Source organism: Vibrio sp. TH_r3 (genome assembly GCF_033101115.1).
Lineage (GTDB): Bacteria > Pseudomonadota > Gammaproteobacteria > Enterobacterales > Vibrionaceae > Vibrio.
Genome location: NZ_JAWMPW010000023.1, coordinates 1 through 50,955, shown reverse-complemented (window position 1 = coordinate 50,955; position 50,955 = coordinate 1). Strand labels below are relative to the sequence as shown.

General features: G+C 38.6%; 50 protein-coding genes and 1 tRNA gene. 22 read left to right on the top strand and 29 right to left on the bottom strand.

Features of this window, described 5'->3' with window-relative positions; all coding sequences use genetic code 11:
* Window positions 1-69: 69 nt before the first annotated feature.
* Window positions 70-1,023 carry an OmpA family protein gene (locus tag R3X26_RS15685; RefSeq protein ID WP_317718270.1) on the bottom strand — a complete coding sequence of 318 codons (954 nt, stop codon included), beginning with the start codon at window positions 1,021-1,023 and terminating at the stop codon, window positions 70-72.
* A 590-nt stretch (window positions 1,024-1,613) separates the two neighbouring features.
* Here R3X26_RS15685 and R3X26_RS15680 point away from each other — a divergent pair.
* From R3X26_RS15680 to cobA, 5 genes are all read left to right on the top strand, one after another.
* On the top strand, window positions 1,614-2,135 hold the full coding sequence (locus R3X26_RS15680) for a DUF2058 domain-containing protein (protein WP_317718269.1): 522 nt from the start codon (window positions 1,614-1,616) through the stop codon (window positions 2,133-2,135).
* Between the two features lie 314 nt (window positions 2,136-2,449).
* The gene (nirB, locus tag R3X26_RS15675; RefSeq protein ID WP_317718268.1) at window positions 2,450-5,056 is read left to right on the top strand and encodes a nitrite reductase large subunit NirB; all 2,607 of its coding nucleotides are present in this window, start codon (window positions 2,450-2,452) and stop codon (window positions 5,054-5,056) included.
* A gap of 2 nt (window positions 5,057-5,058) precedes the next feature.
* Entirely contained in the window at window positions 5,059-5,382 is a 324-nt protein-coding gene (gene nirD, locus R3X26_RS15670; RefSeq protein ID WP_317718267.1) for a nitrite reductase small subunit NirD, read from the top strand.
* A 162-nt stretch (window positions 5,383-5,544) separates the two neighbouring features.
* Window positions 5,545-6,354 carry a nitrite transporter NirC gene (gene nirC, locus R3X26_RS15665; RefSeq protein WP_317718265.1) on the top strand — a complete coding sequence of 270 codons (810 nt, stop codon included), beginning with the start codon at window positions 5,545-5,547 and terminating at the stop codon, window positions 6,352-6,354.
* A 112-nt stretch (window positions 6,355-6,466) separates the two neighbouring features.
* Window positions 6,467-7,225, top strand: coding sequence for a uroporphyrinogen-III C-methyltransferase (cobA, locus tag R3X26_RS15660; RefSeq protein ID WP_317718264.1), 759 nt, complete (start codon window positions 6,467-6,469; stop codon window positions 7,223-7,225).
* A gap of 21 nt (window positions 7,226-7,246) precedes the next feature.
* Here cobA and R3X26_RS15655 read toward each other — a convergent pair whose 3' ends face one another.
* The 6 genes from R3X26_RS15655 to R3X26_RS15630 form a co-directional block, all read right to left on the bottom strand.
* Window positions 7,247-7,882, bottom strand: a complete 636-nt coding sequence (locus tag R3X26_RS15655) for a hypothetical protein (RefSeq protein ID WP_317718263.1) — start codon at window positions 7,880-7,882, stop codon at window positions 7,247-7,249.
* Complete coding sequence (locus tag R3X26_RS15650) at window positions 7,879-8,976, bottom strand: class I SAM-dependent DNA methyltransferase (protein WP_317718262.1); 1,098 nt, start codon at window positions 8,974-8,976, stop codon at window positions 7,879-7,881. The genes R3X26_RS15655 and R3X26_RS15650 overlap by 4 nt, the downstream gene beginning before the upstream one ends.
* 152 nt (window positions 8,977-9,128) lie before the next feature.
* The gene (locus R3X26_RS15645; protein WP_317718261.1) at window positions 9,129-10,151 is read right to left on the bottom strand and encodes an AI-2E family transporter; all 1,023 of its coding nucleotides are present in this window, start codon (window positions 10,149-10,151) and stop codon (window positions 9,129-9,131) included.
* Between the two features lie 84 nt (window positions 10,152-10,235).
* Entirely contained in the window at window positions 10,236-10,484 is a 249-nt protein-coding gene (locus R3X26_RS15640) for a hypothetical protein (RefSeq protein ID WP_317718260.1), read from the bottom strand.
* Window positions 10,468-10,968 carry a hypothetical protein gene (locus tag R3X26_RS15635; RefSeq protein ID WP_317718259.1) on the bottom strand — a complete coding sequence of 167 codons (501 nt, stop codon included), beginning with the start codon at window positions 10,966-10,968 and terminating at the stop codon, window positions 10,468-10,470. The genes R3X26_RS15640 and R3X26_RS15635 overlap by 17 nt, the downstream gene beginning before the upstream one ends.
* 48 nt (window positions 10,969-11,016) lie before the next feature.
* The gene (locus R3X26_RS15630) at window positions 11,017-11,265 is read right to left on the bottom strand and encodes a hypothetical protein (protein ID WP_317718258.1); all 249 of its coding nucleotides are present in this window, start codon (window positions 11,263-11,265) and stop codon (window positions 11,017-11,019) included.
* A 413-nt stretch (window positions 11,266-11,678) separates the two neighbouring features.
* Between R3X26_RS15630 and R3X26_RS15625 the strand changes: the two genes are divergently transcribed.
* On the top strand, window positions 11,679-12,092 hold the full coding sequence (locus tag R3X26_RS15625; RefSeq protein ID WP_317718257.1) for a hypothetical protein: 414 nt from the start codon (window positions 11,679-11,681) through the stop codon (window positions 12,090-12,092).
* Window positions 12,093-12,159: 67 nt separating this feature from the next.
* Here R3X26_RS15625 and R3X26_RS15620 read toward each other — a convergent pair whose 3' ends face one another.
* From R3X26_RS15620 to R3X26_RS15595, 6 genes are all read right to left on the bottom strand, one after another.
* Window positions 12,160-13,068, bottom strand: a complete 909-nt coding sequence (locus R3X26_RS15620) for a mechanosensitive ion channel family protein (RefSeq protein ID WP_317718256.1) — start codon at window positions 13,066-13,068, stop codon at window positions 12,160-12,162.
* Window positions 13,069-13,137: 69 nt separating this feature from the next.
* The gene (locus R3X26_RS15615) at window positions 13,138-14,751 is read right to left on the bottom strand and encodes a diacylglycerol kinase family protein (protein WP_317718255.1); all 1,614 of its coding nucleotides are present in this window, start codon (window positions 14,749-14,751) and stop codon (window positions 13,138-13,140) included.
* A 127-nt stretch (window positions 14,752-14,878) separates the two neighbouring features.
* Complete coding sequence (locus tag R3X26_RS15610) at window positions 14,879-15,307, bottom strand: hemerythrin domain-containing protein (protein WP_317718254.1); 429 nt, start codon at window positions 15,305-15,307, stop codon at window positions 14,879-14,881.
* 87 nt (window positions 15,308-15,394) lie between these two features.
* A complete protein-coding gene (locus tag R3X26_RS15605; protein WP_317718253.1) occupies window positions 15,395-15,592 on the bottom strand; it encodes a hypothetical protein in 198 nt (65 codons plus the stop codon).
* An 8-nt stretch (window positions 15,593-15,600) separates the two neighbouring features.
* Window positions 15,601-15,771, bottom strand: a complete 171-nt coding sequence (locus R3X26_RS15600; RefSeq protein ID WP_317718252.1) for a DUF1328 domain-containing protein — start codon at window positions 15,769-15,771, stop codon at window positions 15,601-15,603.
* A gap of 76 nt (window positions 15,772-15,847) precedes the next feature.
* A complete protein-coding gene (locus tag R3X26_RS15595) occupies window positions 15,848-16,396 on the bottom strand; it encodes a BON domain-containing protein (RefSeq protein WP_317718251.1) in 549 nt (182 codons plus the stop codon).
* Window positions 16,397-16,767: 371 nt separating this feature from the next.
* On the opposite strand from R3X26_RS15595, the gene R3X26_RS15590 reads away from it, so the two are divergent.
* A complete protein-coding gene (locus tag R3X26_RS15590) occupies window positions 16,768-18,108 on the top strand; it encodes a sigma-54 dependent transcriptional regulator (RefSeq protein ID WP_317718250.1) in 1,341 nt (446 codons plus the stop codon).
* A 171-nt stretch (window positions 18,109-18,279) separates the two neighbouring features.
* Here the strand turns inward: R3X26_RS15590 and R3X26_RS15585 are convergent, their stop codons facing one another.
* Window positions 18,280-19,407, bottom strand: a complete 1,128-nt coding sequence (locus R3X26_RS15585) for a zinc-binding dehydrogenase (RefSeq protein WP_317718249.1) — start codon at window positions 19,405-19,407, stop codon at window positions 18,280-18,282.
* Between the two features lie 232 nt (window positions 19,408-19,639).
* Between R3X26_RS15585 and R3X26_RS15580 the strand changes: the two genes are divergently transcribed.
* Window positions 19,640-20,539 (top strand): LysR family transcriptional regulator, encoded by a 900-nt coding sequence (locus tag R3X26_RS15580; protein ID WP_317718248.1) that lies wholly within the window; start codon window positions 19,640-19,642, stop codon window positions 20,537-20,539.
* A gap of 164 nt (window positions 20,540-20,703) precedes the next feature.
* On the opposite strand, the gene R3X26_RS15575 is transcribed toward R3X26_RS15580, so the two are convergent.
* A complete protein-coding gene (locus R3X26_RS15575; RefSeq protein ID WP_317718247.1) occupies window positions 20,704-21,318 on the bottom strand; it encodes a hypothetical protein in 615 nt (204 codons plus the stop codon).
* A gap of 476 nt (window positions 21,319-21,794) precedes the next feature.
* On the opposite strand from R3X26_RS15575, the gene R3X26_RS15570 reads away from it, so the two are divergent.
* A complete protein-coding gene (locus R3X26_RS15570; protein WP_317718246.1) occupies window positions 21,795-22,202 on the top strand; it encodes a GFA family protein in 408 nt (135 codons plus the stop codon).
* A 111-nt stretch (window positions 22,203-22,313) separates the two neighbouring features.
* On the opposite strand, the gene R3X26_RS15565 is transcribed toward R3X26_RS15570, so the two are convergent.
* The 3 genes from R3X26_RS15565 to R3X26_RS15555 all read right to left on the bottom strand — a co-directional run bounded on the left by R3X26_RS15565 (window position 22,314) and on the right by R3X26_RS15555 (window position 24,465).
* Window positions 22,314-22,398: transfer RNA gene (locus R3X26_RS15565), tRNA-Leu, on the bottom strand.
* A gap of 187 nt (window positions 22,399-22,585) precedes the next feature.
* Complete coding sequence (locus R3X26_RS15560) at window positions 22,586-23,005, bottom strand: hypothetical protein (RefSeq protein WP_317718245.1); 420 nt, start codon at window positions 23,003-23,005, stop codon at window positions 22,586-22,588.
* Window positions 23,005-24,465, bottom strand: coding sequence for a methyl-accepting chemotaxis protein (locus tag R3X26_RS15555; protein ID WP_317718244.1), 1,461 nt, complete (start codon window positions 24,463-24,465; stop codon window positions 23,005-23,007). The genes R3X26_RS15560 and R3X26_RS15555 overlap by 1 nt, the downstream gene beginning before the upstream one ends.
* 305 nt (window positions 24,466-24,770) lie before the next feature.
* Here R3X26_RS15555 and R3X26_RS15550 point away from each other — a divergent pair, with 305 nt between their 5' ends.
* Window positions 24,771-25,244 carry an RDD family protein gene (locus R3X26_RS15550; protein ID WP_317718243.1) on the top strand — a complete coding sequence of 158 codons (474 nt, stop codon included), beginning with the start codon at window positions 24,771-24,773 and terminating at the stop codon, window positions 25,242-25,244.
* 104 nt (window positions 25,245-25,348) lie between these two features.
* Here R3X26_RS15550 and R3X26_RS15545 read toward each other — a convergent pair whose 3' ends face one another.
* Genes R3X26_RS15545 through R3X26_RS15535 form a run of 3 tightly spaced genes read right to left on the bottom strand, consistent with a single transcriptional unit; the run spans window position 25,349 to window position 30,424 of the window.
* Window positions 25,349-28,450 (bottom strand): efflux RND transporter permease subunit, encoded by a 3,102-nt coding sequence (locus R3X26_RS15545; protein WP_317718242.1) that lies wholly within the window; start codon window positions 28,448-28,450, stop codon window positions 25,349-25,351.
* Complete coding sequence (locus R3X26_RS15540) at window positions 28,447-29,772, bottom strand: efflux RND transporter periplasmic adaptor subunit (RefSeq protein ID WP_317718241.1); 1,326 nt, start codon at window positions 29,770-29,772, stop codon at window positions 28,447-28,449. Before R3X26_RS15540 ends, R3X26_RS15545 begins: the two co-directional genes overlap by 4 nt.
* Entirely contained in the window at window positions 29,762-30,424 is a 663-nt protein-coding gene (locus tag R3X26_RS15535) for a TetR/AcrR family transcriptional regulator (protein WP_317718240.1), read from the bottom strand. The genes R3X26_RS15540 and R3X26_RS15535 overlap by 11 nt, the downstream gene beginning before the upstream one ends.
* Before the next feature lie 478 nt (window positions 30,425-30,902).
* On the opposite strand from R3X26_RS15535, the gene leuA reads away from it, so the two are divergent.
* The 5 genes from leuA (at window position 30,903) to R3X26_RS15510 (ending at window position 36,638) form a co-directional block, all read left to right on the top strand.
* Window positions 30,903-32,456, top strand: coding sequence for a 2-isopropylmalate synthase (leuA, locus tag R3X26_RS15530; RefSeq protein ID WP_317718239.1), 1,554 nt, complete (start codon window positions 30,903-30,905; stop codon window positions 32,454-32,456).
* 43 nt (window positions 32,457-32,499) lie between these two features.
* Entirely contained in the window at window positions 32,500-33,588 is a 1,089-nt protein-coding gene (gene leuB, locus R3X26_RS15525; protein WP_317718238.1) for a 3-isopropylmalate dehydrogenase, read from the top strand.
* Window positions 33,589-33,661: 73 nt separating this feature from the next.
* On the top strand, window positions 33,662-35,059 hold the full coding sequence (gene leuC, locus R3X26_RS15520) for a 3-isopropylmalate dehydratase large subunit (protein ID WP_317718237.1): 1,398 nt from the start codon (window positions 33,662-33,664) through the stop codon (window positions 35,057-35,059).
* Window positions 35,060-35,070: 11 nt separating this feature from the next.
* Window positions 35,071-35,673 carry a 3-isopropylmalate dehydratase small subunit gene (gene leuD, locus R3X26_RS15515; protein WP_317718236.1) on the top strand — a complete coding sequence of 201 codons (603 nt, stop codon included), beginning with the start codon at window positions 35,071-35,073 and terminating at the stop codon, window positions 35,671-35,673.
* A 176-nt stretch (window positions 35,674-35,849) separates the two neighbouring features.
* Window positions 35,850-36,638, top strand: a complete 789-nt coding sequence (locus R3X26_RS15510) for a DUF547 domain-containing protein (protein ID WP_317718235.1) — start codon at window positions 35,850-35,852, stop codon at window positions 36,636-36,638.
* Window positions 36,639-36,685: 47 nt separating this feature from the next.
* Here the strand turns inward: R3X26_RS15510 and djlA are convergent, their stop codons facing one another.
* Window positions 36,686-37,549: a co-chaperone DjlA gene (gene djlA, locus R3X26_RS15505; RefSeq protein WP_317718234.1), complete on the bottom strand. Its 864-nt coding sequence runs from the start codon at window positions 37,547-37,549 to the stop codon at window positions 36,686-36,688.
* Between the two features lie 264 nt (window positions 37,550-37,813).
* On the opposite strand from djlA, the gene lptD reads away from it, so the two are divergent.
* Genes lptD through R3X26_RS15475 form a run of 6 tightly spaced genes read left to right on the top strand, consistent with a single transcriptional unit; the run spans window position 37,814 to window position 44,551 of the window.
* Window positions 37,814-40,129, top strand: a complete 2,316-nt coding sequence (gene lptD / locus R3X26_RS15500) for an LPS assembly protein LptD (protein ID WP_317718233.1) — start codon at window positions 37,814-37,816, stop codon at window positions 40,127-40,129.
* A gap of 43 nt (window positions 40,130-40,172) precedes the next feature.
* Window positions 40,173-41,468, top strand: a complete 1,296-nt coding sequence (surA, locus tag R3X26_RS15495; protein ID WP_317718232.1) for a peptidylprolyl isomerase SurA — start codon at window positions 40,173-40,175, stop codon at window positions 41,466-41,468.
* A complete protein-coding gene (gene pdxA / locus R3X26_RS15490; RefSeq protein WP_317718231.1) occupies window positions 41,468-42,457 on the top strand; it encodes a 4-hydroxythreonine-4-phosphate dehydrogenase PdxA in 990 nt (329 codons plus the stop codon). Before surA ends, pdxA begins: the two co-directional genes overlap by 1 nt.
* Window positions 42,454-43,278, top strand: coding sequence for a 16S rRNA (adenine(1518)-N(6)/adenine(1519)-N(6))-dimethyltransferase RsmA (gene rsmA, locus R3X26_RS15485; RefSeq protein ID WP_317718230.1), 825 nt, complete (start codon window positions 42,454-42,456; stop codon window positions 43,276-43,278). The genes pdxA and rsmA overlap by 4 nt, the downstream gene beginning before the upstream one ends.
* 50 nt (window positions 43,279-43,328) lie before the next feature.
* The gene (apaG, locus tag R3X26_RS15480) at window positions 43,329-43,709 is read left to right on the top strand and encodes a Co2+/Mg2+ efflux protein ApaG (protein WP_317718229.1); all 381 of its coding nucleotides are present in this window, start codon (window positions 43,329-43,331) and stop codon (window positions 43,707-43,709) included.
* Window positions 43,710-43,738: 29 nt separating this feature from the next.
* Entirely contained in the window at window positions 43,739-44,551 is an 813-nt protein-coding gene (locus R3X26_RS15475) for a symmetrical bis(5'-nucleosyl)-tetraphosphatase (protein ID WP_317718228.1), read from the top strand.
* Window positions 44,552-44,670: 119 nt separating this feature from the next.
* On the opposite strand, the gene folA is transcribed toward R3X26_RS15475, so the two are convergent.
* The 6 genes from folA to rplU all read right to left on the bottom strand — a co-directional run bounded on the left by folA (window position 44,671) and on the right by rplU (window position 48,637).
* Entirely contained in the window at window positions 44,671-45,150 is a 480-nt protein-coding gene (folA, locus tag R3X26_RS15470; RefSeq protein WP_317718227.1) for a type 3 dihydrofolate reductase, read from the bottom strand.
* 23 nt (window positions 45,151-45,173) lie between these two features.
* Complete coding sequence (locus tag R3X26_RS15465) at window positions 45,174-45,638, bottom strand: threonine/serine exporter family protein (RefSeq protein ID WP_411572425.1); 465 nt, start codon at window positions 45,636-45,638, stop codon at window positions 45,174-45,176.
* A complete protein-coding gene (locus tag R3X26_RS15460; RefSeq protein ID WP_317718271.1) occupies window positions 45,638-46,405 on the bottom strand; it encodes a threonine/serine exporter ThrE family protein in 768 nt (255 codons plus the stop codon). Before R3X26_RS15460 ends, R3X26_RS15465 begins: the two co-directional genes overlap by 1 nt.
* A 206-nt stretch (window positions 46,406-46,611) precedes the next feature.
* Entirely contained in the window at window positions 46,612-47,784 is a 1,173-nt protein-coding gene (cgtA, locus tag R3X26_RS15455) for an Obg family GTPase CgtA (protein WP_317718225.1), read from the bottom strand.
* 262 nt (window positions 47,785-48,046) lie between these two features.
* A complete protein-coding gene (rpmA, locus tag R3X26_RS15450; protein WP_317718224.1) occupies window positions 48,047-48,304 on the bottom strand; it encodes a 50S ribosomal protein L27 in 258 nt (85 codons plus the stop codon).
* Window positions 48,305-48,325: 21 nt separating this feature from the next.
* A complete protein-coding gene (gene rplU, locus R3X26_RS15445) occupies window positions 48,326-48,637 on the bottom strand; it encodes a 50S ribosomal protein L21 (RefSeq protein WP_317718223.1) in 312 nt (103 codons plus the stop codon).
* 270 nt (window positions 48,638-48,907) lie between these two features.
* Here rplU and ispB point away from each other — a divergent pair, with 270 nt between their 5' ends.
* On the top strand, window positions 48,908-49,879 hold the full coding sequence (ispB, locus tag R3X26_RS15440; RefSeq protein ID WP_317718222.1) for an octaprenyl diphosphate synthase: 972 nt from the start codon (window positions 48,908-48,910) through the stop codon (window positions 49,877-49,879).
* 130 nt (window positions 49,880-50,009) lie between these two features.
* Here ispB and R3X26_RS15435 read toward each other — a convergent pair whose 3' ends face one another.
* Entirely contained in the window at window positions 50,010-50,858 is an 849-nt protein-coding gene (locus R3X26_RS15435) for a MurR/RpiR family transcriptional regulator (RefSeq protein WP_317718221.1), read from the bottom strand.
* Window positions 50,859-50,955 lie beyond the last annotated feature (97 nt).

The window sequence follows — 50,955 nt, the reverse complement described above, 5'->3', positions numbered from 1 at the left end:
AAGCAAAGGCTCAGTCTTCTTTATCAATAAAGTCAATAGTTAAAGATAATAACTTAAAACTTCAATTAACTACTCAGTGATTTCAAATTGGTCGACGATAACTTCAACACGACGGTTTTCCATACGGCCTTCGGCAGTATCATTTGAAGCTTTAGGTTCGGCTTCGCCCATACCAGAAACAGTAACGCGTGACTCTTCAATCCCTTGCGAATACAAGTAGTCAGCTACAACACCAGCACGTTTTTCGGACAATACTTGGTTGTATTCTTCTGAGCCTACTGAATCAGTGTGACCAATAATGCTAACATTAGCTTGTGGATATTTTTTCATAACACTTACTAACCAATCAAAGTACTGCTCACTATTATCAGCTAATTTAGCACTATCATTATCAAATAACTCTACGCCAAACTCTTGAAATAATTTTGGTTGAGGTGCTGGTTCTTCAACAACTGCAACTGGCTCAGCAACAACTGGTGCAGGTTCTTCAACAATCATTGGTGTTGGCTCTTCGCTTGCGCCAAACTTATAAGTCAAGCCCAAAAATAAAGAATTAACATTCAAGTTATCTACAATACCTGCAGTGATATTGTTAAGTCGTTGGTATTCAAATCGACCGAAAACATTGTCAGAAAATCCGTATTCAGCACCAACAGCAGTTAACATTACAGTGTCATTCACATCACCATAATCAATTCTTGCTGTACCAATTTTACCGAACAAATCTAGATCCCCAACAGGAATCATAAGTTTAGGAGCAACCGTAAATGCTTTCATTGGCTTATCGATTTCAGTAGCAAAATCACCTAAATAGTCAAATCCTACTTCGAAACCAAACATATCGGTAAAGTCATATCCACCGTATACACCACCAGCAAAATGATCATCACTACATGACTTATCGGTAGGACAAGAACCTTCTAACCAAGAATGACCTAATTTAGCACCAACATAAGGTTCTGCTTGAGCAAACTGTGGTGAAAGTACCAATAAAGTTGATGCAAGTAGTACTGACTTATTCATAACTATTCCTTTTAAATTTTTTGTTTGTGCATTTATATTTCTACACTCAAGTATAGGCTACTCATATTAATAAAAAGTATCCATAAGTGTTTCAACTATATGCTAATTTAACACATAATTTCACTCTTTCGTCTCAATTTCGAGAAAGAAAAACAAAATTTACCATTTGGCGATATAGCCACGGAACTTTTTTACTAACTTAATACTTAAAATAGTTTAATTTAGTTAAATTTTCTGATGATTTCCTTAATCATTGCTTTGGTACCATCACTTTGAGTTGGTTTGCCATATAGATGATTCATTACTTTCGATCCCCCCCACTTAACACTCTTAAGTAAAATGAGATTCAAATATAATAAGCATTATTTAAATCTACATTGCCCACTATAACTCGGTTAACAATTTGAGCTGAAACGGTCGTGTTAATTCAACTAATTTTTGAAAAGACGGCAAGGGGCGGTAGAATCCCACAATGGGAATTTTTATCAATATCATCAAGCAATGTTAGAATATTTAAATTTGCTAATTGATTATGGCTGGTAATTGCAGCAATAAATGAGAAAATAGCCAAAAACTAACTTGGAATAACAATGGCAAAATTAAGCTTACAAGACCAGTTGCTAAAAGCTGGATTAGTCAATGAGAAAAAACTAAAAAAGGCCCAAAAGGGCTCGAAAAAATCAAGGGTTCAAGCTCGTGAAGCAAAAGCTGCAGTAGAAGAGCAGAAGCAGGTTCAACGGCAACGGGATAAAGAACTCAGTGAACAAAGGGCACAGCAACAACTCAGTAAAGAGATGAAAGCACAAGTCAAACAGCTTATCGAAATGAATCAAGTTGATTTAGCGCATGGAGAAATAAAATACAACTTTACTGATGGAACCCTTGTTAAATCTGTTTATGTAACTGCCGAAATAAGAGCTCAATTGATTAGCGGTGTTTTATCTATAGCGAAATCCGCCAATAGCTACGCAGTGATCCCATCTTCGGTTGCTTATAAAATTGCAGAAAGAGATGCTGAAGCCGTTATAGAAAATAAATCTTCTTCCGAAGAATCACTCGCAGAAGACGATCCCTATGCTGAATTTGTCATACCAGATGATCTTATGTGGTAACAATCAAAATAGTATTTCCATTGAAAAGGCAACTAACTGTTTGCCTTTTCTTTTTTCAACTTAGTGAAAAATAACACAAAATACCGCACCCCATCCTGTAACATTACAATCGCAAACTTTCCATTCTGTAATTTTACAACCAAATAATTAATTTTATTAGTCATACAAATAGCTGATTTTACTCAACTTTACGCTTAACCTCTCATTCATACCACTTTAGGATAGTTTGATTTCGTAATTGATTTACATCATTTTTAAATTTTATTTCATGGCCAACAATACGCTCAAGCTAAAATAAAACCTTAGGAAACCAAATGAGCAAGTTGAAGCTAGTTGTCATCGGCAATGGCATGGTTGGCCATCGATATATCGAAGATTTAATTGATAAAACAAATGCATCAGAGTTTGATATTACTGTTTTTTGTGAAGAGCCTAGAGTTGCGTATGACCGAGTTCATCTTTCTTCTTATTTTTCACACCATACCGCAGACGAGCTATCACTGGTTAAAGAAGGCTTTTACCAAAAACACAATATTACGGTTTTAATCGGTGAACGAGCGATCAACGTCAGTCGAGAGAACCAAACGGTATATTCAAGCTCTGGTCGAGAAATTCAATACGACAAACTCGTATTGGCAACCGGTTCTTATCCTTTTGTACCGCCAATCAAAGGTAACGATAATAAAGATTGTTTTGTTTATAGAACTATTGAAGATTTAAAAGCCATTGAAAATTGCGCAAGTAAAAGCAAAAACGGTGTTGTTATCGGGGGTGGTTTACTTGGTTTAGAAGCGGCAGGTGCGTTAAAAGCATTAGGTGTTGAAACTCATGTCGTAGAATTTGCACCAGTATTAATGGCTGAACAACTCGATCCTCAAGGTGGCAATCAGTTACGCAGTAAAATTGAACGTATGGGTGTAAAAGTCCACACCAACAAAAATACACTTGAGATCCTTCCTACAGGGAAAAGTGCCCGTAACACAATGAAATTTGCTGATGATACGGAGCTTGAAATCGACTTTATTGTCTTTTCTGCGGGCATTCGCCCACAAGACAAATTGGCACGACAGATGGAACTGGATATCGCATCACGTGGTGGCGTTGCTATTAACAATTATTGTCAAACCTCTGATCATAATATTTATGCTATCGGCGAGTGTGCATCATGGAATGGGACGTTCTTTGGCCTAGTTGCTCCCGGCTATAAAATGGCAACAGTCGCCGTTGACCACTTAATTAACAGTCAAAGCAATTTAGCCAGTAACGAAAACGAAATAAACCCTGAAAGCCAATTTGAAGGCGCTGACATGAGCGCAAAACTTAAACTGTTAGGCGTAAAAGTTGGGTCTATTGGCGATGCCAATGGTCGTACTCCAGGATGCAAAAGCTATGTCTATCAAAATGAAGAACAAGATATCTATAAACGTATTATCGTTTCCGAGGATGGTAAGCAGCTTTTAGGTGCAGTTTTAGTTGGTGATACTTCGGATTATGGTGATTTATTACAATTAAAACTCAACGCGATTGATCTTCCTGAGCATCCAGATAGCCTAATCTTACCTGCACACGCAGGCGCAGAAAAACCAACACTTGGTGCAGATTCATTACCTGAAACAGCCGTAATTTGTTCATGTTTTGACGTCACCAAAGCAAAAATATCACAAGCGGTCGCCGACGGTCACCATACTCTGGCAGATATTAAAGCCGTCACGGGCGCTGGTACTGGCTGTGGTGGTTGTATACCTTTAGTTACTTCGGTACTGAATGCAGAATTGGTCAAATCAGGCGTAGAAGTCACTAACAACATTTGCGAGCACTTTGCTTATTCTCGTCAAGAGTTACTCCATTTAATCCGTATTGAAGAAATAAAAACCTTCGATGAACTGATTAAAAAGTACGGAACAGGTTACGGTTGTGAGGTTTGTAAACCATTGGTGGGTTCTATCCTAGCCTCTTGTTGGGGAGAGCATATTCTCAAGCCACAGCACGTAAAACTGCATGACACAAACGATAACTTTCTTGGCAATATCCAAAAAGATGGAACCTACTCTGTTATCCCACGTATGGCAGGAGGTGAAGTTACACCAAAAGCCTTAGCCGCCCTAGCCGCAGTGGCACAAGAATATAACCTTTATACCAAAATAACCGGGGCACAAAGAGTCGGCTTATTTGGTGCGCAAAAAGATGATCTACCAACGATTTGGGGCAAATTAATTCAAGCAGGATTCGAAACTGGTCAAGCCTACGCTAAAGCATTGCGTATGGCCAAAACCTGTGTTGGCTCAACATGGTGTCGCTACGGTGTGCAAGATTCTGTTGGCTTAGGCTCTTATTTGGAGAATCGATATAAAGGTATTCGTACTCCGCACAAAATGAAATTTGGTGTGTCGGGTTGTACTCGCGAATGTGCAGAAGCACAAGGTAAAGACCTTGGTATTATTGCAACGGATGCCGGATGGAATATGTATGTTTGTGGCAATGGCGGAATGAAACCACGTCATGGTGATTTACTAGCAACAGATTTAGACAAAGAAACACTCACCAAGTACATCGACCGTTTTATGATGTTCTACATTCGTACAGCCGCGCCACTTCAAAGAACCTCTGTCTGGTTAGAAAACATGGAAGGTGGCATCGATTATTTACGTGATGTCATTGTCAATGACAAACTTGGTCTCAATGATCAGCTAGAAACACACATTGCTAATCTGATTGAACAGTATGCTTGTGAATGGACAGAAACTATCAATGACCAATCTCAACCAAATCCAACACAACGCTTTGCTCACTTTATTAATAGCGACAAACGAGATGACAATGTGGTGTTTGTACCTGAGCGTGACCAACATAGACCTGCAACCTTGGCTGAGAAAAAACCTTATGCCAAAGGCAACATTCTACATGTAGAGCTGGAGAAATAATTATGTCTTATCAACAAGTCTGTGACATCAATGACATCATCCCGGGAACAGGTGTATGTGCACTTATCGATGACCAACAAATCGCCATTTTCCGACCAACTGAAGCGGAAGAAGTTTTCGCCATCAGTAATACCGACCCATTTCTGCAATCGAATGTACTTTCGAGAGGCTTAGTCGCTGAGCATAATGGTGAACTTTGGGTAGCAAGTCCGCTTAAAAAGCAACGTTTCAATCTAAAAACGGGAGCGTGTATGGAAGATGAACGCTTTAATATCAAAGCTTACAAAGCTCGCGTAGCAACCGGTATTGTAGAAATTTCTGGCTAGAGTCGTCTTTTTATTTACCTAAAAATTCGAAGATAACCCAATTGACCAGTTCTAGTCTAAATAGCTAAGAAGTGCGAGATTAAATAGCTAAGAGGTTTCTCCAATGTATTTGGATATTAGGAGCCTCTCTCTATTTGATTTTAAATTTAAAGGAAAGACCAAATGTACGCAGAACCGATAAAAAAATGTGGTGACAACGCACTACGCATTAAAAATTTACTAAAAGACAATCCGTTAGGGTTTTGGATTAGCTCTGCAATGGCAGGAGCTTATGTTGGACTAGGTATTATATTAATTTTTACTTTGGGAAATTTAGTCGAACCATCAATACGTCCATTAGTCATGGGGTCATTTTTTGGTATTGCTCTTACTCTAGTGATTATGGCGGGTTCTGAACTATACACTGGACACACTATGTTTCTGGCTTTTGGTGCTAAAACTGGACAAATAACCTGGACTGATAATGCTACTATTTTACCGATGACTTGGTTAGGGAATTTAATCGGCTCTGTTTTTGTTGCTTGGTTATATCTCTATGCTGGCGGTGGTAAATTGCTACCTGATGCAACAAGTTTAATTCATAAAGTCGCTTTGGCCAAAACGACTGCACCAGCAATGATACTGTTTTTCAAAGGTATTTTATGTAACTGGCTAGTATGTTTGGCTATTTGGATGTGCCAACGTGAAACTGGCGCAGGTCGTTTTATCGCAATTTGGTGGTGTTTAGTTGCGTTTATCGCCTCTGGCTACGAGCATTCCATTGCTAATATGACCATATTTGCTCTTTCATGGTTTGGTCATTCTGCCGAAGGCTATTCAATGTCAGGTATCGGACACAACTTATTGTGGGTATCTTTAGGTAATGCGGTATCTGGTGCTGTCTTTATGGGCTTGGGTTATTGGTATTCGACACCTAAAGCTGAACGCCCAGTGAAAGAGGCGCAAGTGGATTACCAACACGCTCAATCGTAATAAATTAACGCTATTATATAATAGATTAACGCTATAAAATGCCTTATCTGTAAGAGCAGATACACTTTAAGGGTTCTGCTCTTAAGCACATTACACGAAAACAGGTAATTCGATGGTATCTCAATTTAACGCATCAGGAATTAATGGACTAGTATCATTAGTTGGTGCTGGTCCTGGCGATCCAGATTTATTAACGGTTAAAGGTCTAAAAGTCATTCAAACGGCAGATGTGGTTGTTTATGATCGGTTGGTCTCTAGCGATATTCTTTCGCTAGCCAGCGATAATGCAGAAATGATTTACGTCGGAAAGAAACTGGATTTTCACTGTGTTCCTCAAGACGAGATCAATCAACTACTAGTGACAAAAGCTCAAGAAGGGAAACACGTGGTAAGGCTAAAAGGAGGGGATCCTTTTATCTTTGGTCGTGGAGGAGAAGAGTTAGAAACACTGGCCGAAAATGATGTAGCTTACCAAGTGGTACCGGGAATTACAGCCGCAGCGGGAGCAACAGCTTATGCCGGCATCCCATTGACACATCGAGACCATGCTCAAAGTATTCAATTTGTAACCGGCCACCTAAAACAAAATGGTCAGGATATCGATTGGCCTTCACTCGCTCAAACTAACCATACATTAGTTTTTTATATGGGTTTGAAACAGTGCAAAAACATCCAAACTCGGCTTATCACACATGGTTTATCAAGCGAAACCTCTTGTGCCATTATTGAAAACGGCACTAGAGATACACAAAAAGTGTACACTGGAACGTTAGAGAACTTACCTCAATTAGCGGAAAAAGCTCAAAGCCCTGCGCTTATAATCATTGGTTCGGTAACACAACTGCATGAGAAACTTGCTTGGTTTAGTTAATTAACCCATTTAACTAATTAACTAATTAACTAGGTTTCGCATTGTCATCTGCGAATCTACACTAGTATTTATGCACGTTACCACTTTATCATTCAACTGCTGTTTATTGTCGATATAATATGTAGGGATTTTCAAGCTCATTAATAAATCATCTCCAAAACGGGGATGATGTCCACCTACTGTCGCATCAGTAAAAATTTTCTGCACTGACTCACTCAGTAACCATGGTACTAAAAAAGCAATCTCATCCCCTTTAACTTTAGGTTTTAATATATAAAACTCCGTTGAACAATACAGAGTATCAACGTCCAATCGTTGCTTTATACCATGTGGAATATAGGTTACTTGCATCAAATAAGAACGCAGTCTAGAGACTAGTACCACGCCTTCTTCTACCCTTTTTTTATAACTCTTACTTGTTTTACTGGTTGCAAATAAAAAAGGAGAAATATGCAGTAAACCTTTATCGGCGCATGAGGTATCTAATACTAAGCTTCGTTGTAAATCAGGTTTGCTGCCTTTTTTAACCAAACTAGCTATCTCTATTAATTCAGTCCCTTGCAAGCTCTCTGTTGCTGTTTTTTTTGAATACCAATACTCGGGAGACAAGTAGAAATGCTTACCTAAATCAGCACAATTAATCAGAGACTTCTTCATTTTTCCTCCCAAAGAGGAATGATATCGTCCCCAATTTCGCCTAAATCTTGCTGAATATTATCGTCTACCACAATAAACTCCCCAGAAGCATTTTTTCCAGACTGAGAAGAGACATAAAAAGCGATGGTGTTTTGAGTGCTTTCTAATTTTTGTGCAAAAATCACTGCCGCTTTTTGGCTGGTATAAGGTTTGAAGGTATTCGCGTCCAAACTCACCACCGCTTTGACCGCTAGATGGGATAAAAGCCATTGTCTAACATAGCTAAATCGTGATGAAGAAACTTTATTGTCTGGTAAAATAATCGCTAATTTCCCATTAGGCTTTAACAGATGGACACATCGCTCTAAAAACAGCACATCTCTTTCTACTCGCCCTTTAGACATAGCGGCCAATTCATAACTTTTAACATAACGGCTGTCTGTTACATCACCGGCAAAAGGTGGATTAGCAACAATCACATCATAGCGAGCCGTAATGTCATGATGGTTTTTTTCTAATGAATCCAGCTGAGTAATATATAGAGCATTGTCACATAACAAATACGACATCAAATTAGATACTTTTACTGCGCGTGAGGAGATATCATAGCCAAAAAATGTTCCTACTCCATCGAGATAATCATAACTCGATTTCAAAAAAGAACCGCTGCCACAAGCAGGATCACACACCGAACTTCCTTTACTAATATTTAACGATTGAATGCAGAAATCGACCACATTACGTGGCGTAAAATATTGCCCTTTATTCGACTTGTACTTATGTGATGTTAATTGTTCAAATACCGCGTCAAATGTATAGTAATCGAGTCGATTGGTGTCTTCATCACTTAACACTTGCCAGCAATCATCGAATACATCATGGCCCATTACGAATAAGACCGAGCCTTCTACAAAACCCGAAACCTTATTTTCATTCGCTTGTAGTAGCTGATTGGCATGAGAAAAATCAACCCACTTATTAGAACAAATACTTTTTATAAACAATATCTTAATAATTTCATATAAATCGTCTGCGCCACTTCGAGACATAATGAGCTCTTGGCAGCGAGATATTTTGGAAACAAAACTGATATTAATAGCATGACGTTTAGCCATTGCTCTAATTCCTGACAATTTGAATTGAGAACATTCTAAACGTTAGAACATAGTGGTCAATTGAATAGTCTCAATCTTCATCGACTAACACTATATTTTCAAAAGCTATATTTGAAAAAGCTATATTTTCAAAGGCTGTATTTTCAAAGTCTCTATTTACGAAAATAAGCTAATTGTTCGAACAGTACATTAATACACACTAACAATGGGACACCAATTAACATCCCCATCGCTCCCCATAACCAACCCCAGAAGACTAACCAGATAAATAAAATCAATGGGTTTAGGCTAAAACGCTTACCCAATAATATTGGTGTCACCATCTGGCTTTCAATTAAGTTTATAGCTAAAAAAATTGCCGCAACAGTTAGCGCGTAACTCAATGACTCAAACTGTAAAAATGAAACTAACGCAAAACATGTCACTGAAACCATAGGGCCAAGATATGGAATATAGTTCATCAAGCCTGCGAAAGCGCCCCACAAGAAAGGATCTTTGAGTCCCATTGCATAGAAAACACACCCAACAATAAACCCAAGTGCTATGTTAATTAGAGTAATCGAGCCGAGATACCGAGAAAGGTCTTTTTGCACGACTTTTACCAACTCAACCGCTTTTCGTTTATCTGAAAAATGCGTACATAACGTCAATGCTCGTGCGTATATTTGTCTGCCATAATTCATCATGAAATAAGCCATAAACAACGCTATCATCATCTGAGAAACAATAGTTGGGGTAGTAGTAAGTACTGACTTTACTATTGAAAATGCGGTATTATTTGTTAAGCCGTCGTTTGAAACCGAACTATTCACAAGTAGACTAGAGGCTGAATCTTCATTGCTATTTTGGGTAACTTCGTTTACTTCATTAGAAACGTTTTCTAAAAACAGAGGGAGTTTAGACCACCATTGTTGTGCTGGTTCACTCAAAATATTTAAACCAATTCCTATAACTGCCACCAAACCAAATAAAACTGCAATAACATTGATCATTCTAGGAATACCAAAGCGAACTAAATAGTTAACTAACGGGCCACATAATAAGGCAATAAAAGCCCCTACTATAATAGGTAGCAAAAGTGGTTTAGCGACATATAACGCCGTCACCAATATCATCAATATAGACGCTATCATGAATAGTGAACTGAGAGCACGGTGGTAAGACTTATTCATCATTGACGTTCCTAAAAATATGGCGTTCCTAAAAAGGATCAGAAGTATAGTTATCTATGAGCAGTGAATTTTGAATGATGTAACGATTTAATTTTTTGTACTGTTTTTTAACTCGCTATTTTTTAATGCGCCGTTTTTAAGTGTGTTAGCAACCAAACTAATATGGTTAAGATTAATCAGAGATCCATTGAGTCGTTTAGTGTGACGACATACCATTCCACCTAATAACGCAATAGCCAATACATGTAATGGGTGTTTTTCAAAGTATGTTTTTCCTTTGAAGGCTACCAGACCAAGACAAAGAGCAACTTGTCTTGCTCTACTCTTTCCCTCCAACCTTTTCCTTAGGACTTTTTTTCGACGCGAACTGAGCGAGAACATCTATCCCCTCCTCAACCTGTTGTTTAGTATGATGAAAGCCAATGAATTGTATAACGTATTTTTGAAATAACACTAGGCCCACAAGAATGAGACCTAGTGATAAAATAAATCCACCGTAACTCACGGCAAGGTTAGAAGTGAAGGAGTAAATCACTACTCCAACACCGACCGAAGCACTAAATAAAAACATCATGAATAAACTAATGAAGATAAGCTGACAAGCAACCGCTCTTTTACAAGCGGCAACGCTGTTACTTAACTCTAAAAAAAACAGCTCGATCGTTGATTTAGACCATTGTTTAGAATGAACCTGTAACTTGAGCAATTCTTGCCAAAGTCCATCTAATTCCGCAACTGAGCGATTGAAATCATCCATCACTTTGTCATGCTGCTTGTCATTAACGGTTGCTGAACAATCATTCGTTTTATCTGTCGTCATGATGGTTGTCTCTTAGTTACCGGTTTTGGTAGACGTCATTGTTTACGACTATTTAATTAGTTTTGAAACAGCCCAGCCGGCTAAAAATGCACAGCCAACACTAAGCAAAGGACGTTCTTTAATTAAGTTCTCTGCTTGCTGAGTTACATTTTTGACACTTTCTGAACTTGCTTCTAATTTTTCTTGTACTTGCTCTTTAATATTTTCTACCGTTTCTGCCGTAGCTTCTTCTGCTTTTTCATAAGCGTCTTCTGCTTTTTTCTTCGCTGTTGATTGTTGAGTATTTGACCTAGGCATAACACTTCTCCTTTTGCAGTTAATATAAATTTAATATTCTTAATTTAATAACCAAATAATAAAAATGAATATTATTTATTAAACTCTCCATTATATATAAGCGAAGTTCGTGCCAAGTTATCACATGGTCTAAAAAACACCAAAAATCAGTAAAAACAAAAGAATTCCAGGAACAAAAAACAACTTAACGACAACTTAACGACAACTTACTATGTAATATTTTCAAACTTACCAATGTAAAAATGTATTTTTTACATTAAATTAAAACCAAATATAAACATAAAGCTATAACTCGTTGTTTAAATAAAAACAAAACTGGCACAAAAGGTGCTTTTATATAAAAGATAGTAACTAGGTTTAGTAATCAAGTACGGATAGAAAATATCAAACATGCTTAGAGAAGGAGTAATAATATGTTACTAAAAAAGAGGAATGACTCACCTGAAAAAATTCACTATAAAGGTGTTGGTGATGTTTTAATTAAGCTGAAAAGACATTATATCTCATGCATCAATTTAATCGAAAATCGAAGCAATGGAAATTTATTTAGAGCAGCAAGTCGATTCATGAAGATAGAGCATTCAATGATTGATGAAATTATTCGCACATTCAATATTAAAGAGACCAATATAAATTCAACGCACGTGATAGAAGAGGCCCCACCTGTAATATTAAATTATAATGATATGTATACAAGCAATCTCAACCTGATAGGCTTTCTTAAAAACACAATCAAAACATTTAACAACCAACATATGTCTTCATTTTTATCTTATTGGGTCGCCGCTTTACAAGTTGAAAATGACGAAATAGCAAAACACTTATAAACCAAAAAACGTCAAGCTTTTACACTTGACGTTTTTCATTTATCCAGAGAAGACTAACCCGCAACGCCTAATCAGATGAATGATTAAGGCAACTAGATAACGTTTTGCCACCTTTCGCCGCAAAATCTAATGTTCGTATAGGGAATGGTATAGTAATACCTGCTTCAGAAAGGCTATTATGAATGGTAATGATACCATCATGTTGTACATCCATATAACCAAACTCACCTGGATATTCTATCCAAAACCAAACTAATAAATTAATACTACTATCTGCAAAACTGGATGCATAAACCGCAGTATCTTGTTTATTAACAATATATGGTTTTTTATTCAGTGCTTCCGTTATCACTTCAGCTGCTTTTTGTGGACTATCGGCATAAGAAATACCAACTGGAATTTCAATTTTTCTGACACCTTTACGGCTATAGTTAGTCAAAATATTACGAAATACCATCTTATTCGGAATCATCACATGTTGACCGGAAAAGGTTTCTACTAAGGTATTACGTAAATTAATTTTAACTATCGTCCCCATAACATCATTCGATTGTATAATATCGCCAATCTTAAACGGTTTACGAATGCTCATGGTTATCCCAGATATCAAGTTCTCTGTCATATCTTGAAAAGCAAAACCAATAGCGAGGCCAAGAATACCGGCACCAGCAAGTAATGAAGTAACGGTCCCTTGTAAACCAATAAAATCTAGCGCAACAAAAAAACCGATTGCAACAATGGCTGCTTTAACAATGGATGACAGTAAATTATTCACTTGGTTAGAATCAACGACTTTATTACTCAAATTATTGAACACTTTACCGCCTAAATTAGCGATAAAAATGAAAAAAATAAGCGTAATAATAGCAACAATAAGATTTGGTATTAATTTTATTGCTTCAACTAACCAGGTTTCTAATTTCCCTTCTATTAATTGCGTGAACTTTTCAAGATCGAAAGAAATATCCAATTTCATTTCTACCCTCTCTTTTATATAAATTTTATTTTTCTACTCTCAGTTTCATCTAAATAAACATATGAATGATTAAGCAACACATACTGTTAAGGCTTGCTGCTGAATAGTAATGTTCAGTGAATCAGCCGAATAAGGTTCACCATCAATGACATAATCGATAGGTTGATCTGAATCGATAGTTACTTGTTCTGCTGAGAGATAATCAAAATGGTCAGCCTGTTCTTTTGCACCAAAACTTGTGAACAGAATGTCGGACAAAGCCAGCACTCTATCCCCTAATGAATCAGTATTTTCCAAATAGGTCACGTGTAACCGACCATCATCAGGCTCAGGCGTATTTCCACCTTGAGCAAGAACGGTACTAAAAGGAGAGGTATTAGCGATAACTAAACTTTGTAAATCATAATCTTGAGCGGGTTTTCCATTAACAGATAACTGAAAATGCTGAGATTTTCCATCCGCCACCGCATTGAAAAAACCGGTTAAATAGGCGAATTGTCCCATTGAATTTTTTTGTTCTCGATGAGCATAATCGATCATCTGTTCCTCAAAGCCGATACCTAAAACAAGTAATATTAATTTGTCATTACAGTAGGCTACATCGATTTTTTTGGTATTTCCGGAAAGAATGGCTTCACAAGCTTTCTCTACTGGCGTTAATTTAGTTGCAAATCCGTATAGCACGTGACATAGCGCATTTGCTGTACCTAAAGGGATAATACCTAACTTAATATCGGTTGTTATTATTTGTTGCGCAACTTCGCTAACCGTTCCATCACCACCCGATACAATAATCTGAGTTGGATTTTTCTTCATCGCCTGTTTCGCTAACGTCGTGGCAGATACATCTTCACTTGTAAGCAAAATATCAAGATTATATTTCCGAGTTAATTGCCTGATCACGTCCTGTTCATTTTTTTGCCACTTTCCGCCACCAGAAACTGGATTAACAATCAAACTACTTTTAGATTGAAATCCGAGCTTCCCTTTCTCGCTAATGGCACGCAATGTTTCTAACTGGAGGTTATTTAGCCTAGCGGTACTTCGTACATCATTAATTTTCTTTAATGCCTGATCAACAGTTAGTGACGTATCTTTGGCAAGCAAATAAGCTGCCACGACAAATACAGAACGACCACGACCTAACGCACAGTGAACGACCACCGATTTTGATTGATTGATTTGGGTATCAATCCAATTCAACATATGTTTTAAGTGATGTGCTTTAGGAACTTTATGATCTAAAACGGGAATATTGAAATAATGAAATTTTTCATCTGCCATGGCACTTTCTAGCCCAGCAAACTCAGCGGTAACATCGACTATGCAATTAATATTTTGAGAATCAAGAAAGGCTAAATCAGATGGAAATAAACGCCGAGAAACATACAAGTTATCCGCTATTTTTTGTATAGGTTCAACTTTGTCTCTTTTTATTGCCTTGGCATTATATAATTTAGCACCAAGAAAAAAAGGAATAAATGCCCAGCGAATCCACCAAGATATTTTACCATCACTGCTTTTTCTGAATATTGAGGGTATATCAAAAATATAAGCAGCACTGACTACTGACATAGATAATGAACACCATAAAAATAACATACTTAATAAAAAATAAGGGCTAAGTATTGCTACAACACAACAAACAACAGCGATAAATATATAATATTTAATAATAAACATAATATTTCTCTATGCATTAATTAAAGGGAGCATTTACGCTCCCCTAAATTTATCTACCTCAAACTAGCGATTCACTGTTTAATACAACACACTTACAGCTAGATGTGGATGGTAAATAAATAAGAAACTAAGCCATCTCTGCTTCATATCGTCGAGCTAACTTTTCTTTCTGTTCATTATCTAAAACCTTTCCTGCCGTTTGAAAGAAACGCTGCTCTTCTTCCTCTAAATGATGATCCACTTTATGCTGCAAAGTTTTCATCAATGTGAGCCAAGCAGGCGAAGACATTTCAGTGTCATCAAGCTGAGCAATCACTTTGTCAATAACGTGATGCTCTGCAATACCATGTCGGGTCAGATCAATTGCTCGATCACTTGCAATGAGCGGTGCGTAAAAATGACGTTCTTCGGCCGCGGCATGATGAGTTAACTCTTGTTTAAGACTAGTATAAAACTCTCGTCTTGCCTGAGTATCTCCCGAGGTTTTCAGTAGTGCATCCATAAGTAACCTTTGTTTCTCATGGCTATCTTTAAGTACATCAAATATATTTTTCATTTCTACTTCCTACCTTATCTGGTCATCGTAAAATCTAAATTAACGTCTTATCAATCAAGCTGTTCTAATTGTATTTCAGTTTGATATCTAACAGTCTTGATCTTCTGCGCCCAATTCTTCTTTTACGTTTTCGCAGCTATCTTCAATTGCATTACCTGCATCTTGTGCAAATTCATCTACTTCTTCGCCTGCTTTTTCCATTGAGCCTTCCCCACTACACGCCGCAAGGGCAAAGACAAGACCAATAACAGTCAAAAAACGATACGTGATTAATTTGATATTCATATTTTCTCCTAGCGTTTATTCTTATTTATTAACATCATCACCATCGATATAACTAATGAGATAGCAAAGATATAAAATATTATTTTAGCTACAGTCGCTGCTGCACCTGCAATACCACCAAAGCCAAACAAAGCGGCAACTATTGCAACAACAAAAAATATTAAAGCCCAACGAATCATAATTTCATCTCGCTTATTTAATTAATGTAATAATTTTATTTATGCTAAATAACGATTCTAATAATCAATAAAGATATTAATAAGTCACTTTTATTTTATCGATTACATTATTAACATCTGAAGTGTTTTTCGCGATAGCTAAGGCGAGTTCATGCTCACTATTAGATGTTACCGTACCTTTTAATACGACGGTTTGATCCTTTGTTTCTACATCAATGTCAGTACCATTCACTTCAGAATTCATTAATAATCGAGTTTTAACGACTGTGGTAATTTTGGTATCGGTTAAAACATCCATGACTTCTTGTTCTTGTTGTTCATTTTTATTGATTACTGTTAATTGGTTATCAACTGATTTTACGTCATCTAAACTTGATACTAATTCCTGCGCTAGAGCTTTTTCTGTATTATTGTCAACCGATCCAGTTAAAGTAATAACTTGGTCTTCAACAACTGTATTGATATCAAAAGAATTTAAACTTGAATTCAACAATAAAGTGGTTTCTGCTTTTCCATCTATCCATGCATCCAACGTATCTTCTTTCCACATGCTGTCTGCGACAACAGTAGAAGATGCAGTTGTAACTAGAGTAATAAGAGCAACTTTACTTAAGATGTGTTTCATTATTTTTCTCCTTTTATTAATACAACACTTATAAGATAGCAACCAACGTGCCAAAAATTTAAGCTACTGTTTTAATTGAAAATAAAACAAAATAAGAACCAATATAATTTATTACTCATCTTAGAGTGTGTATAAATTACATAGGTAGATTGTAAAATTTATTACCCAGAGAAAAATATATTCATTAGCAATACTGAGTCACTATAAAAATAACAATCAGTAGTTCATTATTTCATCACTATTTTATGGGAACATTTATATTTTAAATATTTTAGTCATATTGCGTCATCACTAAATGATAGATTTGTATTTGAAAGGCTTCGTGCTATTCTCGATTCGGTTTATTTTCATATAATTAAGAGAGTTTAATCATGTCATTGCCGACACTGTTTATAGAATTAGTAGATGAGTCTCTGTTGGCTCAGATCAACTCTCTGAATGAGTTAAAAAATTTCCAAACTGTTCACAGTACAACAAAAGAGCATTGGATTGATAAACTAGAAAAACTCCAGCCAAATGCAGCCATAATTGAAGTATCTCATTTTACTAACCAAGATTTTACTCGACTATCTAATACAACTGAATTAGATGACATGGATTTGGTGATCATTAGTTCCGGAAAGCCCAATGAAAATCTAGATATGATGATGAATCATGGCGCTATTTTTCACTACCGAACGCCTGTCGATATGCCAATTTTAGAAGATACTCTGGCTGATTTTAGTCAGTACTTCCTACAAAAACAGGAAACGGGTCGCAAAGTATCAACTAGTGATCTTGATCAGTTTGGTATGTTGGTTGGATCATCCAGACCAATGCATAAACTGTATCGGGTATTAAGAAGAGTCGCCAAAACAGAAGCAAACGTGTTAATTGTTGGAGAAAGTGGAGCAGGAAAAGAACTTGTAGCCCAAACCATTCATCTTGCTAGTGATAGAAAAAACCAACCTTTTATCGCCATCAACTGTGGAGCGATCAGCCCAGAATTAGTCGATAGTGAATTGTTTGGTCATGAAAAAGGCGCGTTTACTGGCGCGAACAGAGCTCACCAAGGGGTATTTAAGCAAGCAGAAGGCGGCACTCTATTTCTAGATGAAATCACCGAAATGCCGCTCGAACATCAAGTCAAATTATTGCGAGTATTAGAAACCGGTGAATATAGGCCCGTTGGCAGTAACGCTCTCAATATGGCCAATACTCGCATTATCGCTGCCACAAACCGAGATCCACAAATTGCTATTGAAGAACAATTCTTAAGAGAAGATCTGTATTTTAGATTGGCACACTTTCCTATCCTTATTCCACCGTTACGTGAAAGAAGCGATGATATCGTTGGTTTAGCTAAGCACTTTATTGCTCATCGCAACGCTAATGAAGCATCGGCAAAAAACATTCTTAACTCTGCCTTACAAAAAATAGCCAATCATTCATGGCCAGGCAACGTAAGAGAATTAAAGCACTGTATTGAAAGAGCTTTTATATTGGCCGATGAAACAATCAAAGATGAGCACTTGATTTTTGATACTCCACCACTAGAAACTGGCACAAGTGTAGAAGACATGGTTCCTGCTGGCGTATCGTTAGAAAAGATAGAAAGAGCAGCTATTATAAATACGCTAGAAGAAAACGAAGGCAATAAAACAGAGACCGCTCAAGACTTAGGGATAAGTGTAAAAACGCTTTATAATAAATTAGATAAATACCAAGAATAGTGTTGTGCAGTAACATCTTATCTGATTGATATTATTACCATAATAATTCACTTGTTCAATAGAAAGACTGTACAAGAAGAAAAAGTAGCTTTGCTGTTTATTCGGCTTCGCTACTTTTTATCGTTCTAAAATCATCTCACGTCACTGTCAAAGCAATAACTTCCAAGATAATCACTTTTGAGGAGTAATAAGATATTTTTCACCAGTAGCCTGTTTAGAATAGGCTGCTATCGATTTTAACTGCAACGCTTCGGTTAATGACACTTCATGAGTGTAGTGACTAGCAAATGTTGTACTGATTTCTTCCGCAATACGTTTACGCATCGCAACAACCGTTTCAGTGCCTAATTTTCCTAGTGCATTAAATAACAAAAATCCGTTTATGCCCCATGCAAAACCAAAGTTACGATGTAAAGTAATTGGACCACGGTCTAATGCGCCATAAATATAAACTTGTTTGTACGTATCAGAGCCATACACGCTGTGCTCTTTCAAATCGCGTGCTGCAGCAACTTCCATACAATTTAAAATATCGCTGGTTAATTGCCCACCACCAATAGGATCAAACGCTATGGTTGCTCCCGTTTCAGTAATTGCGGCCGTTAAATCAGCAAGAAAAGTATCACTACTAGAATTAACAACGTATTTAGCGCCCATCTCGCGCAGCAAAGTTTCTTGTTCTGGCTTACGTACAATGTTAATTAAATCCACACCATCAGCAAGACAGATACGATTGAGCATTTGACCTAGGTTAGAAGCAGCAGCAGCATGAATGAGTGCTTTGTGCCCCTCTGCGCGCATGGTTTCAACCATAGCAAGTGCAGTTAGTGGATTAACAAAAGAAGAAGCGCCTTCTTTAGCAGTTGTTCCTTCTTTTAACTCTAAGCAACTTTGTACATTCGCGCAAATATATTGACGATACGTTCCACCACCAATAACGGCAACCATCTTACCTATTAACGCTTGTGCTGCAGGTGATGAACCCGCTGCAACCACAGTGCCTGCTCCTTCATTACCCACAGGCGTTGCTTTATCTACTCGCGCTTTTACTGACGACATCAACTGAGCTGGAACATCAGCAGTGATAACAGGGCTTTTATCTGAGCCAGACTGCTTTGCTGTTGTCATATCTGCTACACCGAACAACACTGCCAAATCAGACGGATTTAATGGCGCAGCTTCAATACGAATCACCACTTCATCGGCAGAAGGTTGCGGCATCGGAATATCTTGCAAAGCCAATGTTAATGTATTGTCTTGATTAATGGTTGAAATCAGTTGGGTATTTGTGTCTGTCATCTGGATTTTCTCCTGAAAATAATTCAATTTTTAAATCAATCGCCTTATTGTCTCATTCTGTTGCCATCGAACTTTTGTTTTATCTAAGCTCAATTTTTACTAAGGCTAAGCATGTTTGCCACATTATTACTTGTTTCAATCTAATGATATATAAAGCAGAATGTGAATCACTATTGCCTTTTAGACAATAATAAGACGAGTTACATCAATATTCATAAAATGGAGATGCTCATTGGATCAACTACGTGCAATACGATATTTTAGCAAAGTCGTCGAAACAGGCAGTTTTACCAAAGCGGCAAACACTTTTAACGTACCGCCATCATCATTATCAAGACGGATTGCTGATTTAGAAAAAAGTTTAGGAGCGACGTTATTAAAACGTTCAACGCGAATAGTCAAACTAACCGAAGTAGGACAAATTTATTATAACGACGTCCAACAAATATTAAATCAATTAGAACAAAGCCATGAAACGGTTCGCAGTTATCAAACTACGCCTATGGGCCGTTTACGTATCAGTTCTATGGTCGATTTTGGTAGTAAGATATTGCTGCCTTTATTAGATGAATTCAGCGCTTTGTATCCTCAAATCATTTTAGATGTTAATTTAAATGACGAATTATCAACATTAGGGCGTGATGATGTCGATATTGCTATTCGCGGAGGGTATGCACCTAATGAACGTGTGCTAGCAATAAGATTAATGGATAATGGTTTTATTCCTGTGGCTTCGAAAAGTTATCTTCAGAAACATGGCATACCGAGTAATCCGATGGAGTTAAAACAGCATAATGGTTTGTATTTTAATACGCCAACAGGACCAACTCCGTGGTTATGTAATATGAATGGTCAATGGCATGACGTATCAGGACCTGCGTTAGTCATTTCAAATCACGGGCAATGGCTCATACAAAAAGCCTGCGATGGCGAAGGTATTTTAATGTCAACTCGATGGGCACTAAGTTCGTATCTTGAATCTGGTCAATTACAAGAACTCCAATTCGAACATGAGTTAGCGATAAGTCAAAATGCTGATATGGCGGTCTATTTACTCTATCAAAAACAGCGCTACTTAGTGCCAAAAGTAAAAGCAGCCATAGACTTTTTAGTTGAAAGACTAAAAGATTAATTAATTGAACAGACGGAAAATAACAGATTTAGAGGTAAAAAATAACTTTCACAAGCGTCTCTTTTATCTTTGTGCGTAATGCGGACAATGGAGCTAGGTAATACTAAACACCAAGTGGGTATGAAATTATACCCACTGTTAAAATATATTACTTTAACTGTTACTTAAAAAAGGTAACTCACACCCGCACCGAACATTAATGATGTTTCATCAATATCTAAGTCGCCATAATAAGTTCCAGTATCTATTGGACTCCATATACGATATTGCAGATCTACACCGCCATAAATTTTTATAGAGCTTGCTGGATAAAAAGCCAAACCAGCACCAATTTTACCACCAAATGCGTTTGCCGTATCGTCAGTATAAGCCGTTTCATCTATTTCCATAAACCCAAGACCAAGCGATCCTCGAATATAAGGCGAAATATTATTTTCTTGTGGAAATTCTTTAAACAAACCTATGCTAAAATAGTGCAAAGCATTATTTTCATAATCATAAATACCTTCATCAAAGTTTTCATTTCGATATTCAAAGTAGGTAGTTAAAGTTTTTGAACTACCTGTTTTAAAGCCAAATTGAAGGGCGAAACCTTTACTATCTATATCTATATCTTCCGAGTACCCTGCCAATGTCCCAGTAAATTCATTACTAGCACTAAATAACTCAATACCAACACTCATTTTTTTAGAGAAATAGGTATCTTCACTAACCGCTTCCTGCGCCGATGCAAAAAAAGAGGCTCCAACTAAAGCCACTGACACTAAGGTGTATTTCATTATCATAACCCTTTTGTTTATTATTAATCTCAATCAAACCAAAAGAGATGATCTAAATCAAACCAAGTGCATCAGGTTGCATTTAGTTTGAAATGTAACTGCTATTTTTATCAACATGACAAATATACTAGAACTAAGTGATGTAGAACTTAAACAAGCTTTCATTCAACGCTAAGAGTTTGTTTACAATGTATCAATATAAACTAAAGGGTTTATGATTTTAGGCCGTGTTAATATTTAATTTTTTCAATAAATTGGATATTTTTTCGATTTGCATACTCCCTTTGTTCTACAAGTTTCCTCTCTTATTCAAAACTAACAATTTAGTTATATTTCTGTTACCTTCAATTGAGTGGATAAAATAGTAGCACAAGCTATGGCAGTGTTCGCAGTTATGCTTATCAATTACAGTGTATTTTAAATAGTATGTAGTGATACTAATATCCAACAATGAACCCTCAATTTAAAGGTAAAAAATGAAGAAAGAAATAACAGGTGGATGTTGTTGTGGAAACGTATCTTTCAAGATTAAAGACGACTTTAAGAATTTCTTCTTTTGTCATTGTGAGCAGTGCAGAAAATTAACCGGTTCAGCTCATGCGGCCAATTTATTTACTGCCCCCGCTAATATTGAATGGATAAAAGGAGAAGATAAAACAAAACGCTATGATCATCCAACTCGATCTTTTTCAAAAGTATTCTGTACTGATTGTGGTTCAGGTTTGCCATATTTATCACAAAATGGCACATCCTTAATTGTTCCTGCAGGCTCAATAAATGAGGAGCCAAGTAAATCATTAGATGCTCAAATTTTCTGCTCAGAACAAACCGAATGGCATAAAGTTGGAGTAAACACTCAGAAAGTGGCTAATTTCCCAGAATAATCCGACATATGATTAAGGGAAAGTAAACTTCGAACCTTTACTGTCAATTATTCAATAATATTTGATATATAGATCAAAAAAGGACGCCCTAGGACGTCCTTTTTTTCAATATGGTACCGGTGGGCGGACTTGAACCGCCACGCCCGAAGGCAACGGATTTTGAATCCGTCGTGTATACCAATTTCACCACACCGGCATCTTGGGCTAAACCCTTAATGTGTTGAGCATTATACGGATGAAACTAAGTGGTGCAAGAATAAAAATCGTATTTGTGCTTTAGTTGTTGATAAATTAACCACAGTAACGGTTAACAAGCTAAATTATAGTCACCTCTGATTAAACTTTACCTAGCTCAAAAAATCTTTATGGGCAAAGGTAAAATATTATTTAATCAATATCCCAGTTTGTCGCGCCTCATCAATAACAACAATATTCATCAATGGATTACCGCAATATGGAATTAGAGCCTGTCTAATATCCGACCCTCTTATCTCTCTTTGACTACGTATAGTACCAAACTGGCCATCATCAGAAGTAATTAGTATTTCAGTTGCTACCGAGTGATCATCATATAACAACCTAAATGAGGTTCGCTCTAAAATACCAAAGCGACCTGTTAAAAATTGGAGTTGGTAACTATCTACTGTGCACTTGTCATCGATGGTTTCACACTCAATCACACGATACAGTTCTTCAGTTTCGTTAACGAACTCCATTTTCTTATCTAGCTTTAAAAAGTCAGGTATAAAATACCCAACGACACTTGCCAAAAACAAAACCCCAACAATACGGATTACTTTCATTATAGAACGAACCGGTCGCTCACTTTGGTTAACTTATCGATACAAACGACTAATTCATTAATCGATGATTTCTGATCCTCCGATTTTCTTGCAATAACGCTAGAAGAAGTATTTACATCAGACATATTCTTGTTAATTTGCTCAAGCGCACTATTCTGTTCTGTAACAGAAGAAGCCACTAAATGCATCTCATCGTTAACCGTTGTTATGTTGCTTGAAATCTGTTCTGTTACTTGAATAATGCTATCCACCGCCTCAGACACATTATCTGAAAAACTCATCGTATTTGAGATATTATCGGTTGATAACCTTATGTTTTTATCCAAAATAGACAGTGATTTATTGATTTCATCTACACTCGAACTGGTGCGATTGGCAAGTTGCCTTACTTCATCAGCTACGACCGCAAACCCTCTTCCTGCTTCCCCTGCTCGTGCAGCTTCAATCGAAGCATTTAATGCTAATAAATTAGTTTGCTCGGAAATGCCGGTGATCGTTTCAAGAATATGATGAATATTTTCGGTATCTTTAACTAAATTCTCAACATTTTCACGAGTATCAGTGACCACTCCTCGTAAATCACTGAGTGTGGCCTGGCAAGTGGATGTGCGACTCAAGGCGTCGTGACTAAGCTGATTAGCTTGTTGAGTACTGTCATTGCACCTTTGTGTTGTATTAGAAATCGTATTAAATGAACTACCCAATTGCTCTATTGCAGCAGCAACCATTTCTGAATTTAGAGAATTATGAGAAATTTCTCCATCGACAATTTTTAAGTTAGCAACAAAATTTTCAGAAACGGTATCTAATTCTGAAATGGCGCTTTTTTGCACTGCTGCAGTATTTTGTAATTGCAAAATAATTTGATTAAAACGAACAAAATACTCATCGTCCTCTCTAAGCTCTACCGCCAGATTTAATTTTTCATTTTGTACTATTTTATCGACTAAGCCATTCACATAGTTCATTCGCTTCAAGCCTTTTTCCAAAATAACGCAGCCATACATTAACGCTGATGCTTGAAGGATCGCGTATAAACAATGTTCAATAACCAGAACATAACTGCTGTTTGGGGGGAAAATAAATACAGGTACACCGGAAGATTGCATCCAGAAAAATAGAATATGGTGCAATGCAGCGGCAATTAAACAGTGCAAAACCATTAACCAATCGTTATACAATGTTATGAGCCCTAGCATAATGAACACTTCAAAATGAAGCATAATGTCCCCATAGGCTTGATGAATATGCAGAGCAACAAAACCGTATAATAGATAAGGGATCACGAATCGAAATCCACGATTATTTAGTAAAACGGTCATCGTCACTAAAATAATTCCGGCAATTAAATCTGCTGTCGCATATCCATAACGCATAAAGTACACAATCGTTAGCAGAACCATAGGAACGCCAATAACATAGGTTTTTTGTTTAAATGTAACGTCTTTATCGAATTTCATTTGATTACACACTCTTAATTTAAAAATATTTTTCTAGTTATCATCACGACAATTCATAGAAAAGAGGCGACGTTCGCACCTTATGAAGTTCTTCTATGTCTGTTATCTGTTATTTACAATAGGGGGGCTAAACTTTGCCCCAAAATACAATGAATAATATAAGCATAGAACTTACATCGGACGTTAGACGGATTTCTTTAGTAACAACTCAATATTTTGCAAACAATGTCTCTTTTCAAATTGATTTCTTATCTATATGCTGACTCTCTTGTACCCTGACTTAATATTCCAATTAATAAATTCAAATGACAAATAAACAAATGTTACCACCTGCGTCTATCGTTAGACGATTTGCCGCCCTGCTGTATGACGGTTTAATTATTATTGCTCTTGAAATGCTTGCAGCAGGTCTGATCATAGCCATACTCGAAGCGTTAGTCGCAGCAGGGTTGATGCATTACGGTTCTTATCAAGATGCAAGCGATTTGTTAACAACACACCCTGTTTGGAGTTATATTTTTACCGCTTATTTAGGCTTGATTTGGATTGGGTTTTTTACCTATTTTTGGACCAAAGCAGGACAAACTATTGGTATGCGTGCATGGAAAATGAGGGTACAAAACGCCGATGGAAGCTTGATTTCTATTCCTCAAGCATTGATTAGGATAGGCACCTCAGGATTTGGAGTGGCCAATCTATTGGTTCCTTTTAATTCGAAAAAACGCGGCTTACACGATATGTTGGCAAAAACCGATGTCGTTGTATTGCCAAGGGTATAACTGCCTTGCTAATAAGATCATTTTTTCCAAACACGATGTAACCCATTTTATATTGAATTAATAAACCAACGATATTAAAACGGGTTACAGATGTTATCTAGAGCCTAAAGCTCTTCATGCTTATGAATGAATCCCCAATCGGCCAAAATTGAATACGCTGCTGGGATCATAAACAGAACCAATATAGTCGAAGCAAAAATACCAAACACAATAGAAATAACCAGCGGTTGTATTACTTGCGCTTGTAAACTCGTTTCAGTTAATAAAGGTAACAAACCCGCTGCCGTGGTCATTGAAGTTAAAAAGACAGCTCTAAACCTTTCCCGACTGGCCTTCACCACCGAATCATGCACATTATCTCCCTGATCGACATGATGACGAATATATTGCACTAGCAATATTGAATCGTTCACCACAATTCCAGCTAGAGAAACAAACCCCATCAGACTAGGCATGCTTAATGCGTGACCAAGTAAGAAGTGCCCCCATACGACACCGATAAAGGCTAATGGAATCGCTAACATAACCACAAATGGTTCTAAATAACTACGAAATTGATAACTAAGAATAACAAACACACCAAATAGGCCGAGTAAGAAGCCTTTGCCCATAGAGGCGCCAGTTTTAGCCGAGTCTTTAGACTGCCCTTCAAAATCGAAACGTAGTCCTGGGTATTTTTGACTAAGCCGTGGAGCTTCTTCAGTTTGAAATTGATTAATAATGGACGCAGAACTGACAATGGAATTATCTACATCGCCATAGACACTTATGGTTCTTAAACCATCAATACGCTGAATACGAACATAATTTCGTTGAAAATCTAAGGTGGCCAGTGTTGCTAAAGGTATTTGGCTGCCGTCATTCATCATAATTGGAAAATTAGCTAACTGTTGTAAATCGCCCGCTTCCACTTTGTCTAGCCTTACTTGAATGGAAATATTCTCAACCCCGATTTGAATTTCATCGGCGGTTTGTCCAAAAAACGCCGACCTTAGTTGATTGGCGATTATCTGACCATTTACACCATATGTTTCTGCTCCGGGACGAAGTTTAACCAATACTTCTTCTTTCCCTAATCGCATATCATCCAGTACGCCGTAAACGCCTTGAAATTCATTTAAATAGTTCTGAATATCAATGGATGCCTTTTTAAGCTCATCAAGATCATCATGTTTAACTCTTATCTCGATATCTCGACCACCCGGCCCCATGGTTGGCTGTTTAAAGACCAATGATATTGGGTCAGCGAGCTCTCCAACATCCTGCCGCCATGCATCAATAAATTCGTCCAACTTGGTATTTCTTGTTTCTGCCGTTAATAAATCTAGTCGTACTGTCGCAATATGAGGCCCTGATTCATCCGCATCTTTATTTACATTGAATTGGCTGGTTATGTGCTGAATAAGAGGGACTCCGCCTTCTACTTGCTCTGTCCATTCTTTGTTTAAACGTTGTGCCGATTGCACTAATTTATCTACTACGCCTTCTGTTTGCGTAAGTGATGTGCCCGGTGGCAAAATTATTCTGGCTTCCGCTGTATCTCCATCTAATTCAGGAAAAGGAACAAACTTAACGCCGCCGCCAACAATAAGTGCAACTGATGCCAATAACATAGCTAACACACTACCGAGAAAGGCATAGCGATATTTCACTACTTTTTCGACTGCATTAATCAAGGTGCTATTGCGAAAATTCTCGAATCGTTCTAATAACAGGCGTTTAAATTTGAGTGGTTGTCGCTCTTTTTGGGTTTTATGCAAAGAGTGGGAAAGATGATTGGGTAGAATCAAAAACGCTTCGACTAAACTTAAACAAAGGACCAATATGAGAACCTGTGGCACGGCTTTAAGCACCGCTCCCATTTCGCCATCTAGAAAGAGTAAACTACCAAAAATACACACCGTGGTTAAAAAAGAAGAAATAACACCGGGTAATACTTTTTTGACGCCATTAACCACCGCATCTTCTATTTTTTGTCCTCGTTCCAAATGAGAGGCGATTGACTCTGCAATAACAATAGCATCATCCATCATGATCCCTATTGCCATTAATAACCCAACGAGCGACATGATGTTAATGGATAGACTCAATTGCGCCATTAAAAATAACCCGCCTAAAAACGCAACCGGAAGGCCTGCTGCAACCCAAAAAGAGTAGCGAAAACTAAAAAATAACCACATAGTAGCAAAGACTAAAACGATACCTTGCCAGCCATTTCGCACCATCATGGTTAATCTATCCCACAACACAGACGAAAGATCGTTGGTCAACTGTAGTGTGACACCTTCAGGTACACTCTGCTGCATATCTTCCACAAATTGAGCCACATTTTCCTTTACCCGCAACGCATCATCTTGTTTATTTTTGCTGATTTTTAACACGGCTGATGGATGTCCATCAAACAACACTTTTTGTTCATCTAATTCAAATCTATCGGTAATGCTAGCGACATCCCTTAATCGAACAATCGAACCATTTGTCCCTGCTCCTACCACAATAGAACTCAACTGTTCTGGCGTAATGCGACGTTCATCAAAACGAATTAAAAAGTTCTTATCTGGTGTTTCTATACTACCACTTGGCAATTTAATGTTTTGCTTACCTATTTGCGTTGCAATGTCGGCAACACTCAAGCCTAATTGACGAATCGCTTGAGTATTAAGCTCTATCCGATATTGATGATCGGAAAAACCGCTCACATCAACCAGAGAAACGCCGTAGTCCGTTTTTAGGACGCGCTTCATATCTTCAGCATACGCTTTTAATTCTGGCCATGAGGTATCGGCGGTAATGGCAACATCAACAACCGGTTCATTCCAATCCAATTCTTGAACAACAGGAGACTCTATCTCGGTAGGAAAATCATTAATGGAATCTATTTGAGTTTGCACATCCATTAACATTCTGGCGATATCCGCTTTTTCATTCAGCTTTATAACTAGCCTTGCAGACCCCTCTACCGCTTCACAACGAGTTTCTTCAATGTTGGCCAATCCATCTACCGCATCTTCCATACGAATACACAGGCTCTCTTCAACCTCTTGTGGTGAGGCTCCGGGATAAACAACACCGGCCATAATGTAAGGAGGGCTAAATTCAGGAAAAGTCTCACGTTTAATGGTCGAAATTGAAACGATGCCTAATATCAACAAGGTCAACATTAACAAATTTGATGCCGTTGGATGTTTGGTAAAGAAACGAATCATGCTTCTTCTCCCTCGATCAATTTAGCGTCAGTTTGTTCCACTTTTAATAACATACCTTGCAAAGCAGGTAATAAATCATTAACGATAAGTCGCTCACCTTGCTGTAAGTTGCCATCCACTACTACTTGGTTATCTGTGCGATACAAAACGGTGACTGTCCTAATATCCAATCTATTTTCCGCATCCATCATATACACGCGGTTACCGTGGAGTGCTCGTTCGGGGATAAGCCAACTTAAGCTTTTCTGACCAGTTAACTCGGCACTGACAAACATGCCATTGACTAACGGCGGTGTCGTGCTTGTATTAAGCGAGTCATAATCTTGTTCAATTTCTAAAATAATACCCACTGTGGCTTGGGTCGCATCAACGGTTTCGCTAATCCGGGCTACTTTGGCTGGCCAACGAGCGGTTAAGTTACCACTAGATAACTCAATATCAGCAGTAACTTCACTCATATCGAGCTGAGAAACACCTGAAGTACTATTAATAAAATGTGGCAAACTTGAAGCAACTAACTGCATATCATGAATAGAAAATTGCGCTTCTACTTCCATCGTATTCATCCCATGAGCAGTCAGCATCGTTTGCTGAAGGTTGACGACTTGATCTTTTTCCACATCAACTTGAGCAATACGTAAAGTTTGAGGCATTGCGATGGTTGTTTTTTCGAGTTGACGTTTCGCTTCTGCAACTTTGGATTCATTTACCTTAATAAGAGCCTCAGCAACTTTCCTTTCATCAGGATAAAGCGACAATTGGTTTTGCATATCTAACAATAATTTTTGCTGCGAAAGGTACGACTGATTTTGCTGATCGACATCAGACTGAGAGGTCAGCCCTCTTTTTTGCAGACTTACTTTTCTATCTAGCTCTTTTTTACTAATGGTTAACCGAGAGGTTTCTATCTCAAGCGTTCCTTTCAGGTTTTTTTCTTCCTGATCTAGTTTGGCTAACTGAGTTTGACTCGAGCTCAAATCTGCTTCTGCCTGAGCTAATTTCAATTCATAATCGAGCGGATCAATCCGTAACACTTCGGTTCCGGCTTGCAGTATTCGGCCTTTTTCAAGTTCAGGGTTTTTATACACGACCTTACCGGATACCTCTGCAATCGCTTGCCACTCAAACTTGGGGGCGATCTTGCCAAAACCAATTACTCTAGGGGCAACATCACTTTGCTCTAACTGCATCGTTTCCACCAATCTAGCCCTATCACCTGCCGGCTTAACAGGCAAGTCAGGTTTCATTTTTATGGCAACAATGAGAATAACAATACCAACCGCTAAAGCAGGAAAGAAAAGAATTTTGCGATTAATTTTCATTGTTTTCTCCAAGTACATGCAAATATTCAGGGGATATAAACCCATGAGTGATAATATTGATATTGTGTTCAAGCAACTGTTCTAAAAACGCTTTGTTAATTTCTATACCGTGAATGGAAAGCATTGCACGAGGAGCAATAAACGGAAAAACCATCATACTCATAAAGGTCATCCTGCACAGTTTAGGGTCTAAGTTTTCTCTTAAAACACCACTTTCCAGAAGTTTTTCAAACATCATTTTTTGTGCAGGCTTAGTTACTTCTCTAAAGATTTTTTCCAGTAACTTACGCTGCATATCTGATTCTGACATATTCATTATCTGCACAATAAGCCTAGGAAACTCAGGCGTATTAATCATGGTTTGATAATACGCTCGCATTAGATCAACCAAACTCTCTTGGTTCGCGCGTTCAACAAACATTTTCATCTGTTGACTAATGGGCTGCATGGTTTCTCTGATCATGGTTTCAAATAAACCTTGTTTATTGCCAAAATAATATCGAATCATGGCAATATTCACCCCTGCACGTTCAGCCACTAATCGAGTCGACACTTTGTCATATGGCATCGTCATATACAGTTCTCTGGCATGGAAAATCAGTTTTGCCCTTGCTTGAGTACTTTCATTTGGCCTACCTGCTTTACGAGTCATTGTTGCCTCCTATTAATCAATTGATTAATTATAAAGAATAAACCCTTATAAAATATATGAGTTTAATTCATCAATATTTAATCAAACGATTAATTAAGTGGTAAATCCTCTCTTCGTCCGACTAGATTACCTGGCTTAATCATCTCGATTTACAAAATTGAATGAAAAAACGACATAGGACTTGACGCACGTTATAGAGTGCGGTACTAATTGAAGCATAATTTTTGTGGTCATCATTTTTAGATGCAGTAACAACTTTTGGATACAACAATGAAATGTAATTTTTCGACACTACTCAGCCTCCTCCTTATCGTGAAACAATCGCGCGGGTAGGCAGTGGACGAAAAACACCACATAGAAATTCTAAAAGCCCGCTAACTTAGCGGGCTTTTTTACAACTCAATAAATATAAAGCTCAACAAAAACTAACGACAACGCTAACTAAACAGTTAACAACGGACAGGAAGAGGAAGTAGGTATGAACGATCAAGTCATTATATTCGACACCACATTGCGTGATGGCGAACAAGCACTTTCAGCAAGCTTGACTGTAAAAGAAAAATTGCAGATCGCCTATGCCCTCGAGCGTCTTGGTGTTGATGTAATTGAAGCTGGTTTTCCTGTTTCTTCACCAGGTGATTTTGAATCAGTACAAACCATTGCTAAACACATAAAAAATAGCCGAATCTGTGGCCTGTCTCGTGCGGTAGCCAAAGATATCGATGTTGCCGCCGAATCTCTAAAAGTTGCCGAAGCCTTTCGAATACATACCTTTATTTCAACATCAACCATTCACGTACAAGACAAATTACGCCGCGATTACAATGACGTCGTCGAAATGGGCGTACAAGCAGTTAAACGTGCACGCAAATATACTGATGATGTAGAGTTTTCTTGTGAAGATGCAGGCCGAACACCTATAGACAATTTATGTCGAATGGTTGAAGAAACCATTAAAGCAGGTGCAACAACCGTCAACATTCCGGATACCGTTGGCTATACAGTGCCAAGTGAGTTTGGTTATATTATTGAACAACTATTTAATCGTGTACCTAACATTGATAAAGCAGTGATATCGGTTCATTGTCATGATGATTTGGGCATGTCCGTCGCTAACTCTATTGCTGCGGTTCAAGCAGGTGCGCGACAAGTAGAAGGGACTATTAACGGTATAGGCGAACGAGCGGGTAACTGCTCTTTAGAAGAAATAGCTATGATCATCAAAACACGATCTGAGTTATTAGGCGTAGAAACCGGGCTAAAACATGATGAGATCCATCGCACTAGTCGACTTGTTAGCCAGTTATGCAATATGCCAATTCAAGACAACAAAGCCATTGTTGGCGCAAATGCATTTAGCCATTCGTCCGGTATTCACCAAGATGGTGTATTGAAAAATAAAAACACCTACGAGATCATGACACCTGAATCGATCGGCCTTAAGAATCAATCGCTAAACTTGACCAGCCGCAGTGGTAGAGCCGCAGTTAAGAGCCATATGGATGAAATGGGCTATAAAGAAGAAGAATATAATCTCGATACGCTTTATGATGACTTCTTAAAACTTGCCGATAATAAGGGCCAAGTTTTCAATTATGATCTAGAAGCACTCATGCATTTTGCATCGCTTCGTGATGAAGATGATTTCTACAAATTGAACTATTTGAGCGTGCAGTCTGGTAGTGTAATGGCAACAACATCAATCAAGTTACAATGTGGCGACGAAGAACATTGTGAAGCGGCGGTTGGTAATGGCCCTGTGGACGCACTTTACCAATGTATTTATCGCTTAACTGGTTATGACATTGTGTTAGATAAATTTGATCTTACCGCAAAAGGTGAAGGTGAGGATGGCTTAGGTCAAGCAGATATTATTGCCAATTATAAAGGCTGCAAATATCACGGTACTGGCTTAGCCACCGATATTGTTGAAGCTTCAGGTCAAGCGCTATTGCACGTCATTAATAGTATTCATCGTGCCGATAAAGTTGCGGAAATTAAGCAATCTAAAAAAATGACACAAACCGTTTAAAAAATACTAATTTTAATTTAACAAAGATAGGAAACACACGACCATGGCAGGCAAAGAGTACAAAATAGCCGTTTTACCGGGAGACGGCATCGGTCCAGAAGTAATGGAACAAGCTCATAAAGTATTAGATGCAATTGAAAAGAAACACGGAATCAGTTTCTCTAAAGAGCAATACGATGTGGGCGGTATTGCTATCGATAATCACGGTTGCCCTCTTCCAGAAAGCACGGTTAAAGGTTGCGAAGATGCCGATGCCGTTCTGTTTGGTTCTGTTGGCGGTCCTAAGTGGGAACACCTTCCACCAAATGACCAACCTGAACGTGGAGCTTTACTACCGTTACGCAAACACTTTCAGCTATTTTGTAACCTCCGTCCTGCCCAAATCCATAAAGGCTTAGAATCGTTTTCGCCTTTACGTGCTGATATTTCTGAAAATGGTTTTGATATTGTAGTAGTAAGGGAGCTGACCGGTGGTATCTACTTTGGTCAACCTAAAGGACGTGAAGGTGAAGGCGCAACTGAAAAAGCATTTGATACCGAAGTTTATCAACGCTTTGAAATAGAAAGAATCGCTAAAATCGCATTTGAATCGGCTCGTTTACGTAATAAAAAAGTCTGTTCGGTCGATAAAGCTAACGTACTACAAAGTTCTATTTTGTGGCGTGAAGTCGTAGAAGAGATCGCTAAAGATTATCCAGATGTTGAGCTTTCTCATATCTATATCGACAACGCTACAATGCAATTAATCAAAGACCCATCTCAGTTTGATGTGATGCTTTGTTCTAATATCTTTGGCGATATAATCTCTGATGAGTGCGCAATGATAACTGGCTCGATGGGTATGCTTCCTTCTGCTAGTTTAAACGAAAGCAATTTTGGTCTATATGAACCTGCCGGTGGCTCAGCGCCAGATATTGCAGGTAAAAATATCGCTAACCCTGTCGCTCAAATTTTATCCGCTGCATTAATGCTTCGTTATAGCCTAGGTGAAGACCAAGCAGCACAAGATATAGAAGCGGCCGTTTCTAAAGCATTAGAAGCCGGAGAGCTTACTGGCGACCTTGCCAGAAATAAACCAGCACTATCAACCTCTGAAATGGGCGACAAAATCGCTGCTTACATTTTAAATTAGTTACTTTTAAAACGAATATGAATAGCTATTTTATAGACTTAGAGTAGCTATTATCTTCACCAAGGAAGAAGCAATGTCTAAAACCTTATACGAAAAAGTCTACACAGCACACGTTGTTGTCGCTGCCGAGGGCGAAAATCCAATTTTATATATCGACCGCCACTTAGTGCACGAAGTAACCTCACCACAAGCCTTTGATGGTTTACGTGAGAAAGGTCGAAAAGTCCGTCAACTTGGTAAAACCTTTGCCACGATGGATCACAACGTATCCACTACCACTAAAGACATTAATGCCTCTGGTGAAATGGCTCGAATCCAAATGCAAACACTGTCGAGCAACTGTGAAGAATTTGGCGTAACACTTTATGATCTTAACCATAAATACCAGGGAATTGTACATGTAATGGGGCCAGAACTTGGCATTACTTTGCCCGGTATGACTATTGTTTGTGGCGATTCACATACCGCGACACATGGTGCATTTGGTTCTATAGCTTTCGGTATAGGTACTTCAGAAGTGGAACACGTTTTAGCGACACAAACGTTAAAACAAGCTCGTGCTAAAACCATGAAGATCGAAGTAAAAGGCAAAGTAGCCGAGGGTATTACTGCAAAAGATATCGTGCTCGCTATTATTGGCAAAACAACGGCCGCTGGTGGTACTGGTTATGTGGTTGAATTTTGTGGTGAAGCGATTCGTGATTTATCTATGGAAGGTCGCATGACCGTCTGTAATATGGCGATAGAACTTGGTGCAAAAGCCGGTTTAATTGCCCCAGATCAAACGACTTTTGATTACATTAAAGGCCGTGAATTTGCACCTAAGGGCGCAGATTGGGATGCCGCGGTTGACTATTGGTCGTCACTAAAATCAGACGATGATGCTAGCTTTGATGCTGTAGTAACTCTTAATGCAGCTGACATTAAACCGCAGGTAACATGGGGTACTAATCCAGGCCAAGTTATTGCCGTTGACGAACCAATTCCAGCCCCGCAAAGCTTTAATGATCCAGTAGAAAAAGCTTCAGCTGAAAAAGCACTTGCTTATATGGGGTTAGAAGCGGGCAAAGCCTTGTCTGATTACAATGTAGATAAAGTTTTTGTTGGTTCATGTACAAACTCTCGCATTGAAGACATGCGCGCAGCGGCAGCGGTAGCAAAAGGACGCACAGTCGCTTCACACGTACAAGCACTTATTGTTCCTGGTTCAGAGCAAGTAAAAGCTCAAGCAGAACAAGAAGGCTTAGATAAAATATTCATCGAAGCTGGTTTTGAATGGCGTTTACCAGGATGCTCCATGTGTCTTGCAATGAATAACGACCGATTAGGACCACAAGAGCGCTGCGCTTCAACCAGTAATCGAAACTTTGAAGGTCGCCAAGGTCGAGATGGCCGAACTCATTTGGTTAGTCCAGCTATGGCAGCAGCAGCAGCTATCGCGGGTCATTTTGTTGATATTCGTGAACTATAAGGAGCAAAACAATGTCAGGTTTTAAAAATCACACCGGCTTAGTCGTTCCTTTAGACTTAGCTAATATTGATACAGATGCCATTATACCTAAGCAGTTTCTCCAAAAAGTAACGCGTTTAGGCTTTGGCCAACATCTTTTTAATGACTGGCGCTTTTTGGATGATGCAGGCCAACAGCCTAATCCAGATTTCGTTATGAATGAACCTCGCTATCAAGGTGCCTCTATCTTGCTGGCTCGTGAAAATTTTGGTTGCGGTTCTTCGCGTGAACATGCCCCTTGGGCGCTAGCGGATTACGGTATAAAAGTAATGATAGCACCAAGTTTTGCCGATATTTTCTATGGTAACTCTATTAACAACCAAATGGTGCCTGTACGTTTATCTGAACAAGAAGTGGATGAAATATTCCAGTATGTTCAAGCGAATGAAGGTGCAGAAGTCACGGTTGATTTAGAAGCGATGAAAGTAACGGCTAACGGTAAACACTATTCATTCGAAATAGATGAGTTCCGTCGTCATTGCTTACTTAATGGTTTAGACAACATAGGTTTAACTCTTCAACACGAAGAAAAAATAACCGAATACGAAAATAATATTCCTGCTTTTATGCAATAACTGCATAAAAAAAACGAAATATTTATAAGCGATAAACATTGTCGACATTATGGCTAGCTCTTAGACCAAAACATGCATGTTTTGACTAAGAGCTAGAACTTATTCTACTTTGAGTGAAATTTAACGACGCTCTGCATGGTCTATCCTAAGTAACATCATTGTTAATGGGATTATCTATGAACTATTTTTTACTGATCGCTAGCCTACTATTTTCCACTTTTTCGTTTGCCGCACCAAAAGCGGAACTTTGGGATTACTGGAACCAGAGTGACCCGCAAAACCAACAAACAATTTCTCATCAAAACTGGCAGCAATTTTTAGATCAATACGTAATTGAGCGAGGTACTAACACACTGGTCTCTTACGCTAACGTTTCTTCAGCTGATCAAAAAAACCTACAAAACTACATTAGTACAATGGCCCAACTCGATCCTCGTACTTTTAATAAAGCACAGCAGTACGCTTACTGGGTCAATTTATACAACGCTATTACCGTCAATCTTATACTCGAAAATTACCCAACCAGTTCTATTACCAAGTTAGGTGGTTTATTTAGTTTTGGTCCATGGGAAAACGAAGTGGTAACTATTGCAGGTAAAGACCTGACATTGAACGATATAGAACATCGTATTCTTCGCCCGATATGGCAAGACGCTCGTACTCACTACGCCGTTAACTGCGCGAGCTTAGGTTGCCCTAACCTACAAAAAACAGCCTTTAGTGCCGATAATACTGAAATGCTATTAGAAAAAGCGGCCAATGAATTTATCAACAGTGATAAAGGTGTACTTGTTGGCAATAATGCTAATAATGTAACGCTGTCTTCTATTTATGAGTGGTTTCTGGTCGATTTTTCTGGCAAAGAAGGACTTGAACAACATTTAAAACACTATCGTTCAGACCTTTCAGTTAATTTGAACGACGTAAAATATGAATATGACTGGAGTTTAAATCAAGCCCAATAAGATAGAACAGGTCAAAGGCATAACATAATGCCTTTGACCGGATAACACTATTTAAACCCTTTTTCTTTTTTGATGAGATCATAAGCAGCTTGAATATCTTGAGCTTTTTCTTTTGCCATATCCATCATTTCTGGCGGTAAACCTTTCGCAACCAGCTTATCAGGGTGATGCTCATTCATGAGTTTACGATACGCTCTCTTCACTGCTTTTGCATCCGCATCATTGTCGATACCGAGCACTTTATAAGCGTCGGCTAATTGATCAGCGCTAGGCGCCTGTTGCCAACCACCTCCACTTTGTTGACCATGGGAATGATGCCAGCCACCCGCCCCACCTTCTCTTTGAAAACGAAAGGCCGCTTCTTGCATTTGAAGTCGCTGATCCAGTTGTTGTGCTGAGAAACCTAGTCCTTTTGCGATTACGTGCAAAACATTGCGTTCTGCAGGATCTAAACTACCATCAGCAAAAGCTGATGAAATCTGCAACTCTAAGAAGAACTGTAATAAATCATGTCGACCAGCCGATGAAATACGTACACGCTCAAGAACGTCATTAAGAGGGAAATCCGCTGCTTTACCTTCGCGAAAAGCATTTTGTGCCGCTTTTTTTTGTTCACCTTGAAGTTGCATACGTTGCATCATTGTCGCTGCAAGTTGAATTTCTTCTTTCGTAACTTGGCCTTTTGCCTTTGCTACATGTCCCATGACAGAAAACGCAGCCTTAAAAAACTCGGCTTGTCTTTCTGCTTGATTTGGACCACCAGAAAACGCACTAGACGCTCTAAATCCTGCTTGGCTTAGTCTTCTTGCTTTATCAAATTGATGACCTAAAAATAAGCCAAAGACAGCGCCAAATGCTCCCCCAAACAGGAAACCAAAAAATAAACCTAAAATTTTCCCAAAAATTTGCATTATTGCGCTCTCAATTGTGATTTTTTGCTATTTATACTACTGATATAGTATCTAAATTTACGCTAATATTGTACCGTTCTGGATAACGATAAAGCGACATATCTCATTAGTTAACCTTGTTCTTACAGTTAACACTGTTTTTATTGATAACTGTGTTTTTAATGCCCATTATCGCAAGTTCAGGTTATCATAAGGAACGTTTTACATCAGAGCAGGTCTATTTGACCTCTGAATAAATCAAGTTACACAGGATAGTTAAACTAGATGCCATATTTTCCTCGCACTCTGCTAACGGTATCCATTAGTGCAGCCGTATTCGTGCCAACAACTCAAGCTGAACCTTCACAAGACTCTAGTGTGCAAGAAATGCCCTCTGCAGATCAATGTTTGATTGTGAACACGCCAACTGAAGATCTTCCTGTTACTGTTGAAGCCGATAGCGTTGAAGCTATCAATGGCGATCAAGCTATCTATCAAGGCGATGTAGTTATAACACAGGGCGATAAACGCATATCAGCAGATACTGTCACCTTACACCAACAAGATAGTATCGTCGTTGCAGAAGGCAATGTGCGCTCGTACGATGGTCAATTAAAAACCGTTTCAGATAAAGCAACGGCTCACTTAAATTCCGATATGGCGACGTTAGAGAACACTCAGTATGAATTTCTTTGCGAAGATGGCCGAGGTGATGCGAAAGTTATTTATCAAAAAGATAAAACTTTCTATGAATTAGAAGATGGTACTATTACTTCTTGCCCTGAAGGCGATAATTCTTGGCGCCTGCGTGCATCCTCTATCGAAATAGATCAAACTGATGAAGAAGCAACACTTTACAACCCAAGAGTTGAAATTCTTACTGTTCCCGTTTTCTATTTACCTTATTTGACTATCCCCATTGGAGATACTCGAAAAACTGGTTTTCTGTACCCAAGCGTATCTTACGATAGCACGGACGGAATGGGCATATCGATCCCCATCTATTGGAACCTTGCACCTGAATACGATTTACAAACCGACATCAACTACATGTCCGAAAGAGGTACGCAGCTTAATTCTAAATTTCGTTACTTAACCGGCATTGGACAAGGTTCGATAGAAACTGAATATCTTCCAGATGATGCGAAATATACAGACGAAGGGGACCGTTGGGGTTTCAACTGGAGCCATAGTGGCGTATTCCGAAATTCGTGGAAATTTGAAGTCGATTATTCAAAAGTCGGTGACATCAGTTACTTTACCGATGTCGACTCCAGTATCGGTAATCGTGAAGATGGCCAACTTCTTCAATCGGGAAAAGTCTCTTATCGTTCAGATTCTTGGGATACTACGCTCAGTGTGAGGGACTTCCAGGTACTATCAGAAAGCACTTATCCTTATAGAATCATGCCACAACTAGAGCACAACTATTACGCTCCTCACTTCTACTCAAAACTCGATTTTGCGATGAAAAGTCAAATCAGTCGCTTTGCTACCGATGATACTGATAGTCCCGACGCGGTTCGGGTGCATGTAGAACCAACATTAGCTCTGCCTTTATCGAACTCTTGGGGTACATTTACTGCTGAGGCAAAACTGTTTCAAAGCTACTATGAACAAGATCTAAAAGACATTGATGACGATGATTATGAAGATCAGGTATCCAGAACGGTGCCTCAATTAAGGCTGCATTCAGGCATCTATTTCGAACGTGATTCCAGTACATTTGGTAACTTTACCCAAACCCTTGAACCACAAATTCAGTACCTTTATGTACCTGATATAGATCAATCTGGAATCTATTCCAATTACGATACAACTAAGCTACAACTTGATTATGATGGCCTTTTTCGTAGTCAAAAATACAGTAGTATTGACTACATCGCCCCTGCTAACCAGTTTAGCTATGGAGCGTCTACACGATTCTTTGATGATGAGTTCACTGAGCGGATGAATTTGTCTTTTGGACAAATTATTTATCTAAACAAATCATACAATGACAACAGTTCCGATTCTGACGAATCTTCTTATTTTTCTGCTTGGGCATTGGATGCCGAATTTAATTACGATGATTATTTGTTCTATCAAGCAGGTTTTCAATATGATAGTGCATCTTCACAAGTTCAGTTAGCAGATAGCACTTTGGAATACCGCTACGCCTCGGGATACAGTCAAATAAACTACCGATATGTATCATATGATTATATAACCAGTAATGTCGATTATATTGACGAAGACGATGATTACTCTTACACGCGCGAAGGGATCAGCCAATTAGGTTTCGTAACATCTTATAATTTGGGTCGTCATTGGAAATTAAATGGCCAATATTATTATGATACTAACGAAAAAGTGAACCTTGAGTGGTTAGCTGGGGTCAACTATACCAGTGACTGTTGGTATATTGGATTTTCCTACAGCAACCAACTATATGATTGGGATGAAATTGGCGTTGGCTCTCCAACTTACGAACAAAATTTCACGATAAACTTTGGTATTATAGGATTTGGTCAGACACTATCCGGTGGGTCAGGATTAGCAGGTGTAGATTCTTCTAATAGCTCTTTAGGCTATAGTCGACCTTTCTATTTAAATAATTAATAGTATTGCAATTGCGCAATAATAATTTGTTGGTAATCATTACATGAAAATGTGGAAACACACTCTAATAGGCTTGATGTCTTTATTTACGGCGTCAAGTTTTGCTACTCCAGTTGAGTTAGATAATATCGCTGTAATTGTAAATAACGGTGTTATTTTACAAAGTGATATTGACTCAGCACTACTAACGCTAAATAACAATGCAAAAAAAAATAACCAATCATTGCCTTCTTTAGATGTATTAAGAGAACAAGTAGTCGAAAAATTAATTGTTGATGCAATCCAATACCAAGAAGCTGAGCGTTTAGGGGTTAAAATTGATGACAATAATTTAAATCAAGCACTCGTCGATGTAGCGAAAGAAAGAGAAATGACGCCTGAACAGTTACGTATTTCTCTTAACAATGATGGCATAGATTATTCGACCTTTCGTGAGCAATTAAGAAAAGAAATTGCTATATCAGAAGCCAGAAATGCTCTGGTTCGACGTCGAGTGAATATTCTTCCTGCTGAAGTGGAAAGCCTTGCTACCCAACTTGCCAAGGAAACCAACACGTCGGTACAGTATAAAATTCAACATATTCAATTACGCTTTGAAGACAATATCGACAAACAACAGCTAGAAAATGAAGCTAAAGACATAGTTGATAAACTCAATGCAGGTGAAAATTTTTCTACCATGGCAATCACTCATTCCAAAGGACCTAAAGCATTAAATGGTGGTGATTGGGGTTGGCTACGTAAAGAAGAAATGCCAACCATATTTGCTGATCAAATCACTACCCAAACCGCTGGCTCAATAATCGGACCTTTCCGTAGTGGTGTTGGCATGCATATTCTTAAAATTAGTGATACACGTGGCTTAGAAACCGTTTCAGTAACAGAAGTAAACGCTCGACATATTCTAATTAAACCATCGGTGATCCTAAGCGATGAAGGCGCTAAAAAGCAATTATTGAGTTTCATAGATCAAATAAAATCCGGTGAAACAACGTTTGCGAAACTGGCTACACAATATAGCCAAGATCCTGGTTCTGCGACACAAAACGGAGAGTTGGGCTATCAAACACCTGATTTATATGTACCAGAATTTAAACATCAAGTTGAAATTCTACCACTTCATCAAATTAGTGAACCATTTAAAACGGTTCATGGTTGGCATATTGTTGAAGTGTTAGATAGACGTAACGTTGATAAAACCGATACGGCTTTAACTAACAGAGCTTACCGAATTCTATTTAACCGTAAATTTAATGAGGAGGCGTCTGCCTGGATGCAAGAAATAAGAGCAAGCGCATTTGTCGAAGTGCTTGAAAATGAACAAGGTGAAGTACAGTAATGTCAACAAGACGAATAATCGTAACGGCAGGAGAACCTGCGGGTATAGGACCGGATTTAGTTTTAGCCTTATCCCAATCAGATTGGCAACATCAAATTATCGTTTGTGCGGATAAAGCGATGCTGGCAGAAAGAGCAGTAAAACTTGGTATTACGGTTGAACTACTCGATTATGATCAAAGTCTGCCAGCAAAACCACAAAAAGCGGGTTCATTGGTGGTAGAACATATCGCATTAAATCAGTCTTGTACTTCTGGCGAACTTAACCCAAACAATGCTCTTTATGTACTCGCTACCTTACAAAGAGCCAATGATGGTTGCGTGAGTGGTGAATTTGACGCAGTAGTAACCGGACCAGTGCATAAAGGTGTGATAAATCGTGCTGGAGTACCTTTTAGTGGTCATACCGAATTTTTTGCTGAAAAATCCAATACTCCTTTAGTTGTCATGATGTTAGCAACAGAAGGGTTACGCGTAGCCTTGGTAACCACTCATTTACCGTTAACTTCTATATCAAAAGCCGTTACAGCCGAGCGACTAGAGAGTATAATCCGCATCCTTCATAAAGACTTGGTAACTAAATTCGCCATTGCAGCGCCTAAAATTTACGTTTGTGGGCTAAATCCACATGCAGGAGAGGATGGTTGCTTAGGTGATGAAGAGATAAAAACGATCACTCCTACGCTACAAAAGTTAGCAAAAGAATCGTCTTTTGACCTAATCGGGCCACTGCCTGCCGATACCATCTTTAGTGAAAAATATTTAGCAGAAGCAGATACTGTACTTGGTATGTACCACGACCAAGTATTACCTGTTTTAAAATATAAGGGTTTTGGACGTTCAGTAAATATTACGCTTGGTCTACCCTATATAAGAACCTCTGTCGATCATGGTACGGCGTTAGATCTGGCAGGTACAGGGCAAGCGGACACAGGAAGTTTCCATACCGCCCTCAAATACGCGATAGAATTAGTTGAGAATAAACAATGATAAATGATGTCCACTTAGGGCACAAAGCGAGAAAACGTTTTGGTCAAAACTTCCTAAATGATCCTTATGTTATAGATGGAATTGTTTCAGCAATAAACCCACTTCCGGGGCAAAACTTAGTTGAAATAGGTCCAGGCTTAGGCGCACTTACCGAACCTGTCGGTAAAGAAGTGGATAAATTCACTGTTATCGAACTGGATAGAGATCTTGCTGAACGATTACGTAACCATCCTGATTTAGCGTCAAAACTGACCATTCATGAAGGTGATGCAATGAAATTCGACTTTACTCAACTGGTAAAGCCGAATAATAAATTACGCATTTTTGGTAACCTGCCATACAACATATCGACACCATTAATGTTTCATCTTTTTGAGTTTCACAAAGAAATTAGTGACATGCACTTTATGTTACAAAAAGAAGTGGTGAACAGATTAGCCGCTGGGCCTGGTAGCAAAACATACGGCCGTCTTACGGTTATGGCTCAATACTACTGTAAAGTAGTACCAGTACTCGAAGTACCGCCAAGTGCATTTATACCGCCACCAAAAGTCGATTCTGCTGTAGTACGACTGATTCCGTATGAAAAGCTACCTTATCCTGCTTCCAGTTTAAAGTGGTTAGAAACAGTATGTAAAACGGGCTTCAATCAAAGACGTAAAACCGTTCGAAATTGCTACAGAGGTTTATTAGATATAGAAATATTGGAGCAATTAGGTGTCAATCCTAGTATGCGCCCAGAAAATCTGACGTTAAAACAATTTGTTGATATTGCAAACTGGTTAGACGCAAATCACGACGAATCACAACAAGAAAATTAAGTTGTTATAGTTATATTGTCATCAACTGCAATCCAATTCGTGAGGTGAACATGGACGTTATTCAACCTTGTATAAAGTGCCAAGTGCAGGCTAAATATGTCGAAGAGCAATCTCAACCAGAAAATAAGCGTTATGTATTCGCCTATATAATAACCATTAAGAATTTGAGTAATCAAACCGTTCAACTGATTGGACGGCGCTGGTTAATAACCGACTCTGACGGAAAACAAATAACAATAGAAGGCGAAGGTGTGGTAGGAAAACAACCATTTATCGCAAGTAATGATGAATATACATACACTAGTGCAACAGCAATTGAAACACCAGTCGGTGTCATGCAAGGTCAATATGTAATGCATGATTCAAACGAAAAAGAGTTCATTGTTGAAATCGAACCTTTTAGTTTGGCTATTCCCAATATTGTGAATTAATTCCTTGCGACTTTTTAAAGGTAAATGACGTGGCAAACTATATTGTTGGAGATATCCAAGGCTGTTTTGACGAATTACAACTGCTTTTGAACAAAGCAAACTTTGATCCAAAATTCGATACGATCTGGTTTGCTGGTGATCTCGTTGCTAGAGGCCCTAAATCTTTAGAAACATTGCGTTTTGTAAAGTCGCTAGGTTCGGCAGCTGTAACCGTTCTGGGTAACCATGATCTACATTTACTTGCTGTTTCATTGGGAGTTCATCCAGCAAAGAAAAAAGATAAAACCTCGCCTATTTTGTCGGCTCCCGATAAACAAGCACTGCTAGATTGGCTAAGACAACAGCCTTTACTGGCTGAACACGAAGAGTTTGTCGTCTGCCACGCTGGTATATCCCCTCAATGGGATTTAAATCAAGCCAGAGCCGCTTCAAAAGAGATCGCAACTTTACTTAAAGAAGATAAATGGGCGTTACTTATTCAACAGATGTACGACAATTCACCTAATTACTGGGATGATGAACTGCAAGGTATTGAACGTTATAGATATATTATCAATGCATTTACACGTATGCGCTACTGCTTCACCGATGGCCGACTTGACATGCTATGCAAGCTCCCACCAAGCGAAGTATCCTCTAAAAAGTTAGTGCCTTGGTTCAAGCTCAAACAGAGAACTAAACTAGAAAAGACGATTCTATTTGGTCATTGGGCAGCACTGTCTGGTTTTCAAAATAAGCACGTGGTCGGTTTAGACACCGGTTGCGTTTGGGGAGGAACGTTAACCATGCTTCGTTGGGAAGATAAAACCTTCTTTAGTCAAAAAAGCCTATCTCACTTCTAAGTCAGCATTATTTATAATGCTGACATATTAACTATTTTATTCCCGCTATTTAACCACTTACGAGGCATAGGACGCTTTAGCTATTGTATATTCTCTATACTTTATTAGTGGAGAAACTATTACCTTTCTAAAATGACAAATCGCATATTGTGAGCATTTTTTTCGTCAGCGCAATATGTCTCAGAGTAAGTTTCAGTCCAACCTTCACCTAACTCAGGAAACTGAGTATCGCCATCAACATGCAGATCAATGTAAGTTAAATATAAACAGTTAGCTAGAGGTAAACACTCGTGGTAAATCGAACCGCCACCAATAATCATTACTTCGTTTTGATCATCAACCAATTCAATTGCTTTCTCTATAGAAGTAACACAATCTACCCCTTGTAAATTTAACGATTGATCACGGCTAACCACGATATTTTTTCGACCAGGTAAAGGGCGTCCAATCGACTCATAAGTCTTGCGCCCCATAATAATTGGTTTTGCCATTGTACAACGTTTAAACCATGCAAAATCAGCAGGTAAGTGCCAAGGCATCTGATTATCTTTACCAATTACTCTATTATCTGCCATAGCGGCTATCATGCTAATTTTCATTATCTTCTGCTTCTATCATTCGGTTAAATAACTGAGCGACGTCGATAAAACAATAATCCAGGCGTGGCCAACCCTATCGCAAGCCCTGCAATAATAAACATCGCTTTTAAAAAGTTCTCCATTAAAACAGACACAAGCTCAGGCGTATAGCCTAAATGATTTATTTCTACTAACGCAATCATCGCTTTATAAGCAAAAACACCAGGAACCATAGGTATTAAAGCCGCGACGGTAAAAACTTTGGGGTGAGCTAAAAATTTACGTGACCAGTAAACGCCAATCATACCAACCGTAGTTGCAGCAAAGAACGTGGCCCATTCAATTGGTATTCCATACTGCAGCATAAGATAACGAGAACCATGACCAATAGCACCACCAATGGCACAATATTTCAGTGCTTTTTGCGGCACATTAAACACCAGAGCAAAACCGACCGCAGGTATGGAAGCAAAAAACATATCATTTAAAAGCCCAAGTAATAAATCCATTATTCTATCCACCCCCATACGCCAACTACAGTCATCGCACCAACAATACCTAAACAAGTCGCCAACGTTAATAAGCTACCCATTACAAAGCGCGCGATACCAATGTTTATATAACCTTTAACCATATCAGCAACCGAATTAATCAAGGGAAAGCCGGGAACTAACATCAACACAGATGATGCCATTGCGATAAATGGTTGATTTCCTATACTTAAAACCATGGCTTGTGCAGAAATTAGTGTTGTCACAAATGCGGTAACTGCAAAATTAATTAGCGGATTAAAATGTCGATGTCCGATCTCTTGCCTTACGATCATGCCGACTGCAGAGGCTAGAAATGTCATAGCAAAAATAGCCCAATCACCACCGGCTAAGTGGCTAAAAGATGCACAAGATAAACCGATCATAACGACCACAATCCAGCGGTTATATCTAGCTGGACTGATCTTATTTAGCCGATCTTGGGCAAAAGCGTGATTTAAAACTCCTTTTTCCATCATAATACAAATACGTTGAATTTGAGTAACTACGCGCATATTAATACCACGGTCGGGAGCTCTACGTGTAGTAGTCATACAGCGATTTTGAATAAAGGTAGTTACGACGATCGCATTAGCAGATAAAGAAACTTCAACTTCATCGGCACCACTTGCTAATCCCATGCGCCTAATTATGTCGCCAACCAGAGTACTTTCAGCCCCATGTGCGAGTAACATCTGTCCTGCTTGGGCAATAAGCCGAGAAATCGCACGTTGCCTCTCTTCTATATTAGAATTCGATTTTGCTTCTATATTCGAACCTTTCTCTACGCTTGATATCGTTTCCACCAACAATCCTTTTTCATTACCGAGTTATAGTGTTTGCATTCTGTAACATCTATATTGCATTAAAATCGATCGCTATAAAATGATTTGAATATAAAAAAACCGCAACAAATGTTGCGGTTCTATTGATAAGAGTCATTTAATAATCATTATTCACGTACATAGATAACGTGACCGTCATCTTCATCGTCATCCCAATCATCATCATCCCAACCATCTTCAGTAATAACATCTTTTCCAGAGATAGCATCTTTGTGGTAATCATCCCACATGAAATCGACTTTCTCTTCTTCGCTAATCTCTACTTCTTCTCTAGGTAAAGAATCCATAAAATCAGCTAGCTTGTAACAAAGCTCTTTTGTACCACTTTTATTAACGGCAGAAATTTTGAAAAATTGCTCTTCCCAACCTAGCGCATCTAAGATCTCTTGGATCTTTTCATCTGCTTCATGTTCAGGAAGTAAATCGACCTTATTAAAGATCAACCAGCGAGGCTTTTGAGAAACTTTATCACTGTATTGTTCCAGTTCATCGATAATAGTTAATGCATTTTGCACCGGATCACTGCCATCTATAGGCATAATGTCGACCATATGCAATAAAACTCGACAGCGTTCTAAATGCTTAAGGAAACGAATACCTAATCCAGCACCTTCAGCTGCACCTTCAATAAGACCAGGAATATCGGCAACCACAAAACTCTTACCCGGAACAACACTTACAACACCCAAACTAGGGATCAAAGTGGTAAATGGATAATCAGCGACTTTTGGTTTGGCAGCTGAAACAGAACGAATAAAGGTGGATTTTCCAGCATTCGGTAATCCTAGCATGCCCACATCAGCTAAAAGAAGAAGCTCTAAACGTAACTCTCTCACTTCTCCTTTGGTTCCCATTGTCTTTTGACGAGGCGCTCTATTCACTGAAGATTTAAAACGAGTATTACCCAACCCATGCCAGCCACCTTTGGCTATCATGACTTTTTTACCATGCTCTGCGACTTCACCAACGACTTCATTTGTATGAATATCAACAGCACGGGTACCAACAGGTACGCGTAAAATTTTATCTTTACCACGCTTACCCGTGCAATTGCCACCACGTCCATTTTCACCACGTTCACCAGCATAAAAACGCTGAAAGCGGTAATCAATAAGGGTATTTAAATTTTCATCAGCAACAAGGTAGACATCACCGCCATCACCACCGTCGCCGCCATCAGGGCCACCTTTGGTTACAAATTTTTCTCGCCAGAAACTAACAATACCGTTACCGCCATCACCAGCTTCTACTTTTACAACCGCTTCATCTACGAACTTCATCTCTTAACTCCGCATTGGGTGCAATATCATCTTAATAGATTGATACTATTCTAGCAGATCCAAATTAATCTGATCGATCACCCAAGATCCAATGCTATCTATTCAATAGAACATAAAGAAAGCCCCTTTCCTTAACAATAAAGGAAAGCTCCGTTCTTTATGCTCTTCTATAAGTACCCAGCTTTCTTATAAGTACTCTATTTTCTATAAATAAAAAGCCCCGCCGAATTGGCAGGGCTTTTAAATTCAGCTTGAAACTAAATTACTCAGTTTCGATGCTTACGAACTTACGGTTTTTAGCACCTTTTACTTCAAACTTCACTTTACCTTCCGATAAAGCAAAAAGAGTATGGTCTTTACCGATACCAACGTTTGTGCCCGCGTGGAACTTAGTACCACGTTGACGAACGATGATATTACCCGCTAGAACTGATTCGCCACCAAAACGCTTAACGCCAAGACGTTTGCTTTCTGAATCGCGACCGTTACGAGTAGAACCGCCAGCTTTTTTGTGTGCCATTGTATATCTCTCCTAACTAAATTAAGCGCTGATGCCAGTGATTTTCACTTCAGTGAACCACTGACGATGGCCTTGTTGTTTACGAGAGTGCTTACGACGACGGAACTTAACGATTTTAACTTTATCGCCACGACCGTGTTGAACCACTTCCGCAGTTACTTTACCGCCCTCAACAAGAGGTGCACCAACAGCAATTTCTTCACCATTAGCAACCATAAGAACAGTATCGAACTCAACTGTTGCGCCAGTTTCAACGTCTAATTTCTCTAAACGAAGGGTTTGACCTTCGCTTACTCGGTGTTGTTTACCACCAGATTGGAAAACAGCGTACATTTTTTACTCCGCTTTTTCCGCACAGCCTATGCAATTGTACGAGCATTTGGGGTGTGCGCTAAACTAATCATCAATAGGGCGCAGATTCTACGTGAATGTACTTCCTATGACAAGCCATATTTGTAAATAAATGGCGAAAACATAATCGCCAAACAAAAGTGAGAGAATCATGCCTCTAGAACGTACATTTTACAATGATTTTTAGTGTATTATTACACAATAATTAGAAACAGCTCCCCTTTATCGGGCCTAAACTTAGCCGGAATGAACATGGATTTTAAAGCTATCCAAACACTGACTGCCAATGATATGGCAAAAGTGAACGAAATAATTCAAGCACAACTCAACTCAGAAGTAACATTAATAAACCAACTTGGTTTTTATATTATAAGTGGAGGGGGCAAGCGCATCCGGCCTCTTTTGGCTCTTTTAACAGCAAGAGCTCTGGGATACAAAGGGCAAGATCATCAAATGGCAGCCGCTTTTATCGAATTCATTCATACAGCGACTCTTCTGCACGATGACGTTGTTGATGAATCAGATATGCGTAGAGGAAAAGAAACTGCAAATATCGCGTTTGGTAACGCGTCAAGTATTCTGGTCGGCGATTACATGTACACGCGAGCTTTCCAAATGATGACGAGTCTAGGATCATTAAAGATCCTTTCTTTAATGAGTGAAGCAGTCAATGTGATTTCTGAAGGAGAAGTTCAGCAATTGATCAATTGCAACGATCCTGACACATCTGAAGAAAGTTACATGCAAGTTATCTATTCGAAAACGGCTCGCCTATTTGAATCTGCGACTCAAATAGGCGCGATACTAAATGATGCTCCAGAGCACGTTGAAGTTGCCATGCAAAACTATGGTAAATATTTAGGCACTGCCTTCCAATTAATTGATGATGTTCTCGATTACACGGCCGACGGAAAAGAAATGGGCAAAAATGTTGGTGATGACTTAGCGGAAGGCAAACCAACACTTCCCCTACTTTACGCAATGCAACATGGCAATGAACAACAAAGAATGATGATTCGTGAGGCCATTGAAAAAGCCAATGGAATGGAACGATTAGATGAAATTCTTGCTACTTTACATGAGACGGGCGCTTTAGAATACACCACTCAGGTGGCTTACAATGAAGCGGATAAAGCCATCAATGAATTACGCGCTATACCTGAATCAGAATATAAAGATGCGTTAATTTCACTCGCGCATTTAAGCGTAAAACGCAATAAATAGCTCTATAAATAACACTAAGAAAATAGCTCTAAGACGCAAAATCACGGCGTAGAGGCGTTACTTTACTCTCTACGCCCTATCTTCTATAAGCGCATTTTTTACAAAGAATTTTCTCTACAACAAAGTCTTTCTACATTAAATTAGCGCTGATAACCGCTCGTTTTCTTTGTTCCATTAACTCAGAACTCGTTTCAGCCTCGATGGCAATCAACCGATTAAACACAACATCAAATAATGCAAGTTGAGATATGGGCACAATACTGTTGAATATCTCTTCATTGCCTTCGTCATTGATAAAAGGAAGAACGACATCAGACAGTTCATGCAACTTTGAATGTTTAGCTTGAGTTATTGATACGACCTGGCAGCCACGAGCTTTAGCGATAGCTATTTTACTATTTATTTGTTCAGTTTCTCCTGCCACACTAAGCGCTAACACGACATCATTATCAGTAAACTGCAACAAATACTGATCTTGTATTATGGCATCAGGCTGATATGTAACCGCCTTATTAAGCAACATAAGTTTTTGACTAATTGAATTGGCCACAATAGAAGAGGTACCTAATGCTAAAATCACAACACGACCGGATTCATGTATCGCCTTAGCGGCCGCTTCAACCGTTGTATTTAAGACATTCTCAAAGGTACAGTGCAAATGTTGCTGCAATAAATAGACAGAGCTTTCAATAATCGAATTACTGGATCCAGCATGATCAAAGTCATTCAAAACGCGCGATCGATTGTGATTTTTTTGTTCAGCAACAAAATCGAGTTTAAATACTGAATAACCTTTATAGCCCAAACTCTGTGCGAAACGTACTATTGAAGCATTACTCACACCACATAAGCGGCCAAGTGCAATAGCACTCATCTCAGAGATATCAATATCAGGCCTAAGCAGTTGTTGAGCGATCTTCATTTCTACATCGCTACTTGATTCAGATAGCGATATCAGCTTTTTAATTAATCTAGCCATGCCAATCCCACTACATTATCAGTTTTAGGGCTAAAAACACCGGTATATTTGTTTTACGCATAAAACATTATAACAAAAAAAGGCAGCGTAAAAACGC

Coding starts and splice junctions, on each gene's coding strand:
- nirC (WP_317718265.1), top strand. CDS start 5,545: ATGTACGCAGAACCGATAAAAAAATGTGGTGACAACGCACTACGCATT.
- R3X26_RS15465 (WP_411572425.1), bottom strand. CDS start 45,638: ATGGATTTATTACTTGGGCTTTTAAATGATATGTTTTTTGCTTCCATA.
- R3X26_RS15625 (WP_317718257.1), top strand. CDS start 11,679: ATGTTACTAAAAAAGAGGAATGACTCACCTGAAAAAATTCACTATAAA.
- R3X26_RS15615 (WP_317718255.1), bottom strand. CDS start 14,751: ATGTTTATTATTAAATATTATATATTTATCGCTGTTGTTTGTTGTGTT.
- R3X26_RS15595 (WP_317718251.1), bottom strand. CDS start 16,396: ATGAAACACATCTTAAGTAAAGTTGCTCTTATTACTCTAGTTACAACT.
- pdxA (WP_317718231.1), top strand. CDS start 41,468: ATGTCAACAAGACGAATAATCGTAACGGCAGGAGAACCTGCGGGTATA.
- R3X26_RS15550 (WP_317718243.1), top strand. CDS start 24,771: ATGACAAATAAACAAATGTTACCACCTGCGTCTATCGTTAGACGATTT.
- leuA (WP_317718239.1), top strand. CDS start 30,903: ATGAACGATCAAGTCATTATATTCGACACCACATTGCGTGATGGCGAA.
- R3X26_RS15545 (WP_317718242.1), bottom strand. CDS start 28,450: ATGATTCGTTTCTTTACCAAACATCCAACGGCATCAAATTTGTTAATG.
- ispB (WP_317718222.1), top strand. CDS start 48,908: ATGGATTTTAAAGCTATCCAAACACTGACTGCCAATGATATGGCAAAA.
- R3X26_RS15655 (WP_317718263.1), bottom strand. CDS start 7,882: ATGAAGAAGTCTCTGATTAATTGTGCTGATTTAGGTAAGCATTTCTAC.
- R3X26_RS15510 (WP_317718235.1), top strand. CDS start 35,850: ATGAACTATTTTTTACTGATCGCTAGCCTACTATTTTCCACTTTTTCG.
- cobA (WP_317718264.1), top strand. CDS start 6,467: ATGGTATCTCAATTTAACGCATCAGGAATTAATGGACTAGTATCATTA.
- nirB (WP_317718268.1), top strand. CDS start 2,450: ATGAGCAAGTTGAAGCTAGTTGTCATCGGCAATGGCATGGTTGGCCAT.
- folA (WP_317718227.1), bottom strand. CDS start 45,150: ATGAAAATTAGCATGATAGCCGCTATGGCAGATAATAGAGTAATTGGT.
- leuD (WP_317718236.1), top strand. CDS start 35,071: ATGTCAGGTTTTAAAAATCACACCGGCTTAGTCGTTCCTTTAGACTTA.
- nirD (WP_317718267.1), top strand. CDS start 5,059: ATGTCTTATCAACAAGTCTGTGACATCAATGACATCATCCCGGGAACA.
- R3X26_RS15620 (WP_317718256.1), bottom strand. CDS start 13,068: ATGAAATTGGATATTTCTTTCGATCTTGAAAAGTTCACGCAATTAATA.
- leuC (WP_317718237.1), top strand. CDS start 33,662: ATGTCTAAAACCTTATACGAAAAAGTCTACACAGCACACGTTGTTGTC.
- R3X26_RS15630 (WP_317718258.1), bottom strand. CDS start 11,265: ATGCCTAGGTCAAATACTCAACAATCAACAGCGAAGAAAAAAGCAGAA.
- leuB (WP_317718238.1), top strand. CDS start 32,500: ATGGCAGGCAAAGAGTACAAAATAGCCGTTTTACCGGGAGACGGCATC.
- cgtA (WP_317718225.1), bottom strand. CDS start 47,784: ATGAAGTTCGTAGATGAAGCGGTTGTAAAAGTAGAAGCTGGTGATGGC.
- R3X26_RS15590 (WP_317718250.1), top strand. CDS start 16,768: ATGTCATTGCCGACACTGTTTATAGAATTAGTAGATGAGTCTCTGTTG.
- rpmA (WP_317718224.1), bottom strand. CDS start 48,304: ATGGCACACAAAAAAGCTGGCGGTTCTACTCGTAACGGTCGCGATTCA.
- R3X26_RS15650 (WP_317718262.1), bottom strand. CDS start 8,976: ATGGCTAAACGTCATGCTATTAATATCAGTTTTGTTTCCAAAATATCT.
- R3X26_RS15645 (WP_317718261.1), bottom strand. CDS start 10,151: ATGATGAATAAGTCTTACCACCGTGCTCTCAGTTCACTATTCATGATA.
- R3X26_RS15435 (WP_317718221.1), bottom strand. CDS start 50,858: ATGGCTAGATTAATTAAAAAGCTGATATCGCTATCTGAATCAAGTAGC.
- R3X26_RS15555 (WP_317718244.1), bottom strand. CDS start 24,465: ATGAAATTCGATAAAGACGTTACATTTAAACAAAAAACCTATGTTATT.
- apaG (WP_317718229.1), top strand. CDS start 43,329: ATGGACGTTATTCAACCTTGTATAAAGTGCCAAGTGCAGGCTAAATAT.
- djlA (WP_317718234.1), bottom strand. CDS start 37,549: ATGCAAATTTTTGGGAAAATTTTAGGTTTATTTTTTGGTTTCCTGTTT.
- lptD (WP_317718233.1), top strand. CDS start 37,814: ATGCCATATTTTCCTCGCACTCTGCTAACGGTATCCATTAGTGCAGCC.
- rsmA (WP_317718230.1), top strand. CDS start 42,454: ATGATAAATGATGTCCACTTAGGGCACAAAGCGAGAAAACGTTTTGGT.
- R3X26_RS15635 (WP_317718259.1), bottom strand. CDS start 10,968: ATGACGACAGATAAAACGAATGATTGTTCAGCAACCGTTAATGACAAG.
- rplU (WP_317718223.1), bottom strand. CDS start 48,637: ATGTACGCTGTTTTCCAATCTGGTGGTAAACAACACCGAGTAAGCGAA.
- R3X26_RS15535 (WP_317718240.1), bottom strand. CDS start 30,424: ATGACTCGTAAAGCAGGTAGGCCAAATGAAAGTACTCAAGCAAGGGCA.
- R3X26_RS15685 (WP_317718270.1), bottom strand. CDS start 1,023: ATGAATAAGTCAGTACTACTTGCATCAACTTTATTGGTACTTTCACCA.
- R3X26_RS15605 (WP_317718253.1), bottom strand. CDS start 15,592: ATGAATATCAAATTAATCACGTATCGTTTTTTGACTGTTATTGGTCTT.
- R3X26_RS15560 (WP_317718245.1), bottom strand. CDS start 23,005: ATGAAAGTAATCCGTATTGTTGGGGTTTTGTTTTTGGCAAGTGTCGTT.
- R3X26_RS15570 (WP_317718246.1), top strand. CDS start 21,795: ATGAAGAAAGAAATAACAGGTGGATGTTGTTGTGGAAACGTATCTTTC.
- R3X26_RS15540 (WP_317718241.1), bottom strand. CDS start 29,772: ATGAAAATTAATCGCAAAATTCTTTTCTTTCCTGCTTTAGCGGTTGGT.
- R3X26_RS15680 (WP_317718269.1), top strand. CDS start 1,614: ATGGCAAAATTAAGCTTACAAGACCAGTTGCTAAAAGCTGGATTAGTC.
- R3X26_RS15575 (WP_317718247.1), bottom strand. CDS start 21,318: ATGAAATACACCTTAGTGTCAGTGGCTTTAGTTGGAGCCTCTTTTTTT.
- R3X26_RS15610 (WP_317718254.1), bottom strand. CDS start 15,307: ATGAAAAATATATTTGATGTACTTAAAGATAGCCATGAGAAACAAAGG.
- surA (WP_317718232.1), top strand. CDS start 40,173: ATGAAAATGTGGAAACACACTCTAATAGGCTTGATGTCTTTATTTACG.
- R3X26_RS15600 (WP_317718252.1), bottom strand. CDS start 15,771: ATGATTCGTTGGGCTTTAATATTTTTTGTTGTTGCAATAGTTGCCGCT.
- R3X26_RS15585 (WP_317718249.1), bottom strand. CDS start 19,407: ATGACAGACACAAATACCCAACTGATTTCAACCATTAATCAAGACAAT.